Source organism: Pantoea sp. Morm, from assembly GCF_016643525.1.
GTDB classification, from domain to species: domain Bacteria; phylum Pseudomonadota; class Gammaproteobacteria; order Enterobacterales; family Enterobacteriaceae; genus Pantoea; species Pantoea dispersa.
Genome location: NZ_VOQX01000035.1, coordinates 1 through 49,302 on the forward strand (window position 1 = coordinate 1; position 49,302 = coordinate 49,302).

Below are 49,302 nucleotides of genomic sequence, written 5' to 3' on the forward strand. Positions count from 1 at the left end.
AATTTGCCTGGCGGCAACAGCGCGGTGGTCCCACCTGACCCCATGCCGAACTCAGAAGTGAAACGCCGTAGCGCCGATGGTAGTGTGGGGCCTCCCCATGCGAGAGTAGGGAACTGCCAGGCATCAAATTTAGTGTGCTGATATGGCTCAGTTGGTAGAGCGCACCCTTGGTAAGGGTGAGGTCCCCAGTTCGACTCTGGGTATCAGCACCAGTTATGGCATGAGTTCGGTTTAAAAGAATTTGCCTGGCGGCAACAGCGCGGTGGTCCCACCTGACCCCATGCCGAACTCAGAAGTGAAACGCCGTAGCGCCGATGGTAGTGTGGGGTCTCCCCATGCGAGAGTAGGGAACTGCCAGGCATCAAACACGAAAGCCCTGAACATCTGTTCAGGGCTTTTTTGTTTTCCGCGATGACCTTTATCTCAATAAAAACGCTCAATAAAATCCACAGGCATAAAAAAAGCCCCTGCCAGGCTGGCAAGGGCTGAATGATGCGGCTAATCGGGTTCGCTTAGTGGATAACCTGCGACAGAAACGCCCGGGTCCGCTCGGATTTCGGATTCGCAAAGAACTCTTCCGGCGGCGCCATCTCCACGATTTCACCGCGATCCATGAAGATCACCCGATCGGCAACCGTACGCGCAAAGCCCATCTCATGCGTCACACACAGCATCGTCATCCCGTCTTCCGCCAGACCGATCATGGTATCCAGCACCTCTTTAACCATCTCAGGATCGAGCGCGGAGGTGGGCTCATCGAATAACATAATCTTCGGCTTCATACACAGCGAACGGGCGATGGCCACACGCTGCTGCTGCCCGCCAGAGAGCTGCCCGGGAAACTTATGGGCATGCTCAGCAATGCGCACGCGCTGCAGATAGTGCATCGCCAGCTCTTCGGCCTCTTTCTTTGGCATCTTGCGTACCCACATCGGTGCCAGCGTGCAGTTCTGCAGAACGGTCAGATGCGGGAAGAGATTGAAGTGCTGAAATACCATGCCGACTTCAGTGCGCACGCGTTCAATATTGCGCACATCATCATTCAGGTGGATGCCGTCTACGACAATCCGTCCCTGCTGATGCTCTTCCAGATGGTTGATGCAGCGAATGGTGGTAGATTTACCGGAACCCGAAGGGCCGCACAGCACGATACGCTCGCGCGGTTTCACCTGCAGGTTGATATCTTTCAGTACGTGGAATTGCCCGTACCATTTATTCACGTTTTCGAGCGTAATCATCATGGCGTTGGCCGCCGTTGTCATAGTTTGTGTCATGTAAAACCTCAGTGCGATTTACGCCCGGTGTGAAAGCGCTTTTCCAGATACTGGCTATAGCGCGACATGCTAAAACAGAAAATCCAGTAGACCAGTGCAGCGAAAACATAGCCCTCGGTCGACATACCCAGCCACGTAGGGTCGACGGTTGCCTGCTGCACGCTACTGAACAGATCGAACAGGCCGATGATGATCACCAGGCTGGTATCTTTAAACAGCGCGATGATGGTATTCACCAGACCAGGAATGGTCAGCTTGAGCGCCTGCGGTAAAATCACCAGCGCCTGGGTTTTCCAGTAGCTAAGCGCCAGCGACTCGGCTGCTTCGTACTGGCCTTTCGGCAATGCCTGCAGCCCGCCGCGCACCACTTCCGCGACATACGCCGACTGGAACAGGATCACGCCAACCAGTGCTCGCACCAGTTTATCGATGGTGGTGCCCTCCGCCATAAACAGCGGCAGCATCACTGAAGACATGAACAGCACGGTGATCAGCGGTACGCCACGCCAGAACTCAATGAAAATCACCGACAGGGTGCGCACCACCGGCATTTTTGAGCGCCGGCCCAGCGCCAGCAGAATGCCGAGCGGCAGCGCCCCGGCAATGCCAACAGATGCGATAATCAGCGTCAGCGTCAGGCCGCCCCACTGGCGCGTTTCCACGCGATCCAGCCCGAAATAGCCGCCATACAGCAGCAGCCAGACGACGACCGGATAGATCACCGCCCAGCAGGCGATATAGCGGCCGCGGCGCGGCATGGATTTGATAAACATCGGCACAATCGACAGCAGGCCAATCACCAGCGCCAGATTGATGCGCCAGCGCAGCTCATGCGGATAGAGCCCGTACATGAACTGGCCAAAGCGTGCGTGGATAAAGACCCAGCAGGCGCCCGCTTTCGTACAGTCCGCACGGGTTTCGCCAATCCAGTTAGCCTGGAAGATCAACCAGTTCAGCGCCGGCGGGATAACGCTCCAGATAATCCACAGGCTGAGTAACGTGAGCAGCGTATTCAGCCAGCTGGAGAACAGGTTTTTACGCGCCCAGAGCCAGGCTTTACCCATTGGATTGCCCGACACCGGCGGCGTTTCGTGTGTGGTTACAGACATAATGGTTCCGTTCTCTTAACGCTCAACCAGCGCAATTTTGCGGTTATAGAGGTTCATCAGCAGCGAAATGAGCAGACTGATAATCAGATAAACCGCCATGGTGATGGCAATGGTTTCAATTGCCTGGCCAGTCTGATTCAGTACGGTGCCGGCAAACAGCGACACCATATCCGGATAGCCGATCGCGGCCGCCAGCGAGGAGTTTTTTACGATGTTAAGGTACTGGCTGGTGAGCGGCGGGATAATCACGCGCATCGCCTGCGGAATGATCACCTGACGCAGCGTAACCGGGTTGGGCAGCCCGAGCGAACGTGCCGCTTCGCTCTGACCATGTGGTACTGACTGAATCCCGGCGCGAATCACCTCAGCAATAAAGGAAGAGGTGTAGATCGACAGTGCCAGCGTCAGCGCTGCCAGTTCCGGAATCATGGCAAAGCCGCCGCGGAAGTTGAAGCCGCGCAGCTCGGGCACATCCCAGTGCGTGGCGGCACCAAACAGCGTATGGGCGATCAGCGGCAGCAGCACAATTAAACCGGCCGCAGCGGGCCAGGTGCGGCGCAGCTGACCGGTTTTCAGCTGATGCTTGCGGTTGAAGCGGAACAGCGCGGCGCTGGCGGCGATGGCAATCGCCAGCGCGATCAGGAATGGCCAGGTGCCGGGTGCATACTCCGGCCACGGTATATACAAACCGCGGTTGCTGACAAAAGCCAGATCGAACGCGTTCAGCGCCTGACGCGGGCCCGGCAGATTGCGCAGCACGGCAAAGTACCAGAAGAAGATTTGCAGCAGCGGCGGGATATTACGGAACGTCTCGATATAAATGGTCGACAGCTTGCGCAGCAGCCAGTTATCCGACAGGCGCGCCAGACCGATGGCGAAGCCGAGGATGGAGGCGAAGACTATACAGAGCGCGGAGACCAGCAGGGTGTTGGTTAACCCGACCATAAACACGCGCGCGTAGGTATCGCCTTCGCTGTAATCGATCAGATGCTGGACGATGCCGAAACCGGCGTTGCGCTCAAGAAAGCCAAAGCCGGAGGTGATACCGCGATTGGCAAGGTTGATCACCGTGTTGTGGATCAGATAACCCACCACAGCAAACACCGCCACAATCGCGACAATCTGGTAAAGCCAGGCGCGAACCGTAGGATTACCGAACGAAAAATCCCTTTTCACGGTTGGGCGTTGCGACATGTTAAAACCTCAGTGAAGAATACGCGTGGGCACCGCAGGATGCGGTGCCCGACTGGCAGGAGACAATTAACGCACTGGTGGAGCGTACTGGATGCCGCCCTGGTTCCAGAGCGCATTCTGGCCACGTGCAATTTTCAGCGCGCTGTCTTTACCAACGTTACGATCGAACACTTCCTGATAGTTGCCAACCTGCTTGATGATGTTGTACGCCCATTTGTTGTCGAGCTTCAGGTCTTTACCGAAATCACCTTCAGCGCCCAGCAGGTGTGCCATATCTGGCGTGGTAGGTTTCGCCGCCATCTCATCGACGTTCTTCGAGCTGATGCCCATCTCTTCGGCATTCAGCATGGCGAACAGCGACCATTTCACGATGGTGAACCAGTCATCATCACCGCGACGCACGACCGGGCCCAGCGGCTCTTTTGAAATCACTTCTGGCAGTACGATGAAGTCATCCGGTTTGCCCAGTTTGATGCGCAGTGCGTACAGCTGTGACTGGTCAGAAGAGAGGGTATCGCAGCGGCCGCTGTCGAGCGCTTTAGCGGATTCATCAGAGCGGTCGAAGGTGACCGGCGTGTACTGCATTTTGTTGGCTTTAAAGTAGTCCGCCACGTTCAGCTCGGTGTCGGTACCGGCCTGGATACACACGGTGGCGCCATCCAGCTCTTTAGCGCTTTTCAGACCTGCTTTCTTGTGGGTCAGGAAGCCGATGCCGTCATAGTAGTTCACGCCAGCGAACAGGAAGCCCATACCGCCGTCGCGTGATGAAGTCCAGGTGGTGTTACGTGACAGAATATCGACTTCGCCTGACTGCAGCGCGGTGAAGCGCTCTTTCGCCGTCAGCGGGGTGTATTTTACTTTGCTGGCATCGCCGAAGACCGCAGCGGCGGCAGCGCGGCACACGTCAACATCGATACCGGTGAATTTACCGCTGGCGTCAGCGTAGGAGAACCCTGGCAGACCATCGCTGATACCGCACTGTATAAACCCTTTTTTCTTAATGGCGTCCAGCGTGGTGCCTGCGTGCGCCTGCTGGGTCACGGCGAACAGCGAGGCGGCAGCAATCAGGGTGGAAAGCATCATCTTTTTCATAAAGCATCCTGTGTGGCGAGATCGTGTGTTGTTATGTTTGCGCGCACTTTACTGTGCGCTTATTTCTTTCTGTGGCGTTTAGCCATTCACGACACTGCAAAGCTGATGCCAGGTTTGCAGAATCCTGAATTCACTGGAAAGATCTTTTAATAAACGGACGTATCCGGAAAGTTGTCGCTACTATCGCGCACCAAAAGGCAGCATGACGAGTCGCCACGATCACAAATAGTGCAAAAAGTTTCACTATATGGAAGCAGTGTGAGCTGACGCTCATGAACAGGTGTACGGCAAAGTGGAATTACCGCTGAAGCGGTTCAGGATCACAAACAAAGCGGGTTGAGGGGCGATCAGAAGGATTTTTTCTGCGCAAAAACAGGGCAGGGCGGCGGCCCTGAGAGAGATGAGCTATCACGCTGGCGATTGCAACTATCGTTACCATTTTGACGATAATCGTTTCACGCGGTGTTAACGTACAAACAGCAGCAACAAAAACGCCAGCCCAAAGGCTGGCGTTATCGCAGCAAGGAACCAGAACGCTTAGTTCATGCCGTATTTTTTCAGCTTTTTACGCAGCGTACCGCGGTTGATGCCCATCATCAGGGCAGCGCGGGTCTGGTTGCCACGGGTATACTGCATCACCATGTCCAACAGAGGCTGCTCGACTTCAGCCAGTACCAGCTCATACAGGTCACTTACATCCTGACCGTTCAGTTGAGCAAAATAGTTCTTCAGTGCCTGTTTAACCGAATCACGCAGAGGCTTTTGCGTCACCTGATCCTGTGAGTTAACGGTAGAAACGGTCAGTACGTCAGAATTTACGCGTTGTTCGAACATAGTTCTTTCAGCTCTTTATTTCGTTTACGCAAGATTTTCGAAGTATGCCTCCAACGCCTCCAGCTGTTCGCTGGCATCCTCTATGGCGTTGAATGTGCGCCGAAACTGGTCGTCAGGGGCACTTTCCTGCAAATACCAGGAAACGTGTTTTCGGGCAATACGGTATCCCTTGCGCTGACCGTAAAAGTCGTGCAGCTCCCGTATGTGTCCAATCAGCATATGCTTCACTTCAGCCAGCGGCTTCGGTGCCAGCAGCTCCCCTGTGTCCAGATAATGCTGGATTTCCCGGAAGATCCACGGTCTTCCCTGAGCAGCGCGTCCCACCATCAGAGCATCGGCTCCGGTGTAGTCGAGCACTGCCCTGGCTTTGTGCGGGTCAGTAATGTCACCATTCGCGATAATCGGAATAGCGACGCTCTGCTTAACTGTCCGAATGCTGTCGTATTCAGCTTGCCCTTCAAACAAACAGGCGCGCGTGCGGCCATGAATGGTCAGGGCCTGAATACCACAGCGTTCAGCCAATTGGGCAATCTCTACACAATTACGATTTTCTTTGTCCCAGCCGGTGCGAATCTTCAGCGTAACTGGTACATCGACTGCGTTCACCACCGCACGGAGGATTGACTCCACCAGTTGCGGATGCTGCAGCAGCGCTGAACCTGCCATCTTACGATTCACTTTTTTAGCCGGGCAGCCCATGTTGATGTCGATAACCTGTGCACCGGACGCAACATTAATGCGCGCGGCGGCGGCCATCTCATCGGGATCGCAACCCGCAATTTGCACGGCGCGAATACCGGGCTCGTCACTATGCACCATACGCAAACGCGATTTGTCACTGGCCCAGACTTCCGGGTTCGATGACAGCATCTCGGAGACAGTCATACCGGCGCCGTTGTCATAACACAGGGTGCGAAATGGCTTGTCGGATACTCCGGCCATAGGCGCAGCGATGAGTCGATTACGTAGCTGGTGATGTCCAATGCGCATGAAAAAGAAGTGACCCTAACTGTTCGCAAGGCGGCGTATATTACGCATTTTTTCCGGAAGATGAAAGGCCAAACTTTGAACAATTCGCCGTTTAAGATCAGGGAAATGGGGCCTGGCAGCGGGGTATTGAACATTACTTGTTTAAATTCAGTGTATTACAAAAATACGCTGAAATTGTGAGCAAAAGTTTTTCCAAAAATATGCGCTGAATCACAACATAAAAACCGCCACTTCCGCGAATCGGCAAGAGAAATGGCGGTGATTTGATTGAAAAGTGAACGCTTTATTTACGTTTGGTGAGTATTTCGTTACTCAACCACCAGCCGGCCATTGAGCGGCTGCACCGGGCGGCTGTTACCGTGTTCACCCAGCACCGCGCTAAAGGCCTGCAGCTGCTGTGCGGAAGCCGTTACCGGTTGCTTCATCACCAGCCAGCGCACGCCTTCACTGCACGGTGGCGTGGTGAGTGAACCGCTGAAGCGGTAGTAACGGCGATCGGCGGGTAGCAGTGGCGTAATATCGACATCCTGCTGCAGCGTAGCCGGCTGATTGACCTGCGCCGGCAGCGTATCCAGCAGCGTCGTCAGTACCGGATTTGCCGCACCGGCTTCGAACATCACCCCGATGACCGCCAGCTGCTGCTGCTCGTCACTGAATACAAAGTGGCCCTCAAGCGGATAGCGTTTGCCGTCGATCAGGTTTTCGCTCGGGGTATGGAAGTGGAACTGCTTCAGCGTGAAGGTCTCGCCGTCCAGCGTCAGCGTATCGCCCTGCTGCAGGTTGATCTGCACGGTGTGGCCGTTGTTAACAATCGCGGCCTGGCGCGCCTGCAGTTCCAGCGTCAGCGCCGGCAGACTGGCATGCAGCGCCTGGCGAATATCAATCGGCGACTGATTCACGCCCTGCTTGCAGACGTGAAAATCAGGGGACAGGTCGCCCCACTGCTGTGGCTGAGCATAATCCCAGGCGGCAGCCTGAACGTGAGCAAAAGGCGCTGCTGCCAGCAGCAGAGCGATCAGTGTGTGTTTGCTTTTCATCATCATTTATTCACTAAGCGATATATCAATGTTATGTGCCGCGCACGGCACGGTTAACAGGGATAGCGCTATCGCCTGGTGCAGCAGTCTACTGATTTCAATGTAAAGAAACGGCAGGAAAACGGGGCTGGCGGGGATTTGAGACAGGTCTCAGGCGGGGGAAATCGGGCCAGCAGTTGCTGGCCCATTCGTCGGTTAGCGGCGCACGCCAGTGATGCGGCACCACTCCTCTTTTTCCGCCACGGCGTCCAGCGCAAAGCGCTCCGCATAGGCTTCACACACGCTTTCCGCCTGGCTGGCCAGCACGCCGGACAGGCCGAGATGGCCGCCGGCTTTCGGCAGCACGCTAATCAGCGGCGCCAGTTCACGCAGCGGACCGGCGAGGATATTGGCGACCACCACATCCGCCTGCAGGTTTTCCGGCTGCTGGTGCGGCAGATACAGCGACAGGCGGTCGGCCACGCCGTTGCGCTCCGCGTTATCGCGGCTGGCCTGGATCGCCTGCGGATCGATATCAATGCCGATCGCCCGGTCTGCACCGAGTTTCAGCGCGGCGATGGCCAGAATGCCGGAGCCACAGCCGAAATCGATCACCGTTTTGCCCTGCAGATCGAGACCATCCAGCCAGCTCAGGCACAGCGACGTGGTGGGATGGGTGCCGGTACCAAAGGCCAGACCGGGATCAAGCATCACGTTAACCGCATCCGGATCCGGCACGTCGCGCCAGCTTGGGCAGATCCACAGGCGTTCACCGAAGCGCATCGGATGGAAGTTATCCATCCATTCGCGCTCCCAGTCTTTATCCTCGATCTGTTCGATCTTATGGCGGAAACCCGATCCCAGCAGCGGATGCTGGCTCAGTTCAGCCACTACGTCGTCCATGGCGGTTTCCGCGTCGAACAGGCCAGTCACATCGGTATCGCCCCACAGGCGGGTTTCACCGGGCAGCGGCTCATACACCGGGTTGTCGTGCGTGTCCTGAAAGGTGACCGACACCGCACCGACATCCATCAGCGCGTCGCTGAGGGTTTCGGCGTGCTCGCCGGTGCTGTTAATTTTGATTTGAATCCATGGCATAGCGTTTCTCTTTTATTCCAGGGCAGCATCGCGAGCGTCAGGCGCGCTGCCGAACAGATTACCCACCAGGCAGGCCAGCAGGCTTAATGTCAACGATGGCACGATAGGGTGAAAGCCCCACAGTTCGATTTTCAGGCTGGCAAGCAGCGTATAGCAACCGGCGCCCACCAGCATGCCACTGATGGCGCCCGCCGCATTGGCGCGCTCCCAGTACAGTCCCAGCACCAGCGGCCACAGAAAGACCGCTTCAAGGCCACCGAACGCCAGCAGGTTGAGCCAGATAATCATATCTGGCGGATTCCAGGCCGCCAGCAGCAGCAGCAGGCCCAGCACAAAGGTGATGGTGCCGGAGAGCAGCCGCAAACGCGCCTCGTTCTCGCTGTGCTGCGGCGCAATGCGCAGGTAAAGATCTTTGATCAGCGTAGCGGACGATTGCAGCAGCTGCGCGTTAATCGTCGACATGATCGCCGCCATTGGCGCCGCGAGGAACACGCCAGCCGCCATCGGTGGCAGCACGGTGATCATCAGCGTCGGGATCACGCGATCCGGAATCGCCAGATCAGGCAGTACCGCGCGGCCGAGTGCGCCGGCCAGATGCATGCCGAGCATCAGTATCACTACCACGATAGTGCCAAGGATAATTCCACGGTGCAGCGCTTTGCTGTCTTTGTAGGAAATACAGCGCACGGCAGTATGCGGCAGCCCAATCACGCCAAAGCACACCAGCACGGCAAACGAGCTGAGGAAGGTCGGATTGATGACGTTGCCGACGCCTTCCGGTGATACCAGCTGCGGATCGATGCTGCGCAGTTTGGTGACCGCCGTTTCCAGTCCACCTGCCTGATGGATGACGGCAAACAGTAGCAGGAAGGTGCCAATCAGCATCACCAGCCCTTGCATGGCATCGTTGAGCACGCTGGCGCGAAAGCCGCCAAACGCGGTATACAGCGCGATGGTGCCGCCAAAAATCAGCAGCCCGGTGTCATAAGGAATACCGGCGGCCGTCTCCAGCAGGCGCGCGCCGCCGATGAACTGTACCGTCATGGCACCAATAAACGCCACCAGCAGGCTGATACTGGCCAGCCAGATAAGCAGCGGGCTGCGGTAGCGGCCATACAGCATGTCGTTGAGCGTCACGGCGTTGTAGCGTCGCGCCAGAATCGCGAATTTTTTTCCCAGCACGCCGAGCGACAGCCAGACTGCCGGCACCTGAATCATCGCCAGCAGCACCCAGCCCAGGCCGTATTTATACGCCGCACCGGGTCCGCCAATGAAGGAACTGGCGCTGATGTAGGTGGTGGTGATGGTCATCGCCAGCACAAAACCGCCCATCGAGCGACTGCCGAGAAAATACTCACTCAGAAAGTTGCCGTGGCGCTGTTTGCGCATGGCAAACACCGACAGCCCGGCGATCACCACCAGATAGGCCAGCAGTGGCAGAATGATTTCAGTTTCCATCGTGGTCCTCCAGAGACATATCGCGGAACACCACGCGCACCATCAGCCAGCACAGGCCGATGAACAGCAGCGGGGCGAACACGCAGGAGAACTCAAACCAGCGCGGTAAGCCGGTAATACCGCTTTGTGTGCCGCCGAGCCACGCGGACACGCCCCAGACAGCGAGGTACGCCAGCGTCAGGTACAGCGACCAGCGCGCCTCTTTGTTAGCTTGCAAAAAACGCCCATCCATCATGCAACCTCAAAGGCAACAAAAATGAAAAAGGCCGGTTTAACCGGCCTCTGCATTGCTCTGCGCTGCGCTTACTTCTCGTGCAGGCCGAGTTTTTTCTCCAGATAGTGGATGTTAGTACCACCCTGCTGGAAGTTTTCGTCGGTCATGATGCGCATCTGCAGATCGACGTTAGTCTTGATGCCGTCGATGATCAGTTCCGCCAGCGCATTTTTCATGCGCGCGATAGCCACGTCACGGTTTTCGCCGTAGGTGATCAGCTTACCAATCATTGAGTCGTAATACGGCGGCACGCTGTAGCCGGCATAGATGTGCGATTCCCAGCGCACGCCAAAACCGCCTGGTGCGTGGAAACGGGTGATCTTGCCCGGGCTCGGCAGGAAGGTGTTTGGGTCTTCGGCGTTGATACGGCACTCGACCGCATGACCGCGCACCACCACATCTTCCTGTTTGATTGACAGCGGCTGACCGGCAGCAATACGCAGCTGCTCTTTGATCAGGTCGACACCAGTGATCATCTCGGTGACCGGATGTTCCACCTGAATACGGGTGTTCATCTCGATGAAGTAGAACTCACCGTTTTCATACAGGAACTCGAAGGTACCGGCACCACGATAGCCGATCTCCACGCAGGCGTTAGAGCAGCGCTCGCCGATGTAACGACGCAGTTCCGGCGTGATGCCCGGTGCTGGTGCTTCTTCGACCACTTTCTGGTGGCGACGCTGCATGGAGCAGTCACGTTCGGCCAGATAGATGGCGTTGCCCTGACCATCAGCCAGAACCTGAATCTCGATGTGGCGTGGATTCTCGAGGAATTTCTCCATGTACACCATGTCGTTGTTGAAAGCCGCTTTGGCTTCCGCTTTCGTCATGTTGATGGACTGCTCAAGATCCTTGTCGCTGCGCACAACGCGCATACCGCGACCGCCGCCGCCGCCAGAGGCTTTGATGATCACCGGATAGCCGATGCGCTTAGCGATGGCACGGTTTTTCTCCATGTCGTCGGTCAGCGAACCGTCAGAGCCTGGTACGGTTGGTACGCCGGCTTTTTTCATCGCGTTGATCGCTGACACTTTGTCGCCCATCAGGCGAATGGTGTCGGCTTTCGGACCGATGAAGATAAAACCAGAGCGCTCAACCTGCTCGGCGAAATCGGCGTTCTCAGAGAGGAAGCCGTAGCCCGGGTGGATCGCAACCGCGCCGGTGATTTCGGCGGCGGAGATCAGCGCCGGGATATTAAGATAACTTTTGACCGACTGCGCCGGGCCGATGCAGACGGTTTCGTCCGCCAGCAGCACGTGCTTCAGATCGCGGTCTGCCGTGGAGTGAACCGCCACAGTCTTGATGCCCAGTTCTTTACAGGCACGCAGAATGCGCAGCGCAATCTCACCACGGTTAGCAATGACAATTTTATCCAGCATGCTTCGCCTCGTTATTCGATGACGACCAGCGGCTCGTCGAATTCAACCGGCTGGCCGCTTTCCACCAGGATCGCCTTCACAACGCCGGATTTATCGGCTTCGATCTGGTTCATCATTTTCATCGCTTCAACGATGCACAGGGTGTCGCCAGCGTTCACTTTCTGACCCACTTCCACAAACGCTTTGGCGTCCGGGCTTGGGGTGCGATAGAAGGTACCGACCATCGGCGAACGCACGATGTGGCCGCTGACTTCAGGTTTAGCCGCTTCTGCAGCGACAGGCGCAGTAGCAGGTGCAACCGCAGCAGCCAGCGCAGGCTGTGGAGCCGGAACAGCATAAGCCTGCTGCATCATAGGGTAACCGACATTGGCAGGTGAACGGCTGATGCGAACCGACTCTTCGCCTTCAGAGATTTCCAGCTCAGCGATGCCGGACTCTTCAACCAGTTCGATCAGTTTCTTAATTTTACGAATATCCATGAGTGTGGTTCCGTACTCTGTTTAATTGGAATGTGACAGGCGTTTTACGGCCGTTTGTAAAGCCCACGAGTAGCCGTCGGCGCCCAGTCCACAGATGACGCCGGCAGATACATCGGAAAGATAGGAGTGATGTCGGAACGGTTCGCGTGCATGCACATTAGAGAGATGCACCTCAATAAAAGGAATGCTAACCGCCAACAGCGCATCGCGCAGGGCAACGCTGGTGTGCGTAAACGCAGCCGGGTTAATGATGATGTAATCGACGTTGCTGCGGGCTTCGTGAATACGATCAATCAGCTGGTATTCCGCATTCGATTGCAGATGACTCAATTTCACATTGTGCTGGTCGGCCTGTTGCGTCAGATCGCTGACAATCTGCGCCAGCGTGGTGTGACCATACTTGTCAGGCTCGCGCGTTCCCAACAGGTTCAGGTTGGGTCCGTTTAACAGCAGTATGTGAAATTTATGCGCCATCTTGCGGCTATCTCCTGCAATCAGTGAGGCATCGCGTAAAATACCGCGACATCCTTCATTTGTCACTCTTCAGAGTGAAAAAGAAGACTTCGCTTGCAATAAAGCCGGGCATTATATCCGTTTCGAGGCAATTCGCAGCAAAATACTGGTCTTATCTGCGAAGTTGATCCGGCGAGGCCCGAAGGCCACACCTTTTAACAGATCTCGCAGCAGGAAAACAACCTTGCGGGAATTATCGGCGCAGAAGTTTACGCAACTTATTGTAACGCCAGCCTAACAGCGCCAGCGCCAGTAGCGCATAAATCCACGGCTGCGGTGACAGCACTTTCACTGACCAAAGATAGTGGACAGGCGCGAGGATCGCGACCAGATAGATGCCGTTGTGTAGCGTTTGCCAGCGGCGTCCCAGTTTGCGTTGGGCGCGCTGAAAAGAGGTGATGGCGAGAGCAAACAGAATAATCCAGCTGATCATGCCCAGTAACAAATAGGGGCGCGAGACAATCTCACTGCCGAGTAATCGCAGATGATCGTAACCCAGTTCCAGCAGATAGTAGCTGGTGAGATGCAGACAGGCCCAGGCAAAGCACCACAGGCCGAGCAGCCGGCGGGTACGAATCAACAGCGGCTGCTTCAGATAACGCGTCAGCGGGCTCACCAGCAGCGTCGCCAGCAGCAGCTTCAGCGCCATGCGGCCGGTAAAATGCTGGATATCTTTCGCCGGATCGGCGCTCAGCCAGCCCTGATTTGCCGCCAGAAACAGGTACACCAGCGGCACAAACGCCGCCAGATGCAGCACCACTTTCAGCAGCGTAACGTGGCGTAATGTCAGGCGCACTCAGTAGTTCTCCCGTAAATCGAGACCGCGATACAGCGAGGCCACCTCTTTAGCATAACCGTTGAACAGCAGCGTCGGCTGGCGTTCCACCTTGAGAATGCCGCCCGCACCGATAAAGCGCTCAGTGGCCTGCGACCAGCGCGGGTGGTTGACGTGCGGATTCACGTTAGCGTAGAAGCCATACTCGTTGGCGGCAATCTGGCTCCAGGTGGTGGGCGGACGATCGTGCGTCAGGGTAATTTTGACGATCGACTTAATCCCTTTGAAGCCATATTTCCACGGCACCGTCAGGCGAATCGGCGCGCCGTTTTGCGGCGGCAGCGCTTTGCCGTAAACGCCGGTGCTGAGCAGCGTCAGCGGATGCATCGCTTCGTCCAGCCGCAAGCCTTCAACATAGGGATAATCCAGCCCACCGCCGATAAAGCGGTCCTTTTGTCCCGGCATCTGATCGGGCGCGTATAGCGTCTGGAAGGCGACATAGCGGGCATTGCTGGTGGGTTCAGCCAGCTTCAGCAGCTTGTTGAGTTCAAAGCCTACCCAGGGAATCACCATCGACCAGGCTTCAACGCAGCGCATGCGATAGATACGCTGCTCCATGGCGAAACGCTTGAAGATGTCGTCCATATCCAGCGTCATCGGCTTCGCCACTTCACCCTCAATGCGCAATTGCCACGGGTCGGTTTTCAGCGTGCCGGCATTGGCGGCGGGATCGGCTTTGTCGAGACCAAATTCGTAGAAGTTGTTGTAGCCTGCGACTTTATCAAACGGCGTCAGCGGCAGGTCCGCCTGCCACTGGGCCGGTTTACTGAACTGCAGATCGCGTCCGGCAGGCGCCGGCGGCCTGTCATTGCCCTTAAACCAGCTCAGCACATCGGCCTGTGCGCCGCCGGGCAGGCTGGCCGCGGCAGCGCCAAGCCCCAGCGCTTTCAGCACCTGGCGGCGGCGCAGATTAAAAATGCTTTCCGGCGTAACATCGGCTTCGGTAAGGATGTGCGTGCGCTTCATGGCGTTCTCCGGCAAATCGATTAACTGCAGCTAGCATGATCAAACGCTGCCCGGCGCGCCACTTTCGCTGGCAAAATGTGAAATTTCCTGGCCGGTGCGTTCTGTTGAGAATAGGACGAAAAAGCCGCCCCGGAAGGCAGCGCTTCACACTTTGACGTTATACTCGCGCCGCAGGGTGGCGAAACCCGGCGCCGGGCGGGCGCTGATTTGGATCGGTAATTGTGATAATTTGCTCAGGTTTGCACCAGCGCGGCTGGCGCGAACAGTTGGCTGGCGTTCATAAACCGCAGTGATACAGGCACAGGGATGCGATTAACAACTAAGTTTTCTGCGTTTATTACCTTATTAAGCTTACTGGCGATGTTACTGATGCTGGTAGGCTGCGCTTTTAGTTTTATCTGGCTGTCGCAGCAGCGCGTAGAGAACCGTGTGCAGACACTGGCGACGGAAGTCGATAAAGCGCTGGCAAACCAGTCACCGCAGGAACTGACGCAGTGGCTGACGCGCCTGATGCCCGTCATCAATGCCGAACAGCTGGAACTGCATCACGATGATACCGTGCTGTTCCGCCTCGCGCGCCATGAAAATCCGATGCTGGAAGACGAGCCCAATCGTTTCATTCAACTGGATGTGCCGCTGGTGCACGCGCCGGGCATGGCGCTGCGCGTGGTGGTGCTCGATCCCGCCAAAACCTGGTTCCGCTCGTTCACCGGTGCCTACACGCTGATTATCCTGCTGACGGTGGTGGCGATCATGTCGGCACTGCTGGTGATGACGCACCGCTGGCTTAACCGCCGCTGGCAGCATATGGAGCGGCTGGAGGCGCGCGCGGAGCGCATTCTGGCTGGCGAGCGCACGCCGCGCAGCGATACCATCGCCGAATGGCCGCCGAAAGCCAGCCGCGCTATCGATCTGCTGCTGGGGGATTTACAGGAAGCCGGCGAGCAGCGTCTGCGTATCGACACCTTAATCCGCACCTTTGCCGCGCAGGATTCGCGCACCGGCCTGAATAATCGCCTGTTTTTCGATAACCAGCTGGCCACGTTGCTGGAAGACCAGGAAGACGTTGGCACGCACGGTGTGGTGATGATGGTGCGGCTGCCGGACCTCGACACCCTGCATGAAACCCTCGGACCGACGCTGGTCGATGAATACCTGTTCGACCTGGTGAACATGCTCTCCACCTTCGTGCTGCGCTATCCGGGTGCGCTGCTGGCGCGCTATTTCCGCAGCGACTTTGCCGTACTGCTGCCGCACCGCACTTTGAAAGAGGCCAACAGCATTGCCGACCAGCTGATCAACGCGGTGGATTCACTGCCGCCGATGCGCATGGTGGATCGTGATGACCTAATCCACATTGGCATCAGCGCCTGGCGCAGCGGCGAGTCGGTGTCGCAGGTGATGGAGAATGTCGAACTGGCCACGCGCCGGGCGGCGCTGCAGGGCGGTAACAACTGGTCGGTGGGCGAGGGCAATACGCTGGAGATGGGGCGCGGCAGCGTGCGCTGGCGCACCCTGCTGGAAAACACCGTGAACCGCGGCGGCCCGCGTCTGTACCAGAAACCGGCGGTGCTGCTGGACGGCAAAGTGCATCACCGTGAAATGCTGGCGCGCGTGTTCGACGGCGATAAAGAGGTGGTGTCGGCAGAGTTCATGCCGCTGGTGCTGCAGCTTGGCATGGCCGACAGCTGGGATCGTCAGCTGGTCATGCGTATTGCGGCGCTATCGGAGGTCTGGCCGGATGAAACGCTGGCGCTGCCAGTGAATATCGATTCGCTGCTGCAACGGCCGTTCCAGCGCTGGCTGCAAAAATTGCTGCTGCAGTGCAGTAAATCGCAAAGAAAACGATTTTTATTTGAACTTGCTGAGGCGGATGTTTGTCAACACATCAATCGTTTAGTGCCGGTTTTCCGTATGCTAACCGCGTTTGGCTGTCGGATTGCGGTAGATCAGGCCGGATTAACGGTGGTGAGTAGCGCTTACATCAAGCAGTTCCCGATTGAGCTGATCAAGCTCGACCCGGGTCTGATTCGCAACATTGAGCGCCGTACAGAAAATCAGCTGTTCGTGCAAAGTTTGCTGGAAGTGTGTAAATCCACGCCCACCAAAGTCTTTGCCGCCGGTGTACGCACGCGCGCGGAGTGGCAAACGCTGGCCGGGCTGGGCGTCGCGGGCGGCCAGGGCGACTTTTTTGCTCCTTCGCTGCCGGTGAACAGTAACGTGAAGAAACACTCGCAACGTTACCGGATTTAGCGCGTCAGCCACAGATACGGCAGCAGGCGGCTGTTTTTCGCCTTTATGCCGTGCGCAGCCGGCGCGATCGGCGGCGGGAAATGTTAGATTTTATGTCGGAATTCACCCGCGACCGGCGGGTGAATTTGCGTTTAGAGCGGCAGCTTAGCGCCGTTTAACGCCGGTGTCGGACGGCAGCACCGCCGCGAAAAATTATTCAGCCTGGTTTTTCACCGAAGCAGAACGTTTTTGCGCCTTGTAGCGGCTTCGCGTGGTTGGTAAAGTAGGCGGATTTTATTTTCCGCCCCCAGCTTGCAGGATTATCCCTTAGTATGTTTAAAAAATTTCGTGGCATGTTTTCCAATGACTTGTCCATTGACCTGGGTACCGCGAATACCCTGATTTACGTAAAAGGACAAGGCATCGTGCTGAACGAGCCTTCTGTGGTTGCCATTCGTCAGGATCGCGCCGGCTCCCCAAAGAGCGTAGCGGCTGTTGGTCATGATGCAAAGCAGATGCTTGGCCGTACGCCGGGTAACATCGCAGCTATCCGTCCGATGAAAGATGGCGTTATCGCCGACTTCTTCGTGACTGAAAAAATGCTCCAGCACTTCATCAAGCAAGTGCACAGCAACAGCTTTATGCGCCCCAGCCCACGCGTGCTGGTGTGCGTGCCGGTTGGTGCGACCCAGGTTGAGCGTCGTGCCATCCGCGAATCGGCGCAGGGCGCCGGTGCCCGTGAAGTGTTCCTGATTGAAGAACCCATGGCCGCGGCAATCGGCGCGGGTCTGCCAGTGTCAGAAGCGACCGGCTCGATGGTGGTGGATATCGGTGGCGGTACGACCGAAGTCGCGGTTATCTCCCTGAACGGCGTGGTTTACTCTTCTTCTGTGCGTATTGGTGGCGATCGCTTCGATGAAGCTATCATTAACTACGTGCGCCGTAATTACGGCTCGCTGATTGGTGAAGCCACCGCTGAGCGTATCAAGCATGAGATCGGTTCTGCTTATCCGGGTGACGAAGTGCGCGAGATCGAAGTGCGCGGTCGTAACCTGGCTGAGGGCGTGCCGCGTGGCTTTACGCTGAACTCCAATGAAATCCTGGAAGCGCTGCAGGAGCCACTGACCGGTATCGTCAGTGCCGTGATGGTCGCGCTGGAGCAGTGCCCGCCGGAGCTGGCGTCTGACATCTCCGAGCGCGGTATGGTGCTGACCGGTGGCGGTGCGCTGCTGCGTAACCTGGATCGTCTGCTGATGGAAGAGACCGGTATTCCGGTGGTAGTCGCAGAAGATCCGCTGACCTGCGTAGCGCGCGGCGGCGGTAAAGCACTGGAAATGATCGACATGCATGGCGGCGATTTGTTCAGCGAGGAGTAATTCCTCTCCGGCTGAGACCGTGGTCAAATTGCGCAGGGAATAGCGACGATACCCAAAATCAGCACAACAGCAGGACGATGACCATCGCATGCCGCACGGCAGCCTCAGCAGCAGGCACCGGGCAGCAGCGGCACAACGTCGTCACTGCGGTTTGCAGGATGCGGGGTAACTGGCGACGCTGCGCACGACGGCGTATAGCGTCCAGCCCTGGAGGCGTGAGTGCTGACACTCACGCTTCTTCCCTGATGTCGAGGAATTCGCAGAATTTATGAAGCCGATTTTTAGCAGGGGACCTTCCCTGCAGTTGCGCCTGTTTCTGGCCGTGATTGTGGCTATCGCGATTATTGTCGCCGATAGCCGGATCAGCACGTTCTCCCAGATCCGCAACTACCTGGACACGTCGGTCAGTCCATTTTACTTCCTGGCCAACGGGCCACGACAGCTTCTTGACGGCGTTTCCGAAACGCTGGCCTCGCGCCAGCAGCTGGAGCTGGAAAATAAAGCGCTGCGCCGTGAGCTCTTCCTGAAAAACAGTGACCTGCTGATGCTGGGGCAATACAAGCAGGAAAACGCGCGTCTGCGCGAGCTGCTCGGCTCGCCGCTGCGTCAGGATGAGCACAAAATGGTGACCCAGGTGATCTCCACCGGCACCGATCCTTACACCGATCAGGTGATCATCGATAAAGGCAGCGTCAACGGCGTGTATGAAGGCCAGCCGGTGATCAGCGATAAAGGCGTGGTCGGCCAGGTGGTGGCGGTAGGGCAGATGACCAGCCGCGTGCTGCTGATCTGCGATGCCTCGCACGCCCTGCCGATTCAGGTGCTGCGTAACGATATTCGCGTCATCGCCGCCGGTAACGGCTGCAGCGAAGATCTGCAGCTGGAGCATCTGCCGGGCAATACGGATATTCGCGTCGGTGATGTGCTGGTGACGTCGGGCCTGGGCGGACGCTTCCCGGAAGGGTATCCGGTCGGCGTGGTGTCGTCAGTGAAAGTGGATACGCAGCGTGCCTATACCGTGATTCAGGCGCGTCCGACCGCCGGTCTGCAGCGTCTGCGCTACCTGCTGCTGCTGTGGGGTGCGGATAAGAACGGCGACATGCCGATGGCACCGGATGAAGTGCATCGCGTGGCCAACGAGCGCCTGATGCAGATGATGCCGCAGGTGCTGCCGCCCGCGGGCGAAATGGGGCCGCCGGCACCCGCCATGATGCAGCAAAATCAGCAGATGGGGCCGCCACAGCCCGCCGCCAGCAGCCGTTCGCAGGGTAATCCGGCGAACTCGCGCGGAGGCCAGCCTTGAGTCGATATCGCAGCCAGGGGCGTTGGGTGATCTGGCTGTCCTTCCTTGTTGCGCTTATCCTGCAAATCATGCCGTGGCCGGATCAGATTTACATGTTCCGGCCATCTTGGCTGTTGCTGATCCTGATCTACTGGGTGCTGGCGCTGCCGCACCGGGTCAATGTGGGCACCGGCTTTTTCCTCGGCGCCATTATGGATCTGGTCGCCGGCTCAACGCTGGGCGTGCGTGCGCTGGCGTTCAGCATTATCGCCTATCTGGTGGCCTTTAAATTTCAGCTATTCCGCAATCTGGCGTTGTGGCAGCAGGCATTAATGGTTATGGTGCTGTCGCTGGCGGTTGATGTGATTGTTTTCTGGGCAGAATTTTTGGTCATCAACGTCTCCTTCCGCCCGGAAATCTTCTGGAGTAGCGTGGTCGACGGTATCCTGTGGCCCTGGCTATTCTTACTGATGAGAAAGATTCGCCGTCAGTTTGCTGTGCAATAAGGAATACAATGATAACCCTCTACCTGGCTTCCGGCTCACCGCGTCGGCGCGAGCTGTTAACGCAGCTTGGCCTGCAGTTTGAGCGCCTGATTACCGATGTTGAAGAGCAGCGTCAGCCGGGCGAAGCGGCGGAGTCTTATGTGCGGCGTCTGGCCAGCGATAAGGCGCGGGCCGGCGTGCGGATAGCACCGCAGGATCTGCCGGTGCTGGGCGCTGACACCATCGTGGTGCTGAATGGCGAAGTGCTGGAGAAACCGCGCGATGCGGCGCATGCCGCACAGATGCTGGGTAAACTGGCCGGGCAAACCCATCAGGTCATGACGGCCGTGGCGCTGGCCGATGCGCAGGGCGAGCTGGATTGCCTGGTGACCACAGACGTGACATTCCGCACTATCACGGCAGAGGAAATTTCGCACTATATCGCCAGCGGCGAGCCGATGGATAAAGCCGGCGCGTACGGAATTCAGGGCCTGGGCGGCAACTTTGTACGCCGCATCAATGGAAGTTATCACGCCGTAGTGGGATTGCCGCTGGTGGAAACCGGCGAACTGCTGAGCCATTTTCAGTCGCTGCGTGCGTTAAGGGGACAAGATGACGGCTGAACTGCTGGTAAATGTGACACCTTCTGAAACCCGTGTTGCCTATATTGACGGCGGCATTCTGCAGGAAATCCATATTGAGCGCGAAGCGCGGCGCGGTATTGTCGGCAATATCTACAAAGGGCGCGTCAGCCGGGTACTGCCGGGCATGCAGGCGGCGTTTGTCGATATCGGGATGGACAAAGCGGCCTTTCTGCACGCCTCGGATATCATGCCGCACACCGAATGCGTGGCGGGTGATGAGAAGAAGAACTTTATCGTGCGCGATATCGCCGAGCTGGTGCGTCAGGGACAGGATTTAATGGTGCAGGTGGTGAAAGATCCGCTCGGCACCAAAGGCGCCCGCCTCACCACCGATATTACGCTGCCGTCGCGCTACCTGGTCTTTATGCCGGGGGCTTCACACGTGGGCGTCTCACAGCGCATTGAAAGCGAAGCCGAACGTGAGCGGCTGAAAGCGGTGGTTGCCGCTTACTGTGACGATCTCGGCGGCTTTATTATTCGTACCGCCGCAGAAGGCATTGGCGCAGAAGAGCTGGCGCAGGACGCGGCATTTTTAAAGCGCCTGTGGACCAAAGTCAGCGAGCGTAAGAAGCGCAACCAGACGCGCTGCCTGCTGTACGGCGAGCTGGCGCTGGCGCAGCGCGTGCTGCGCGATTTCGCCGGCGCAGCGCTGGATCGCATCCGCGTCGATTCGCGCCTGACCTGCGATCTGCTGGTGGAATTTACCAGCGAATATATTCCGGAGATGGCCAGCAAGCTGGAGCTGTACAACGGCAAGCAGCCGATTTTCGATCTCTATGACGTGGAGAACGAGATTCAGCGCTCGCTCGAGCGCAAGGTGGAACTGAAATCTGGCGGTTACCTGATTATCGACCAGACCGAAGCCATGACCACGGTGGACATTAACACCGGTGCGTTTGTCGGCCACCGCAACCTCGACGAAACCATTTTTAATACTAATATCGAAGCCACGCAGGCGATTGCGCGCCAGCTGCGGCTGCGTAATCTCGGCGGCATTATCATCATCGACTTTATCGACATGAATAATGACGATCATCGCCGGCGCGTGCTGCACTCGCTGGAGAGCGCGCTGAGCAAAGATCGCGTCAAAACCAGCATCAACGGCTTCTCCGCGCTGGGGCTGGTCGAGATGACGCGCAAACGCACGCGCGAAAGCATTGAGCATGTGCTGTGTGCCGATTGCCCGGAGTGCCAGGGACGTGGTTCGCTGAAGACGGTGGAGACCGTGTGCTATGAAATCATGCGTGAAATCGTCCGTGTCCATCACGCTTACGACTCCGACAGCTTCCTGGTGTACGTGTCGCCCGCAGTGGGTGAAGCGCTGAAAAGCGATGAGTCGCACGCGCTGGCCGAAGTGGAAATTTTTGTCGGCAAGCAGGTCAAAGTACAGGTTGAACCGCTCTACACGCAGGAGCAGTTTGACGTCGTCATGATGTAAGTCGTGAGGTTGAACGCCGTAACCCAACGGAAAGCAAGGAGAGGTGTGTGAGGCGGTTGCCGGGGATTTTGTTACTGCTGCTCGCCGCAATCATCGTCATTGTGGCGCTGCTGGTCAGCGGGCTGCGCCTTGTGATGCCGCATCTCAACAGCTATCGCGGCGAGGTGCTGCATACCCTTTCGCGCGTCAGCGGCGTCACCATCGATGCCAGTGAAATTCAGGGAAAATGGGAGAATTTTGGCCCGACCCTGCAGGTACGCGATTTGCGTATCGACATGGAAAAAGATGGCGAGCTGCAGATTGGCCGCGTTACGCTGGCGCTCAATGTGTGGCAGTCGCTGCTGCACTGGCGCTGGCAGTTTCGCGATCTCACCTTCTGGCAGCTGCGGCTGGCAACCAACCGTCCGTTGCTTACCAGCGACGAGCAAAAAAACAGCTTCAAACCGGCCCAAATCAACGATCTGTTCTTACGCCAGTTTGACCATTTCGATCTGCGTGACAGCAGCATCCGTTTTCTCACGCCTTCCGGCCAGCATGCCGAACTGGCGATTCCCCGCCTTACCTGGCTGAACGAGGACAACCGCCATCGCGCCGAAGGCGAAGTGAGCCTGTCCAGCTTCACCGGCCAGCACGGCGTGGTGCAGGTACGGCTCGATCTTAACGATACTAACGGCTTACTCAACGACGGCCGCATCTGGATGCAGGCCGATGATGTGGACGTGCGCCCGTGGATTGGCCGCTGGCTGCGTGATAATACCAGCCTGCAAAGCGCGCGTTTCAGCCTGGCCGCGTGGGTCAACCTGCGCGACGGCGAAGTGTACGCGGGCGATCTGCTGCTGAGCAAAGGCGGCGCACGCTGGCGCGGCGAGCAGGGCGATCATCAGCTGCAGGTGGATGGCCTGACCGCGCATCTGGCGCGCTACCAGAATGGCTGGAGCCTGACGGTGCCGCAAACCCGGCTGATGACTGACGGCGTGGCCTGGGATGCCGGCCATATCGCCCTGCTGTGGAAGCCGGAAGATAAACAGATGATCGGCGCGAACAGTGCAGCAGAAGTGCGGGTGCGTGCCACCCGGCTCGATCTGCAGCGTCTGGCACCGCTGGTGCCGCTGTTTGCGCCGCTCTCGCCCACGCTGCTGGACAACTGGCGGGCGCTGCAGCCGCGCGGCTATATCGACGCGCTGGCGCTGGATATTCCGCTGGCGCAGCCGGAGCAGACGCGTTTGCAGGCGCGCTGGCGCGATCTGGCGTGGCAGCACTGGCAGCTTTTGCCGGGCATCAGCAATCTGAGCGGCAGCGCCAGCGGCAGTCTGAACCACGGCCAGCTGGATGTGCAGATGGGCCAGGCGGAAGTGCCGTACGGCGATATGTTCCAGGCGCCGTTACAGATTCAGCAGGTCACCGGCAGGATTGACTGGCTGCGCGATGGCAACGGCCTGACGCTGGATGGCCAGCAGCTGGACGTGCAGGCACGTTCGCTATGGGCGCGCGGCGATTTCCGCTATCAGCAAAATGTCGGTAAAGCGCCGCGCCTCGACATTCTTGCCGGGATTCGCGTCACCGACGCCGGTGATGCCTGGCGCTACTTCCCCGAGCCGCTGATGGGCCACGATCTGACGCAGTATCTCAGCGAAGCGGTCAAAGGCGGCCAGGTGGAGAATGCCACGCTGCTGTTTGCCGGGGATCCGCGTCTGTTCCCGTTTAAGCACCACGACGGCATGTTTGAAGTGGCCGTGCCGGTGCGCAATGCTACCTTCCAGTTCCAGCCGGGCTGGCCGGCGCTGCAAAACCTCGATATCGACCTCGATTTTATTAACGATGGTCTGTGGATGAAGGCGGCGCAAACCCGGCTGGGCGCGGTGGACGCGCGCAACGTCAGTGCGGTAATCCCGGATTACCTGAAAGAGAAGCTGATCATTGACGGTGATTTGAGCGGCGAAGGTAAAGATATCGCCGACTATTTCGCCCGCACGCCGCTCAAATCCACGCTGGGTGCGGCGCTGGAGCAGCTGCAGATTAGCGGCAACGTGCGTGGTTCGCTCAACCTGGATATTCCGCTGGATGGGGAACTGGTGCACGCCAGCGGTAACGTGGTGCTGAATAACAACAGCCTGCACATTAAGCCGCTTAACACCACGCTGAAAAACCTGACCGGACGTTTCCGCTACAACAACGGAAACCTGGAGAGTGAAGAGCTGCAGGCCAACTGGTTCGGTCAGCCCACCGGCGTGCGTTTCACCACCACGGAAAATCCCGATGATTTTGGCGTTAACGTCAAACTGCTGGGCGACTGGCAGCCGGCAAAACTGGCCATGCTGCCCGCCAGCGTAAGCAGTAAGCTGGGCGGCAGTCTGGCGTGGCAGGGCAATGTCGACATCACGCTGCCGCATCAGGGTGGGGCGCGCTACAAGGTTGATATCAACGGTGACGGCAAGACAGTGAGCAGTCACTTACCTCCACCACTGGATAAAGAGGCCGGTGAGGCACTGCCCATCGCCATTAATGCCAGCGGCGATTTGCACAGTTTTAACCTCAGCGGCAGCGTGCGTGAGCACCATCGCTTTAACAGCCGCTGGCTGCTGGAGCCGCAGCTGCGCGTTGATCGCGGTATCTGGCTGAATGATGCCAAAAGCACGCCGGCGCTACCGGATCGGCGTGGGATGGTGCTTAATCTGCCGGCGCTGGACGGCGAAGCCTGGCTGGGGCTGATGACCGGCACGACGGGTTCACGCAATGCGCAGGGCGAGACGGACATCGGCGGCGCACTGCTGCCGGGCGATGTGACGTTGCGCACTCCGGCCCTGACGCTCGGCGGCCAGCAGTGGCACGATGTTAATGCCACGGTGACCCAGGGCGCGGGCGGCAGTACGCAGCTGCAGCTGGAGAGCCGCGAAGCGCGCGGCAGCCTGCGAACCGCACAACACGCGCCGTGGCAAATCGACCTGAGCTATCTTTATTACAATCCGCAATGGAGTGACGACGAAGCGGGCAAGGCCTCCTCGCCGTTCAGCGGGGACAGCGGCATTGATTTCCGCAGCTGGCCAGCGCTGCAGCTCAACTGCGCTGAGTGCTGGCTGCGCGGGCAGAAGTTCGGCCACATCCAGGCCAGGCTCCAGCCGCAGGGAGAGACGTTAGCACTCACTAACGGCAGCGTCGATACCGGCAGCTCGAAGCTCAATGTCGCGGGTGAATGGGTGAACAAAGCGGGCGAGCAGCGCACCTCGTTAAAAGGCAGCCTGAGCGGCAAAAATATCAATGATGCCACCAACTGGTTTGGCATGAACACGCCGCTGCGCGATGCGCCGTTTAAAATTGATTATGACCTGCACTGGCGCTCCGCACCGTGGCAGCCTTCAGAAAAGACGCTGAGCGGCACGCTGAAAACCCACTTCGGCAAAGGGCAGATTGCGGATGTGAACACCGGTCGTGCCGGACAGTTGTTGCGGCTGGTGAGCTTCGATGCCCTGCTGCGTAAGCTGCGCTTCGATTTTAGCGATACCTTTAATGAAGGTTTCTGGTTTGATTCGATTAACGGCACGGCGTGGATTGAAAACGGCGTGATGCGCACCGATAACCTGCTGGTGGATGGCCTCGAAGCGGATATCGCCATGCAGGGCAAAATAGATCTTGTGCAGCGGCAAATCGACATGGAAGCGGTGGTGGCACCGGAGATCGGTGCCTCGGTTGGCGTGGCCACCGCGTTTGTGATTAACCCGGTGGTCGGCGCGGCGGTTTTTGCCGCCAGCAAGGTGCTGGCACCGTTGTGGAATAAGATTTCGCTGCTGCGCTATCACATCAGCGGACCGCTGGATAAGCCGGAAATCAATGAAGTGCTGCGCAAACCGCGCGAAGCCGATAAGAAGTGAATTTGACGCCGTCGGGGAATTGCCGCAGGCTATGACTATCCGAGCACATAATGAGTGAGAAACGATGACTCTGAATCTGGTAAGTGAGCAGTTACTAGCTGCGAACAGCATTAATCAGCAGGACCTTTTTTCCCTGTTAGGGCAGCTTTCAGAACGTCGTCTGGACTATGCCGATCTCTATTTTCAGTCCAGCTTCCATGAATCCTGGGTGCTGGAAGACAAAATCATTAAAGATGGCTCTTATCACATCGATCAGGGCGTGGGCGTCCGCGCGGTAAGCGGCGAGAAAACCGGTTTTGCCTATGCCGACCAAATCAGCCTCAACGCCCTGCGCCAGTCGTCCGAAGCGGCGCGCAGTATCGTGCGCGAGCAGGGCAATGGCAAAGCGCACGCGCTCTCTGCGGTGCTTAACCGTTCGCTGTACGCCCCGGTCAATCCGCTGGACAGCCTGACGCGCGAAGACAAAATCGCGCTGCTGCACCGGGTTGATAAAGTGGCACGCGCCGCCGATCCGCGCGTGCAGGAAGTGAATGCCAGCCTGAGCGGCGTCTACGAGCAGGTGCTGGTTGCCGCCACCGACGGTACGCTGGCGGCGGATATTCGTCCGCTGGTGCGCCTGTCCATTAGCGTTCAGGTGGAAGATCAGGGTAAACGTGAGCGCGGCGCCAGCGGCGGCGGTGCGCGTACCGGCTACGAATTTTTCCTTGCCGATGAGAGCGGTGATGTACGGGCCGATGTCTGGGCGCGCGAAGCGGTGCGCATGGCGCTGGTTAACCTGTCCGCCGTCGCGGCGCCAGCCGGTACGCTGCCGGTGGTGCTGGGTGCGGGCTGGCCAGGCGTGCTGCTGCACGAAGCGGTGGGCCACGGTCTGGAAGGGGATTTCAACCGCCGCGAGACTTCCGTCTTCAGCGGTAAGATGGGCCAGCTGGTGGCGTCCGAACTCTGCACCGTGGTTGACGACGGTACCCTGCAAGGGCTGCGTGGTTCGCTGGCGGTGGATGATGAAGGCGTGCCGGGACAGTACAACGTGCTGATCGAAAACGGCGTGCTGAAAGGCTACATGCAGGACAAGCTCAATGCGCGTCTGATGGGCGTGCCGCCTACCGGTAACGGGCGTCGTGAATCCTATGCGCACCTGCCGATGCCGCGCATGACCAACACCTATATGCTGGCGGGCAAATCGACGCCGCAGGAGATCATTGAGAGTGTGGAGTATGGTCTGTATGCCCCTAACTTTGGCGGCGGCCAGGTCGATATCACCTCCGGCAAGTTTGTGTTCTCGACCTCCGAGGCTTATCTGATCGAGAACGGCAAAGTCACCAAACCGGTGAAAGGCGCGACGCTGATCGGCTCCGGCATTGAGGCGATGCAGCAGATTTCCATGGTCGGTAACGATCTGGCGCTGGATAAGGGCGTCGGCGTGTGCGGTAAAGAGGGCCAGAGCGTGCCGGTCGGCGTAGGTCAGCCCACGCTGAAGCTGGATAAAATTACCGTGGGCGGAACGGCTTAAGGTTCATGCTGGTGCGCATCAGTGCGCACCCTGTCAAAACCGCGCAATGGGTTTGTACAATGCTTGTCAGTTATGAGTAAACAGCACGCACACTTTGGTAGCGGCGCAATTTATTGCGCGAAGCATGGATGGGAACGGTGCTGCTAGTAGTACGCGCGATTAATCGCGCCGCTACGAAATCTGCGGTAATTGAATTTGGTACTTAACTGATCGGCATTACGCAATTGTTTTGCCAGGTCACCTTTCAGGGTGACCTTGCATGCATAACTGCCCCGCATTTCCCGTATGCGCCCTTCAGGCCGGCCACACCAGCGCCAGACGGCGGCTAACTTTTGCGGTGCTGCTGATACTGCCTTGCCACCTGCCTGAAATACTCGGTCAGATAATTGATACACACCTGCACCTTGAGCGGCAGCTTATCCTTCTCGGTATAGACGGCATACACCGGGCGCGGCTCCGAGTGATACTGCGGGAACAAAATATCGATCTCACCGGCGTTGATCTCGTCAATCACCCACATCAGCGGCACATAGGCGATACCGCAGCCCGCTTTCAGCCAGCGAATCAGCGTCTGAGAATCATTGGTTACAAAACGTCCCTGCGGCGTCAGGCGCGTCACCAGGCCCTCCGGCGCCACCAGCTCGAAGGTGTTATCCGGACGCACGCTGTACTCCAGCCAGGAAAAGTTGTCGATTTCAGCCGGCTTTTCCGGCGTGCCGTGCTGGGCCAGGTAGCTCTTCGCCGCGCATACCACCATCGGCATGGCACCCAGCCGGCGCGAGAACAGGTTGGAATCCTGCAGCTCACCGACGCGTATCACCACATCCAGCCCGTTAGCAATCAGGTCCGGCGCCGGTATGCCGGTCATCAGGTTGACGCTCAGTCCCGGATATTCGTGCAGCATCTCGCTGGTCATGGCGGAGAGGACATTTTGCGCCATGGTGGTTGAGCAGCCGATGCGTAAAATCCCGATCGGCGTGTTGTTGAAGGCGTACAGCTGTTCGTGCACCTGCGAGGCCTCTGCCAGCATGCGGCGGCAGCCCTGATAATAAATCTTACCGGCTTCGGTCAGGCCCAGACTGCGGGTGCTGCGGTTAAGCAGTTTCACCTGCAGCTCATCTTCCAGTCTGGCAACAATCTGGCTGATTGACGAGACGCTGAGCTGCAGCTGGCGTGCGGCGGCGGTAAATGAGCCCAATTCAACCACTTTGGCGAAAATGGACATGCCTTTGAGTCGTTCCATTGTTTACTCTGGCTAAAAAGTGATTTAGCTCACAATATGTAGAAAACGTATAGTCAAGCGCGTTACTATACGCACGCTGGGTCTCTTCACCGCACCTGAACACGGCAGTGTTTACCCGATGATACGCTATGATTAGCTCAACGCGGCCTGAATGTTGTCATCAGATTATCCGTCATCCCACTATCATCAACCCGACGTGCCAGAGGGCATGAGGGCAGGTATCGGTGCAATCCGGCGAGGTCGAACTAAGGAACCGAAATGAGTGTGCTTCCGGTATTTGTCGTATTCGGGCTGTCTTTTCCGCCCATCTTCATTGAACTACTGGTTTCGCTGGCGCTGTTCTGGCTGGTGAAACGCGTGCTGACGCCCAGCGGGATTTACGATCTGGTGTGGCACCCGGCACTTTTTAACACAGCGCTGTATTGCTGTGTGTTTTACCTTGTATCCCGTCTATTCGTCTGAGGTTTTAAGTGAAAGCGCTAATAAGAAAAATCGCGCGTTACGCCATTACGCTCCTGCTGGTTATCATCGCTGTTATTATCATCTTCCGCGCCTGGGTGTTCTATACCGAGTCGCCGTGGACGCGTGACGCCAAATTCTCCGCCGACGTGGTGGCGATTTCTCCGGACGTGACCGGACTGATCACCGACGTCCCGGTACACGACAACCAGCTGGTGAAAAAAGGCGATACGCTGTTTATCGTCGACCGTCCGCGCTATCAGAAAGCGCTGGATGAGGCGCAGGCGGATGTCGAATATTACCAGGCGCTGGTCAGCGAAAAACGCCGTGAAGCGGCGCGCCGTAACCAGCTCGGTACCAGCGCGATGTCGCGTGAAGCCATTGAGCAGTCGAACAGCGACCTGCAGACCAGCGAACATCAGCTGGCCAAAGCGGTGGCGACGCGCGATCTGGCGGTGATCGACCTCGATCGCACCACCATCAAAGCGCCGTCCGACGGCTGGGTCACCAACCTCAACGTCTATCAGGGTGAATTCATCACGCGCGGCTCGGTGGCCGTGGCGCTGGTGCAGCAGCACTCGTTCTACGTGCTGGCCTACATGGAAGAGACCAAGCTGGATGGCGTGCGTCCCGGCTTCCGCGCGGAAATTACTCCGCTGGGCAGCAACACGGTGCTGCGCGGCACGGTTGACAGTATCGCGGCTGGCGTGACCAACAGCAGCAGCAGCGTCGACAGCAAAGGCATGGCCACCGTGGACTCCAACCTCGAGTGGGTGCGTCTGGCGCAGCGCGTGCCGGTGCGTATTCGCCTTGACGATCAGCCCGGCAACCGCTTCCCGGCCGGCACCACCGCTACTGTGGTGATCACCGGTGACAAAGACCGCCAGACCAAAGTGTCGCCGATGGCGCAGCTGTTCAACCGCCTGCGTGAGTTTGGTTAAGCGGGGGCGATATGATTGAGTTTTTGCGTTTCCCGGTAAAGCTGACCTTCGCGCTGGTGGCAGCGCTGATGATTGGCTTTCACTTCAATCTGGAAACGCCGCGCTGGGCGGTGATGACCGCCGGCATCGTGGCTGGCGGCACCGCCTTTGCCGCGGGCGGCGATCCCTACTCTGGCGCGCTGCGCTACCGTGGCGTTCTGCGTATTATCGGCACCTTTATCGGCTGTATCGCTGCACTCACCATCATGATTGCGACGGTGCGCGCGCCGGTGGTGATGCTGCTGCTGTGCTGCCTGTGGGCCGGCATGTGCGTCTGGCTCTCATCGCTGATTAAAGTCGAAAACTCCTACGCGCTGGGCCTCGCCGGCTACACTGCGCTGATCATCGTGGTGACCGCGGATGCCAGCGGCGGCCTGACGCTGGCGCCGCAGTTCGCCGTGGAGCGCTGCAGCGAAATTGTGCTCGGTATTCTGTGCGCCATTCTCGCCGACATGCTGTTCTCTCCGCGCTCGATCAAGAAAGTGATTGATGCGGAAGTGGATGCGCTGCTGGTAGCGCACTACCGCCTGCTGCAGCTGTGCGTGGCGCACGAGGATAAAGAGGAAGTCGACAAAGCCTGGAGCGCACTGGTGCGCCGCACGACCGCGCTCAACGGTATGCGCAGCCAGCTGCTGATGGAGTCGTCGCGCTGGAGCAACACCAGCCGCCGGCTGCAAATGCTCAACACGCTATCGCTGACGCTGATTACTCAGGCCGCTGAGACCTTCCTGATTCAGAATTCGCGCCCGGATTACATCCCGCCGCAGTATCGCCTGCTGATTGAGAAAGAGGTAACCAGCGTCAGTGACGTACATAAGCGCATGAAGCTGATGCGCCGCGTTATTGGCGTCAGCAGTAAAAGCGTGCCGTTTACCCTGGCCAGCTGGGTCGGTGCGGCGACGGAGTATCTACTGCTGATCAATGGCGTCAAAAGTAACAGCCGTATCACCACGCTGGAGGAGAGCATTCTGCAGCGTGAAGTGGTGATCCAGGCGCGCTCAGCGGAGACGCATCATGCGATGATCAATGGCGTGCGCACCTTTGTCGCTACCGCGCTCGGTTCGCTGTTCTGGCTATATACCGGCTGGACTTCCGGCAGCGGCTGCATGGTGATGCTGGCGGTGATTACCGCGCTGGCGATGCGTATGCCGAATCCGCTGATGATGGCGAAAGACTTCTTCTACGGCATGGCCTTTGCGGTGCCGCTGGGCATGCTCTACTTCATCTGGGTATTGCCGGGCACCCAGCAAAGTGCCTTGCTGTTGTGTATCGCGATTGGCGCACTCGGCTTTATCGGCGGCATCTTTGTACAGCGGCGGCAGATTGGTACGCTGGGCGCGCTGATCGGCACCATCAACGTGCTGGTGCTGGATAACCCGATGAAGTTTGAGTTCAACGTGTTTCTCGACAACGCGCTCGGCCAGTGGATTGGCAGCTTTGTAGCGATGATGGTGATTTTGCTGATTCGTGACAAATCCAAAGCCCGCACCGGACGCAAGCTGCTGAATCGCTTTATGTATGCTGCGGTGGCCGCGCTGACCACCAATCAGGCGCGCCGGCGTGAGAACCATTTACCGGCGCTTTATCAGCAGCTGTTCCTGCTGCTTAATCTGTTCCCGGGCGATATCGACAAATACCGGATTGCGCTCACGCTGATTATTGGTCATCAGCGCCTGCGCAACGCAGAGGTACCGGTCAATGCCGACCTGTCGGCGTATCACCGCCAGCTGCGCGCCACCGCCGACCGCATTATTGCGGCCAGCAGCGATGATAAACGGCGCTACTACTTTGAGCGCCTGCTGCAGGAGCTGGACGTTTATCAGCAGAAGCTGCAGCACTATGCCGCCCCGGCCAGCGTGACGGAACCGGTGAAACGGCTGTCGATGATGCTGGATAAGTACCAGAACACCCTCATCCAAATCTGAAACTGGCCGCTGCCTGGCGCAGCGGCTGGCCTGATGCCACGCTGACCCTCATTGCCCGATTATTGCCATCTATACTTTCCTGACAGGATGCTTACTGACAGGAGAATAACGATGTCCACTTCCCTGCAACAACACGAACTGTTCAACACTGGCTACTTCGCTGACGGCCAGTGGCACACCGCCAGCAGCACCTTTGATGTCACCAATCCGGCCACCGGCGAGGTACTGGCGCAGGTGGCGAAAGCCGGCAAGGCTGAAACCGAACAGGCGATTGCCGCCGCACAGCGCGCTTTTCCGGCGTGGCGCGACAAAACCGTCAAACAGCGCAGCGAAATCCTTTATCGCTGGTACCAGCTGATCATTGAGCACAAAAGCTGGCTGGGCCAGCTGATGACCGCCGAGCAGGGCAAACCGCTAAAGGAAGCCGAGGGTGAAGTAGAGTACGCCGCCAGCTTTATTCAATGGTTTGCCGAGCAGGCGAAGCGCGCCAACGGCGAAATTATCCCGCCAGCCAAAGCCGGTTCGCGCATTCTGGCGACGCGCGAGCCGATTGGCGTGGTCGCGGCCATCACGCCGTGGAATTTCCCGATGGCGATGCTGACGCGCAAACTCGGACCGGCGCTGGCGGTCGGCTGCACCGGCATCATCAAGCCGGCCAATAACACCCCGCTCAGCGCCTTTGCGCTGGTGGCGCTGGCACAAAAGGCGGGCGTGCCGGACGGCGTGCTGAACGCGGTAGCTGGCGACACGCACGCCATCAGCGACGCCATTATGGCTTCCCGCGCGGTGCGTAAAATCTCCTTTACCGGTTCCACCGCAGTGGGGAAAACGCTGATGCGGAACGCGGCCGAAACCATGAAGAAAGTCTCGATGGAGCTGGGCGGCAACGCGCCCTATATCGTGTTTGACGATGCCGATATCGACGCGGCGGTGCAGGGGGCTATCGCCAATAAATTCCGCAACGCCGGCCAGGTGTGCGTCAGCGTTAACCGCTTCTATATCCACAACGCAATATACGACTGCTTTGTGCATCAGTTGGCTGAGGCGGTGGGCAAACTAAAAGTGGGCAATGGCGTGGAGCCGGGCGTGGTGGTCGGGCCGCTGATTGAGCCGTCTGCGGTGGAGAAAGTGGCGGAGCATGTCAAAGATGCGCTGAGCAAAGGTGGGAAACTGCTGGTGGGCGGCGAGCGCCATCCGCTGGGCGGCAACTTCTGGCAGCCGACGGTGATTGCCGATGCGCATGAAGAGATGCAACTGGCGCAGGAAGAGACCTTCGGTCCGGTGGCTGCCTGCTTCCGCTTTGACGATGAAGCTGAGGTGATCGCGCGCGCCAACAATACCGAATACGGTCTGGCGGCTTACTTCTATACGCAGAATCTGCAGCGCGTGTTCCGCGTTTCGGCGGCGCTGGAAGCCGGCATGATTGGGATCAACGAGTGCGCGGTCTCGACCGAGCTGGCGCCGTTTGGCGGCGTGAAAGAGTCCGGACTGGGACGCGAAGGATCGGTGCTGGGCATGGAAGAGTATCTGGAAGTCAAAGCGCTGCACCTCGGCGGTCTGGCGTAGCGAGAGGATGTCACCATGAGAACCGAGCGTTTCGACTTCAATGAAATCGTCGATCAGGCTCATTTCTACCGTCAGTTTTGCGAACGTTTCGCGCTGGCGGATCGCACCATTCACGATCTGGACGATCTGTGGGAAATGATCATCGGCGAGCAGATCCCGTTGCCGCTGGAAATTGCGTTCATCAATCTGGGGAAAGGGCAGAAACGCCGCTATGGTGCGCTGATATTGCTATTCGATGAGGCAGAAGAGGAGCTGGAAGGCCAGCTCCGCTTTAATGTTCAGTAGCACAACCAAAAAGGGCCCCGGCAGGCGGGGCCAAAGGGTTCGTCAGAATTGACGAGGAATTATTTGTACAGCTCTGCAGTCAGGTGATAGCTGTCACCGGTGCGCGCTTCAATCACTTTATACGCGCTGGCACCCTGCTCATCGGCTTTCTGAGAAAGCTGAGCGCGGTAATCCATAGGTGAGCCGCCTGTTCCGCTAACGGTAATAGTCTGGCCGGTAGATTGCAGATTCTGCGCGGATTCATCCGTTACCAGTTGGGCAGCCGAAGCGCCAAAAGCGAACAGAGAAAGCAGCGTAGCGGTTGCGATGGTTGTTTTGATTTTCATAATTCGTCTCCTCATTAGAATCAACAACCTGCGGCACGAAGAGGGTAAGCGGGTCGTCGATCTTCTCCCGGCGACTGCATAACGCCGGATCGATAGTTAAAGTTTATTTGTACAGTTCAGCCGTCACGTGGAAGGTGTTGTCCTGATTGTTCTCAATGATGCGGTAATGGCTGGCACCCTGAGCATCGGCTTTCTGGGACAGTTCCTGACGGATATTGGTCTGGTCGCCGTCGACGCCGCTCACGCTAATGGTCTGATTCAGCGGCTGCAGGTTTTCTGCCTGGGTGTTGGTTACCAGGGTGGCAGCACTGGCGCCAAAAGACAGAACGGAAGCCAGACTCAGTACAGCAATAGATAATTTGGTTTTCATGATTCACTCTCCTGAAATGGGGTGGGCAACCTGAGAGGCAAACGCCTCTCAAACGGGTCGCCGTTCACACTGCATCTTGTTCCGGCAAACTTATTTATAAAGTTCCGCGGTTGCGTGGTAGCTGTTGTCGTTATAAGCCTCAACAACGCGATAGGCTTTAGCACCTTGCGCTTCAGCTTTGGCGTTCAGCTGCTGATGGATATCCATCGGGGAGCCGCCAATGCCGCTGACGCTGATGGTGCCGACCGGCTGCAGGTTCGCTGCCTGTTCGGCGTTGATAGAATCTGCGGCGAAAGCACCAAATGACAGGGCAGATAGAACACTCAGGGTGGCGATAGTAGTTTTAACGTTCATGGTATTTTTCCTCGTCTTCTGTTTTTCTCTTTTTGATTTCGTGTGATTTGCATCACGAAAAGAAGTATAGAACTAATCACCCATGAAATTAATATCCCGCTAATAATGATTGGTTGTAATTCTTTATCCTTATGGCACATTTTTATAACGCAAAGTTATTAAAACCGCCTGGATCTTAACCAGGAGGGTGTATTTCCATGCAAAAACAATGATCTGCATCAAATTATCTTTTTGTGCGAAACAATGTGGTTGATCAAGCTGGCTGTGCGCTAAAAGCAAGAGATAACCGCTAAGCACTAATTGTAAAGCAGCGTAAAATAGCGCAAAGGGTTAAACAGGCGAAAAGGTCGTACCAATAATTTCGCGCATTGAGAACCCGGCGGAATATGGCTAAGCAGTTATTTTGTAAGGTGTTGGCGGTAAAACAGCGGGAGAAGCGCGGGCGGGCAGGCAAGGTTACCGGCAGGTGAACCGCCGGTAACAGACAGGGTTTTATAGTTCCTGTTCGAATAACACCAGCACGGCGTCATGCAGCTGTTTCACCGTAAAGGCGCGCGCTGGCGTAATAAAGATGGTGTCGTCACCGGCGATGGTGCCGAGAATGCCTTCGGCTTTGCCGAGGGAGTCGAGCAAGCGGGCGATCAGCTGGGCCGCGCCTGGGCTGGTATGAATCACTACCAGCGCATCGTTATAGTCGATATCCAGCACCAGATTCTTCAGCGGGCTGGTGGTGGTGGGCACGCCCAGTTCGGCAGGCAGGCAGTACACCATCTCCATTTTGGCGTTACGCGTGCGCACCGCGCCAAACTTGGTCAGCATACGAGAAACTTTTGACTGGTTGATGTTGCCGAAGCCGTCTTCCTGCAGCGCCTGGACAATTTCGCCCTGAGAGCTGAACTTTTCTTCTTTCAGTAAGGCTTTGAACGCCTTTATCAGATCGTCTTGTTTAGATGGGTTTCGCATAAGCTACCAATAAAAGAGGGTTGCAGCAGGCAACAGGCCCGGCGCAGATAAATTATTATGCATTTAGATGAATTTTTATGCAATAAGCGGATGCGTGAATTCATGGCATGCGCGTGTGGGGCGGGCATGATAACAGAGTTTTATCCTGCACCAAAATCGCGCGCTGGCGCGCAAAGCGAAGGTTGCAAAGTTGTTATATTATTGAAGTGGTAACAACAAAACGATGATCATTGCCGTCCATAGTCTTCTGGCTGCGACTGGATCATTCAGGCGACTTCTGAAGTGGAGATGTCTCGGGAGCCGATTGCGGCGTAATGTTATTGCGCGACAGGTGTGTCGCTATCGCCTGAGAAGTTGATTAAACTCGTAACCTGATGGATTTCCGGCATATCTCTGCCCCACCTTAATAAGGAGTTCAGGATGAAAGTTGCCGTTCTCGGTGCAGCTGGTGGTATTGGCCAGGCACTCGCTCTGCTGCTCAAGACCCAATTACCCGCAGGTTCAGCCCTCTCACTGTATGACATTGCCCCGGTGACGCCAGGCGTCGCGGTTGATCTCAGCCACATTCCTACTGCCGTGAAAGTCGAAGGGTTCAGTGGCGAAGATGCCACGCCGGCTCTGCACGGCGCCGATGTGGTGCTGATCTCGGCCGGTGTGGCACGCAAACCTGGCATGGACCGCGCCGATCTGTTTAACGTCAACGCCGGTATCGTGCGTAACCTGATTGAACAGGTGGCGACCACCGCGCCAAAAGCGCTGATTGGCGTCATCACTAACCCGGTAAATACCACGGTGGCGATTGCTGCCGAAGTGCTGAAAAAAGCCGGTGTGTACGATAAAAACCGGCTGTTTGGCGTCTCAACGCTGGATGTGATTCGCGCCAACACCTTTGTCGCTGCCCTGAAGGGCAAACAGCCTACGGAGATTGAAGTGCCGGTGGTCGGCGGGCATTCAGGCGTGACTATTCTGCCGCTGCTGTCGCAGGTTAAAGGCGTCAGCTTCAGCGAGCAGGAGATCGCCGACCTGACGAAACGTATTCAGAATGCCGGTACCGAAGTGGTGGAAGCCAAAGCCGGTGGCGGCTCGGCGACGCTGTCGATGGGCCAGGCGGCGGCGCGCTTTGGTCTGTCGCTGATTCGTGCACTGCAGGGCGAAGCCAATGTCGTAGAGTGCGCCTATGTGGAAGGCGACGGCGAGTACGCGCGCTTCTTCTCGCAGCCGCTGCTGCTGGGCAAAAACGGTATCGCCGAACGCCGTCCGCTCGGGCCGCTCAGTGATTTCGAACAGCAGGCGCTTAACGGCATGCTGGAGACGCTGAAAAAAGATATCGCGCAGGGCGAAGAGTTTGTGAAGTAACCCGCGCGTAAAGAAAAAACGCCCGGCGCATGCCGGGCGTTTTGTTTTACAGGCCACCGGATTTGAAAGTCCGGCTGGCAGCCGAACCGTTGCTGGCCGGCGTTTTGCGCCCCAGCGTTTCCATCCGTACCTGGAACGGCGGGAACGGCATCTCAATGCCATGCTCTTCAAAGCCGCGCAGAATAAGCTGATGCAGCTCATGACGCAGCGGCATACGATGGCCCATCTCCGCCGCGTGCACGCGCAGCTCAAACAGCTGAATGCCCTGCTGCAAGTCCACCAGGAACACATCCGGCGCCGGCATATCCAGCACGTAGGTGCAGCGATCGGCCGCCTGCTTCAGGATGGTCGTCACCTCTTCGCTGTTAACGTGGGCCGGTGCCGGAATGGTCAGCACCACGCGCGTCACCGAATCCGACAGCGACCAGTTGACGAACTGCTCGGTGATAAAGGCCTTGTTCGGCACAATAATCTCTTTGCGGTCCCAGTCGGTAATGGTGGTGGCGCGCGTATTGATGCGGGTGATGCTGCCGGTCAAATCGCGAATGGTCACGGTATCGCCGATACGAATGGGTTTCTCAAACAGGATGATCAGACCGGAGATAAAGTTGGCAAAGATCTCCTGCATCCCGAAGCCCAGCCCCAGACCCAGCGCCGCTACCAGCCACTGCAGTTTTGACCACTCCACGCCAATAATCGAAAAGCCAATCAGACCGCCGACCAGCATCAGCGCGTATTTGGTCAGGGTGGTAATGGCGTAACCGGTACCGGGCGACAGGCTGAGGTGTTGCAGCAGCGCCAGCTCCAGCAGCGCCGGCATATTGCGCACCAGCTGGGTGGTAATGATAAAGATCAGGATGGCGATCAGCACGGCACCCAGCGTAATGGGCTGTACGCTCTCGACGCCCTGCACCGTGGTGCTGGCATCCCACAGCGGAATGTTGTCGAGGAAGCTAAACGCGGAGTGAATCTCAGACCACAGCACAATCACCGACACCAGCGCAATCAGCGTCAGAATCGAGCGGACCAGCCGCAGCGACTGTGCGCTGATCGCATCCAGATCGATAATCGGCTCTTCGACTTCCACGGTATCGGTGCTGACGGCAGACTGCTGCTCTTTTTCCTCTTCGCTGCGCGCGCGATTGGCCAGCATATCGGCACGACGCTGGCGCGCACGGTCAAAGGCGATGCGGCGGCGCTGAATCAGCATCCAGCGGCGAATGATGTGGTAAATCACCAGCAGGAAGAACCAGATGCCGACCGAGGTTTCCAGACGCGCCAGCAGCGCCTGCGCGGTGGCCAGATAGCCAATGCAGGAGGCCAGCGCCGCCACCAGCGGGATGGCGATCATCAGGTTCCACAGAATCCGGTTAACGAAGTTGTCGCCGTCGCCCTCTTTATCTAAATAGAGCGGGATACCGGCGCGTTTCAGGCTGACGGTGACAATGCTCAGCGCCCCGCAGATCAGAATAAAGCACAGGCGCCCCAGCGTGGCGGAGAACTGCGGATCGTCGAGGTTGGCGAAAGCTATCAGCAGCATAATCAGCGGTACGATCAGGCCGACCGTCAGTGAGTAGTAGCGCATGGCGCGCGCAACCCGCGCCTGCGGCCAGCGGAAGTGTACGACAAACAGGCCGTCAGGACGGGCAAACGCCGCGCTGATCATGAATGCCCACAGCAGCGGCAGGGTGGCAGTGATGCCATCGCCAATCGCCACGGCAAACGGGTAAGGCCAGGCGTGCTGCAGGCCAAAGCCGAGCGCGGCCCACAGCACCGGCAGCGGCACCGCGACCAGAATCGACCAGAAGACGGTGCGCAGCGTCAGGCTGAAGCGGTCCTGCGTCACTTTCCCCACGCGGCTGGCCGCGCGCGCCATAAAGGCGTTGTAGTGACGACGCGTGCTGATGCTAAAGCCCACCAGCAGAATGGCGCCAATAATCGGCAGCACCGTTTCGCGGTTAGTGAACATCATCGCCAGCGCTTTGCCCAGCTGGCCCAGCGTGTCCAGCGACAGCAGGCGCGTCAGGTCGGTGGCCACGTCCAGCGGATATTTCAGGCCAACCGGGCTGACGTCGGCGGTCCAGAACAGATAGCGGTGCGTCGCCTCTTTAACTTCACTCAGCGCGTCCTGCAGCTGCGTATTGGAAACCTTCAGCTTGGTGATTTCCAGAATCAGCGTGTCGCAGCCGGAAATCAGCGAGTTAAGCAGTTCACGCTGGGTTTTCAGCTGGGCATCCAGAATGCGCGTCTGTTCACTGGTGAACGGCGTGCCGTCCGCCTGTTTCTCTTTGCGCAGCGCCTGCTGGCGCTCCAGCAGGTCTTCATAATGCAGCCGCTGCACGCGCAGCTGGCCCATTTCACTGTCGATCTGCTGGGATTTCGGCATCTCCGGCAGGCGCGCCACCTGCGCGCGCAGCGCTTCACCCAGCAGATTCGACACGCCCAGCCACTGTGACTGCTCGCGCAGCGTGCTCAGCGCCTGGCGCACCTGCAATGTCTGATTGGTGGCGAGACGCTGCTGCGAGGCCACCAGATCCATACGCTGCGCCTGCTGATTCAGATCGGCGGAGAGCTCGCGGTTAACGCGGAACTGATCGCTGATGGAGGCCGGCAGATCGCCGCTGTTTTCCGCCAGCTGTTCGGTGCGCTCCAGCGCCAGTTCGGCTTCGCGCTGGCGCTGGTTGTTGAGCTGATTGCGCAGCGCCTGCAGATAGTTATCCAGCTGGGTCGCTTTGCGCTGATGCACTTCCGCGCGCATACGCGCCAGCTCCTGACGGTTATTGGCCGACAGCTGCGCCAGCTCCAGCTCATCTACCCGCGCTTTACTGGCAGCGCTCTCGGTCTGACGCGCATAAATCTGCGCCTGTGCCAGCGGGGTAGCGGCAGCCGCCACGCCCTGTGCGCGCCGTTCGCTTTCGGTCATGGCGCGCCGCGCATCGGTCTGCTGCTGCGGCAGCTGCGACAGAGAATCGCTGATTTCGCGGGCGCGATCCTGCTCCTGCTGCGCCTGGCGGCTCTCTTCCAGCAGCTGGCTGCTAACCTGCAGGATCTCCTGATCCAGCTCGGCATTGCTCATGTTGCTGCGCACTGGCTTGCTGCTGTCGGTCAGCGTGGCGATTTGCTGACGCAGTTCGCGCGCCAGCCGCGGGAAATCATCGATCACCTGCTGATACTGTTTCGCCCGTTCCAGCGAGTCGTCGCGTTCGGACAGGAAATTAATTGCTGCTTCCAGCGCCTGCACCTGTTCGGCCTGGCTGGGCGAGCTTTTCGCGGATTTCGCCGTTTCCAGATCCTGTTTCAGCTGGCTGGCGGGTGGAACAGTGGCGGCAAAGACGGTGCTGCTGAGCACCAGGCTCAGCAGCAGAAAAAGAGAGGCGCGCACGGCGGTGTTTCCCGGAATTAGTCGATGAGCGGAGCGCTGTCGCCGGGCTGCGGCAGGGCGATAGCCAGCGGCTGACCCAGGCGGGTTTTGCTTTCGGCTTCAAGGCTTTCAGCCAGCTTGACGCGGTTTGGCGCGAACAGGTTGATCACCGTCGAGCCCAGCTTAAAGCGGCCCATCTCCTGACCTTTCAGCAGCACGACCGCGCCATCATGATCGGCCGATGGGTAGCGCCAGCGTTTGATCACCCCTTCGCGCGGCGGCGTCACGGTGCCGGCCCAGACGGTTTCGATGCTGCCGACAATGGTGGCGCCCACGAGGATCTGCACCATCGGGCCGTGATCGGTATCGAATACGCAGATCACGCGTTCGTTACGGGCAAACAGGTTCGGGATGTTGCGCGCGGTCAGCGGGTTAACCGAGTAGAGATCGCCCGGCACGTAGATCATTTCGCGCAGGATGCCGTTACACGGCATGTGCACGCGGTGGTAGTCGCGCGGCGCAAGGTACGTGGTAACGAACTCACCGTCGACAAATTTTTCCGCCAGATCGTCATTGCCGGCCAGCAGCGCCTGCAGCGAGTAAGTGTGGCCTTTGGCCTGGAAGATCTGATCGCCAGCAATACGGCCCAGCTGGCTGATGGCGCCATCGGCTGGCAAGGCCAGCAGCGAAGCGTCCGGATCGATAGGGCGTGCACCCTCTTTTAACGGGCGTACAAAGAAGTCATTAAAGGTGCGGTAGCTGCCGGTGTGCGGCTTGCTGGCTTCCGCCATATCCACTTTGTAGAACCAGACAAAAATATCAATGACCGCTTTGGTCAGCCAGCCAGCGCGGCGGCTGGCGCCCCAACCGGCGAGTTCGGTCAGCGCTTTTTTAGGCAGAATGTGATTCAGGCCGAGTTTAAAACGATCAAACACCGTTGCCTCCTGGCTTAATAACGTTTGGTTTACACAAAAGGGGGCGGATTGTAGCAGCGCCCCGGTCAGTTGGCGAATGTGCCGTTGTACCCGTTAATCTTCGCTGGCGGAAAAGTTTTTACGCGTTTTTACCTGCGCCATGCTCTCCAGAATACGGTGGTAGTTATCGAAGCGTGAAATGTCGATGATCCCGTTCTCCACCGCTTCGCGGATGGCGCAGCCAGGGTCGTTGTCGTGCTTGCAGTCACGGAACTTACAACCGCCGAGAAATTCACGAAATTCGACAAATCCCTGGGTAATTTGTTCCGGCTCCAGATGCCACAAACCGAACTCGCGCACGCCAGGCGAATCGATGACATCGCCGCCGTGCGGGAAGTGATAAAGCCGTGAGGCGGTGGTGGTGTGCTGGCCGAGGCCGGACACGTCCGACACATCATTGGTCAGGATCTCATCGCCTGCCAGGTCGAGGCCGAGCAGATTGTTCAGCAGGCTGGATTTACCCACGCCCGACTGGCCGGCAAAAATGCTGACCCGGCCGGTGAGCGCCGCTTCCAGATCCTTCAATCCATCTTTGGCGCGGCTCGACACCATCAGTACGCGATAGCCAATGTGGCGATAGATATCCATCTGCTCATCGACAAACGCCCGCGCGTCGTCATCCAGCAGATCGGTTTTATTCAGTACCAGCAGCGGCTCCACGCCGAGCGTTTCGCTGGCCACCAGATAGCGATCGATAATGTTCAGCGACAGCTCCGGCAGGATCGCCGACACAATTATGATCTGATCAATGTTGGCGGCGATTGGTTTCACGCCGTCATAGAAGTCCGGACGCGTCAGCACCGTCTGGCGCGGGTGTACGGCTTCAACAATACCTTTGCCACCGTTTTCGCCGGCGGCGCGCCACACTACGCGGTCACCGGTGACCAGCGAGCGAATGGTGCGGCGGATATTACAGCGATGCACCTCGCCGGCGCTGTCTTCCACATCCGCGTGCATGCCAAAGCGGCTGATCACTACGCCCTCAGAGGCTTCACCAAACAGGCTGTCGTCCGGTTCCGGCTTTTCGTTCCGTTGCTGCAGACGACGCTGATGGTTGGCGCTGACGCGACGTTGTTGACCCTTCGACAATTTATTTTTGCTCACGCATCCTCTCACGCTTTCGCCAGGCTTCGCCCCGCTGGGCAAAACGTCTATGATACACCTTAATTCAGGCTAATGACGACTTTGGCAACAGGCGGGAAATGCATGACAGCGGGAAATGAAAACAATCTGATTTGGATCGACCTGGAAATGACCGGACTGGATCCGGAGCGCGATCGCATTATTGAGATCGCCACCATTGTAACGGACGCCAACCTCAACATTCTGGCCGAAGGTCCGGTACTGGCGGTGCATCAGTCCGATGCGCAGCTGGCGCTGATGGATGACTGGAATGTACGCACCCACACCAATAGCGGGCTGGTTGCGCGCGTGAAGGCCAGCCAGCATGACGATCGAGCGGCGGAGCAGGCGACGATTGCGTTTCTGCAGCAGTGGGTTCCGGCCAACACCTCGCCGATTTGCGGCAACAGCATTGGCCAGGATCGCCGCTTCCTGTTTAAGTACATGCCGGAGCTGGAAGCCTATTTCCACTACCGCTATCTGGATGTCAGCACGCTGAAAGAGCTGGCGCGCCGCTGGAAGCCAGAGATTCTGCCAGGCTTTAAAAAGGCCGGTACGCATCAGGCGCTGGACGACATTCGCGAGTCCATTGCCGAGCTGGCCTACTACCGCGAGCACTTCCTGCAGCTGTAAATCAACGCGGGTGCGCAGGAAAGCAGCAGTTTGCCGATTAAAACAGCAAACGCGCGCAAAGCGCAAAATTTTGCTTTGCAACGCTTGCGGCGGGAAGGATTTCTCGTATAATGCGCACCCCGTACCGGTGAAGAATTTACAACAGGTACGGAGCAGTAAAAGTAACAAATGTTCTGAATCAGGTAGTTCAGTTGCGCTAAGGCGGTCAACGCCGCAGCAGATTGAAAGACAATGATGCGGGAATAGCTCAGTTGGTAGAGCACGACCTTGCCAAGGTCGGGGTCGCGAGTTCGAGTCTCGTTTCCCGCTCCAGAACGTGCAGTAAAAAGTAATGCACCAGAATCAAGGATTTCAACTGCGTCCAGGCCGTTAACGCCGCAGCGTAATGAAAGACGAAGATTATGCGGGAATAGCTCAGTTGGTAGAGCACGACCTTGCCAAGGTCGGGGTCGCGAGTTCGAGTCTCGTTTCCCGCTCCAGTCTCTGTTGCAGTACGCCATCCAAATCACGGATTTAGTCTTTTTGCGGTTGTTGTGACTTAAGAATGCCGGTACATAATCGAGTATTTGAGTATGCAACAAGGCGGCAACTGAGCGAATCCCTGGGAGCTTACACGAGTAAGTGACCTGGGTGAGCGAAGGCAGCCAACGCCGTGGCAGACTAAAATACGAAGATTATGCGGGAATAGCTCAGTTGGTAGAGCACGACCTTGCCAAGGTCGGGGTCGCGAGTTCGAGTCTCGTTTCCCGCTCCAGATTTTCATATTCACTAAAGTTATTTGCCCCCGGGCACAATCAGACATACAACTGCTGCAGTCGTTTTACCTGTGCGGTTCCGTTTGTTATCTGGAAATTTTGCACGCTGCGTGAGTGCCTGAGATGTCTGCGTCTGTTGCAGTAATCTTACAGGTTATCCACAATGCGCCCGCAACGTGCTGACGGCGTTTTACCCTATCTGCAAAACCGTTTTGAACAGAGTTATCCACAAGCTCTGGACAAGCCCCTGCGCGCAAAACCCGACGTAAATGTTTACAGTAATTATCTAACCCTATGTTTTTTATTGGGTAAATGATATTTCAGACTGTGAATGCCCCTTTTAGACGAAATAACGATCCACGTCACTATTCGGGGAAATAATTTTATTCACAGCATGTGGAAAAGCATAATATCCTGCGCGATTGCTCAATCATGCATCACGCGGTAACCCTTTCTCGACGGCGCGCACCAGCCGCTGCTGCTGTGCCGATTGCACCTCTACCGCCTGCGCCGCGCGCTTTTGCCGCTGCTGCGCTATCGCCCAGTCAATGTGCTCATCCAGCAGCGGATGTTCACCGCGCCGCTGTTCTAATGCCGTAAGATTCCCGGGTGCCCAGGGCGCATTACCCAGCGCCACCGCTACGTTACGCAGCCAGCGCAGATGGCCGATGCGGCGAATGGCAGAGCCTTCCGTGACGCGCAAAAAACGGGCTTCATCCCAGCCGAACAGTTCGACCAGCTGCGGCGCGTGCAGCACAGCGCGCGGCGAAAAATCCTCTTCATCGGTCAGCTGACCATAGCGGTTCCACGGACAGATCAGCTGGCAGTCGTCACAGCCGTAAATGCGGTTGCCGATCAGCGGACGCAGCGCTTCGGGAATGGCGCCTTCCAGTTCAATGGTGAGATAGGAGATGCAGCGGCGCGCATCGACGACATAAGGTTCGACGATGGCGCCGGTCGGGCAGATGGTCATGCAGGCGACGCAGCGGCCGCACTGCTCTTGCTGCGGCTCATCCACCGGCAGCGGTAGATCAATCAGCAGTTCGCCGAGGAAAAACCACGAGCCGGCTTCGCGATTCAGCACCAGCGAATGTTTGCCGGTCCAGCCGAGTCCGGCTTTGACGGCAATCGGCCGCTCCAGAATTGGCGCGGAGTCGACAAACGGACGAAAATTGAGTTCGCCGCAGTGGGCCTGGATTTTTTCTCCGAGCTTTTTCAGTCGATTGCGCAATACTTTGTGGTAATCGCGGCCCAGCGCGTAGCGGCTGACATAACCCAGCTGCGGGTTTTTTAACGTGCTGGCAAACGCGGCTTTGGCCGGAAGATAGTTCATGCGCACGCTGATCACGCGCAGCGTGCCGGGCAGCAGTTCATGCGGACGGGCGCGCATCATGCCGTGACGCGCCATCCAGTCCATCTCGCCGTGATACTGTTTCTCCAGCCACTGCTGCAGTTTCGGCTCTTCGGCGCTCAGGTCGGTATCGCAAATACCCACCTGCTGAAAGCCGAGTTCGCGCCCCCACTGTTTAATCTGTTGAGCGAGCTGTTGAAGATCGAGAGGGTATGACATGAGAGACCAGGCAATTGAAGCAAACGCACGCAGTTTACCACACTCTGTCTGGCCTGCGCAGGCCATGCCGCAACTGGAGTGCGACGCCGCCGATAGCCTGGGCCTGACGCTGTATGAACTGATGCAGCGCGCCGGGCAGGCCAGTTATGAACGGATTCGCCAGCAGTGGCCGCAGGCGCAGCACTGGCTGATTTTATGCGGCCACGGTAATAACGGCGGCGATGGCTACGTGGTGGCGCGGCTGGCGCAGGCCGCCGGGCTGAGCGTGACGCTGCTGGCCTGTGACAGCGAGCGTCCGCTGCCGGAAGAAGCACAGCAGGCGCGCGACGGCTGGCTGGCGGCGGGCGGCGTAATTCATGCCGCCGACGCTGCCTGGCCGGAACACATCGACGTAATTGTTGATGCGCTGCTGGGCACCGGGCTGAATCGCGCGCCTGCCGCGCCTTACCAGTCGCTGATCGAACAGATCAATGCGCACACCGCGCCGGTGTTTGCCGTCGATATCCCTTCCGGGCTGGTGGCCGCGACCGGCACCACGCCAGGGGCGGCGGTCGTGGCGGACTGCACGTTAAGTATGATTGCGCTGAAGCCCGGTCAGCTCACCGGCAAAGCGCGTGACCACGTCGGCGTGCTGCATTGCGCGACGCTTGGCCTGGACGCGTTTCTGGCTGGCGAGCCGGCGCCGATTCATCGCTACGCTGCAGCAGATTTACCGCGCTGGCTGAAGCCGCGCAAAGCCACCTCGCATAAGGGCGATCACGGCCGTTTGCTGGTGGTCGGCGGCGACAGCGGCACGGCCGGCGCGATCCGCATGACCGGCGAAGCGGCGCTGCGTAGCGGTGCCGGGCTTGTGCGGGTGTTAACGCATGAAGATAATATTGGTCCGATTCTCAGCGCACGGCCGGAGCTGATGGTGGATGCCCTGAGCGACGCGCGGCTGGACGACGCGCTGGCGTGGGCGGATGTCATCGCCATCGGCCCCGGTCTTGGCCAGCGTGAATGGGCTCAGAAGGCACTGAAAAAGGTGGCACTGAGTGAAAAGCCGATGCTTTGGGATGCTGATGCGCTTAACCTGCTGGCAATCAATGCAGATAACCGTCAGAATCGCATCATTACGCCGCATCCCGGCGAGGCCGCACGCCTGCTCGGGGTGAAAACCGCAGAGATTGAGAGTGACCGCTTACACGCCGCGCAGACCCTGGCAAACCGCTACGGCGGCGTGGTGGTGCTGAAAGGTGCCGGTACGGTAATTGCCAGCGCGACGGGCGACATGGCGATTGCGGATGTCGGCAATGCAGGCATGGCGTCCGGCGGTATGGGCGATGTGCTGAGCGGTATTATCGCCGCCCTGCTGGGCCAGCAGGCCACCCTGTTTGACGCCGCCTGTGCGGGCTGTGTCGCGCACGGTGCTGCGGCGGATGCGGTAGCGCGACAGCGCGGGACGCGCGGCATGTTAGCCACTGATTTGTTCGCACTGCTGTGGCAGTTTGTTAATCCAGAGATGATCCAACAATAAAGCATGAAGACCTGTGTTATTCCTTTGCCCGATGAGGCGGCAACCCTGAATCTGGGTGCGCAACTGGCCCGCGTTTGCAGCAGCGCGGTGGTGATCTATCTGTATGGCGATCTGGGTGCCGGTAAAACCACCTTCAGCCGCGGCTTTTTGCAGGCGCTTGGCCATCAGGGCAACGTTAAAAGTCCAACCTATACGCTGGTTGAGCCCTATCAGCTGGGCGACCGCAGCCTGTACCATTTCGATCTCTATCGCCTCGCCGACCCGGAAGAGCTGGAGTTTATGGGCATCCGTGACTACTTCAGCGGCGACGCGCTGTGCCTGGTTGAGTGGCCGCAGCAGGGCGCGGGTGTGCTGCCAGAGCCAGATCTGGCTCTGACACTAAGCTACGTCGCCAGCGCGCGCGCAGCGGAGATCCGCGCGCATTCGCCGCTCGGCGACACGCTGCTGCAGCAGTTTCAGCAGGGCAGGGAACCGGCATGATGTCACGCGTTACCGGGATGATGCTCGCCCTGCTGTGTCTGTTCTCCTCGTCGGCGCTGGCCGCGACACTATCAGATATCAAAGTCGATAACGGCGACAGCCAGGCGACGGTGACCCTGAGCTTCAACGGTCAGCCGGTGTATGGCTTCTTTCCGCTGCACAACCCGAACCGGGTGGTGCTGGATATTCGCCAGAGCGGCAATATTCAGGGGCTGCCGCTCAACTTTAGCGGCGAAAACATCGTTAAACGGATTCGTAATAGCCAGCCGAAGGATAAGCAAAGCATCCGGCTGGTGTTTGAGCTGACCCAGGCGGCGAAAACGCGCGCCAGTACGCAGCGCGACGGCAATCAGTACCGCGTGGTCTTCACCATCAGCGGCACCCAGCCTGCCAGACGCAGCACCGCGGCGGCACCGGTGACGCGTGCGCGCCAGAGCGACAGCGCTACGACCAGCCAGGGCAATCCGTTCAACGCCAATCCGGTGACGGCGGTGACCAGCAGCAACACCACGGTGCGTCCGGGCGGTGCTGTCAGCCGTAATGATGCGGTGATCGTGGCGATTGATGCCGGTCACGGCGGTCAGGATCCTGGCGCGTCGGGCCAGCACGGCTTACATGAAAAGAATGTCACCATCGCCATCGCGCGGAAGCTCAAAGCGCTGATGGATCAGGACCCGATGTTTAAACCGGTGCTGACGCGTAACGGCGACTACTTTATTTCGGTGATGGGCCGTTCCGAGGTGGCGCGTAAAGAGAACGCTAACCTGCTGGTATCGATTCACGCCGACGCCGCACCGAATCACTCTGCTACCGGGGCTTCGGTTTGGGTGCTGTCCAACCGTCGCGCCAACAGCGAAATGGCTAACTGGCTGGAGCAGAAAGAGAAACAGTCTGAGCTGCTGGGCGGCGCGGGCGATCTGCTGGCGAACAGCCAGGCCGATCCTTACCTGAGCCAGGCGGTGCTGGATCTGCAGTTTGGCCATTCACAGCGCGTCGGCTACGACGTGGCGGTCAAGGTGCTGCAGCAGCTGCGCGGTGTGACACCGTTGCACAAACGTCTGCCGGAACATGCCAGCCTTGGCGTGCTGCGTTCGCCGGACATTCCTTCTTTACTGGTTGAAACCGGCTTTATCAGTAACGCCGGGGAGGAGCGGCTGCTCGGCAGCAGCGCGTATCAGGAAAAGATTGCCCAGTCGATTTACAAAGGACTGCGCAACTATTTCCTCGCGCATCCGCTGCAATCGGTCCCAAAGGAGGAAAACCGGCCGCTGGACAGCGCACCAGCGGTTAGCGTCGCCAGCAACCCGGCGACCGGTACCGTACAGTACACCGGCGCAACCCAGCGCCACACCGTGACGCGTGGCGAGACGCTGTCCGGCATCGCCGCCCGATACGGTGTCAGCATGGCGACATTGCGCGAGCTGAATAACCTGAAGCGTGACGTGGTGTGGGTCGGGCAGCGGCTGAAAGTACCGGCCGGCTCCGGCGTCAGCAGCGCGACCCGCCGTCCGGCGCGGCACAAAGTGGTGCGCGGGGATTCGCTAACGGCGATTGCCGCGAAGTACGGCGTCAGTCCGCAAGCCATCATGCAGGCGAATAACATGAAGTCGAGCAACGTGATGCTGGGGCAAAATTTAAAGATTCCACAATCCTGATGAGGGGCTGCGCGCAGCCCATACCTGATAAGGATCACCACCATGCCAATACAGATTTTACCGCC

At 58.1% G+C, this 49,302-nt stretch carries 42 protein-coding genes, 4 tRNA genes and 2 rRNA genes; 24 read left to right on the forward strand and 24 right to left on the reverse strand.

Features of this window, described 5'->3' with window-relative positions; translation table 11 throughout:
* Positions 1-6: 6 nt before the first annotated feature.
* The 3 genes from rrf (FT726_RS13760) to rrf (FT726_RS13770) all read left to right on the forward strand — a co-directional run bounded on the left by rrf (FT726_RS13760) (position 7) and on the right by rrf (FT726_RS13770) (position 360).
* Positions 7-122, forward strand: a 5S ribosomal RNA gene (rrf, locus tag FT726_RS13760).
* Positions 123-136: 14 nt separating this feature from the next.
* Positions 137-212, forward strand: a tRNA-Thr gene (locus FT726_RS13765).
* 32 nt (positions 213-244) lie between these two features.
* Positions 245-360: ribosomal RNA gene (rrf, locus tag FT726_RS13770) — 5S ribosomal RNA — on the forward strand.
* 152 nt (positions 361-512) lie between these two features.
* Here the strand turns inward: rrf (FT726_RS13770) and FT726_RS13775 are convergent.
* The 15 genes from FT726_RS13775 to msrP all read right to left on the reverse strand — a co-directional run bounded on the left by FT726_RS13775 (position 513) and on the right by msrP (position 14,511).
* On the reverse strand, positions 513-1,274 hold the full coding sequence (locus FT726_RS13775) for an amino acid ABC transporter ATP-binding protein (protein WP_058759889.1): 762 nt from the start codon (positions 1,272-1,274) through the stop codon (positions 513-515).
* Between the two features lie 8 nt (positions 1,275-1,282).
* Positions 1,283-2,383, reverse strand: coding sequence for an amino acid ABC transporter permease (locus FT726_RS13780; protein WP_282996893.1), 1,101 nt, complete (start codon positions 2,381-2,383; stop codon positions 1,283-1,285).
* Positions 2,384-2,398: 15 nt separating this feature from the next.
* Entirely contained in the window at positions 2,399-3,577 is a 1,179-nt protein-coding gene (locus FT726_RS13785) for an amino acid ABC transporter permease (protein ID WP_021508165.1), read from the reverse strand.
* Between the two features lie 66 nt (positions 3,578-3,643).
* Complete coding sequence (locus tag FT726_RS13790; protein WP_058759887.1) at positions 3,644-4,669, reverse strand: amino acid ABC transporter substrate-binding protein; 1,026 nt, start codon at positions 4,667-4,669, stop codon at positions 3,644-3,646.
* Positions 4,670-5,206: 537 nt separating this feature from the next.
* Positions 5,207-5,503: a DNA-binding transcriptional regulator Fis gene (gene fis, locus FT726_RS13795; RefSeq protein WP_003855228.1), complete on the reverse strand. Its 297-nt coding sequence runs from the start codon at positions 5,501-5,503 to the stop codon at positions 5,207-5,209.
* A 24-nt stretch (positions 5,504-5,527) separates the two neighbouring features.
* Positions 5,528-6,493 carry a tRNA dihydrouridine synthase DusB gene (dusB, locus tag FT726_RS13800; protein WP_040679767.1) on the reverse strand — a complete coding sequence of 322 codons (966 nt, stop codon included), beginning with the start codon at positions 6,491-6,493 and terminating at the stop codon, positions 5,528-5,530.
* Positions 6,494-6,801: 308 nt separating this feature from the next.
* Positions 6,802-7,530 carry a carbonic anhydrase gene (locus FT726_RS13805; protein WP_031279827.1) on the reverse strand — a complete coding sequence of 243 codons (729 nt, stop codon included), beginning with the start codon at positions 7,528-7,530 and terminating at the stop codon, positions 6,802-6,804.
* A gap of 195 nt (positions 7,531-7,725) precedes the next feature.
* Positions 7,726-8,607 carry a 50S ribosomal protein L11 methyltransferase gene (prmA, locus tag FT726_RS13810; protein WP_150059495.1) on the reverse strand — a complete coding sequence of 294 codons (882 nt, stop codon included), beginning with the start codon at positions 8,605-8,607 and terminating at the stop codon, positions 7,726-7,728.
* A gap of 12 nt (positions 8,608-8,619) precedes the next feature.
* Positions 8,620-10,065 carry a sodium/pantothenate symporter gene (gene panF / locus FT726_RS13815; protein ID WP_346302931.1) on the reverse strand — a complete coding sequence of 482 codons (1,446 nt, stop codon included), beginning with the start codon at positions 10,063-10,065 and terminating at the stop codon, positions 8,620-8,622.
* Complete coding sequence (locus tag FT726_RS13820; RefSeq protein ID WP_058759884.1) at positions 10,055-10,297, reverse strand: YhdT family protein; 243 nt, start codon at positions 10,295-10,297, stop codon at positions 10,055-10,057. The genes panF and FT726_RS13820 overlap by 11 nt, the downstream gene beginning before the upstream one ends.
* A gap of 71 nt (positions 10,298-10,368) precedes the next feature.
* Complete coding sequence (gene accC, locus FT726_RS13825) at positions 10,369-11,718, reverse strand: acetyl-CoA carboxylase biotin carboxylase subunit (protein WP_021508158.1); 1,350 nt, start codon at positions 11,716-11,718, stop codon at positions 10,369-10,371.
* A gap of 11 nt (positions 11,719-11,729) precedes the next feature.
* Positions 11,730-12,197, reverse strand: a complete 468-nt coding sequence (gene accB / locus FT726_RS13830) for an acetyl-CoA carboxylase biotin carboxyl carrier protein (protein ID WP_222986072.1) — start codon at positions 12,195-12,197, stop codon at positions 11,730-11,732.
* A 21-nt stretch (positions 12,198-12,218) separates the two neighbouring features.
* The gene (gene aroQ / locus FT726_RS13835) at positions 12,219-12,671 is read right to left on the reverse strand and encodes a type II 3-dehydroquinate dehydratase (protein ID WP_346302932.1); all 453 of its coding nucleotides are present in this window, start codon (positions 12,669-12,671) and stop codon (positions 12,219-12,221) included.
* Positions 12,672-12,903: 232 nt separating this feature from the next.
* Entirely contained in the window at positions 12,904-13,506 is a 603-nt protein-coding gene (msrQ, locus tag FT726_RS13840) for a protein-methionine-sulfoxide reductase heme-binding subunit MsrQ (RefSeq protein WP_150059494.1), read from the reverse strand.
* On the reverse strand, positions 13,507-14,511 hold the full coding sequence (gene msrP, locus FT726_RS13845) for a protein-methionine-sulfoxide reductase catalytic subunit MsrP (protein WP_021508154.1): 1,005 nt from the start codon (positions 14,509-14,511) through the stop codon (positions 13,507-13,509). It abuts the gene before it with no gap.
* A gap of 306 nt (positions 14,512-14,817) precedes the next feature.
* On the opposite strand from msrP, the gene csrD reads away from it, so the two are divergent.
* The 8 genes from csrD (at position 14,818) to tldD (ending at position 27,344) form a co-directional block, all read left to right on the forward strand.
* Positions 14,818-16,764, forward strand: coding sequence for an RNase E specificity factor CsrD (gene csrD / locus FT726_RS13850; RefSeq protein WP_058781111.1), 1,947 nt, complete (start codon positions 14,818-14,820; stop codon positions 16,762-16,764).
* 311 nt (positions 16,765-17,075) lie between these two features.
* Entirely contained in the window at positions 17,076-18,119 is a 1,044-nt protein-coding gene (gene mreB / locus FT726_RS13855) for a rod shape-determining protein MreB (RefSeq protein WP_003855260.1), read from the forward strand.
* Positions 18,120-18,387: 268 nt separating this feature from the next.
* Entirely contained in the window at positions 18,388-19,422 is a 1,035-nt protein-coding gene (gene mreC, locus FT726_RS13860; RefSeq protein WP_021508152.1) for a rod shape-determining protein MreC, read from the forward strand.
* Entirely contained in the window at positions 19,419-19,907 is a 489-nt protein-coding gene (gene mreD / locus FT726_RS13865; RefSeq protein WP_031279826.1) for a rod shape-determining protein MreD, read from the forward strand. Before mreC ends, mreD begins: the two co-directional genes overlap by 4 nt.
* Positions 19,908-19,915: 8 nt before the next feature.
* Positions 19,916-20,509: a Maf family protein gene (locus FT726_RS13870; protein ID WP_346302933.1), complete on the forward strand. Its 594-nt coding sequence runs from the start codon at positions 19,916-19,918 to the stop codon at positions 20,507-20,509.
* On the forward strand, positions 20,499-21,968 hold the full coding sequence (gene rng / locus FT726_RS13875) for a ribonuclease G (RefSeq protein ID WP_346302934.1): 1,470 nt from the start codon (positions 20,499-20,501) through the stop codon (positions 21,966-21,968). Before FT726_RS13870 ends, rng begins: the two co-directional genes overlap by 11 nt.
* A gap of 47 nt (positions 21,969-22,015) precedes the next feature.
* Complete coding sequence (gene yhdP / locus FT726_RS13880; RefSeq protein ID WP_346302935.1) at positions 22,016-25,834, forward strand: AsmA2 domain-containing protein YhdP; 3,819 nt, start codon at positions 22,016-22,018, stop codon at positions 25,832-25,834.
* 64 nt (positions 25,835-25,898) lie between these two features.
* Positions 25,899-27,344, forward strand: coding sequence for a metalloprotease TldD (gene tldD, locus FT726_RS13885; RefSeq protein WP_021508147.1), 1,446 nt, complete (start codon positions 25,899-25,901; stop codon positions 27,342-27,344).
* A gap of 325 nt (positions 27,345-27,669) precedes the next feature.
* Here tldD and aaeR read toward each other — a convergent pair whose 3' ends face one another.
* Positions 27,670-28,587, reverse strand: coding sequence for an HTH-type transcriptional activator AaeR (aaeR, locus tag FT726_RS13890; RefSeq protein WP_058771467.1), 918 nt, complete (start codon positions 28,585-28,587; stop codon positions 27,670-27,672).
* A gap of 258 nt (positions 28,588-28,845) precedes the next feature.
* Between aaeR and aaeX the strand changes: the two genes are divergently transcribed.
* The 5 genes from aaeX (at position 28,846) to FT726_RS13915 (ending at position 33,802) form a co-directional block, all read left to right on the forward strand.
* Positions 28,846-29,049 (forward strand): p-hydroxybenzoic acid efflux pump operon protein AaeX, encoded by a 204-nt coding sequence (gene aaeX / locus FT726_RS13895; protein WP_021508145.1) that lies wholly within the window; start codon positions 28,846-28,848, stop codon positions 29,047-29,049.
* An 8-nt stretch (positions 29,050-29,057) separates the two neighbouring features.
* The gene (gene aaeA / locus FT726_RS13900; RefSeq protein ID WP_125310645.1) at positions 29,058-29,987 is read left to right on the forward strand and encodes a p-hydroxybenzoic acid efflux pump subunit AaeA; all 930 of its coding nucleotides are present in this window, start codon (positions 29,058-29,060) and stop codon (positions 29,985-29,987) included.
* Positions 29,988-29,998: 11 nt separating this feature from the next.
* Positions 29,999-31,951 carry a p-hydroxybenzoic acid efflux pump subunit AaeB gene (aaeB, locus tag FT726_RS13905; protein WP_021508143.1) on the forward strand — a complete coding sequence of 651 codons (1,953 nt, stop codon included), beginning with the start codon at positions 29,999-30,001 and terminating at the stop codon, positions 31,949-31,951.
* 111 nt (positions 31,952-32,062) lie between these two features.
* Positions 32,063-33,517 carry an NAD-dependent succinate-semialdehyde dehydrogenase gene (locus FT726_RS13910; protein ID WP_346302936.1) on the forward strand — a complete coding sequence of 485 codons (1,455 nt, stop codon included), beginning with the start codon at positions 32,063-32,065 and terminating at the stop codon, positions 33,515-33,517.
* Between the two features lie 15 nt (positions 33,518-33,532).
* Positions 33,533-33,802 (forward strand): hypothetical protein, encoded by a 270-nt coding sequence (locus tag FT726_RS13915; protein WP_021508141.1) that lies wholly within the window; start codon positions 33,533-33,535, stop codon positions 33,800-33,802.
* A gap of 59 nt (positions 33,803-33,861) precedes the next feature.
* Here FT726_RS13915 and yhcN (FT726_RS13920) read toward each other — a convergent pair whose 3' ends face one another.
* The 4 genes from yhcN (FT726_RS13920) to argR all read right to left on the reverse strand — a co-directional run bounded on the left by yhcN (FT726_RS13920) (position 33,862) and on the right by argR (position 35,815).
* Complete coding sequence (yhcN, locus tag FT726_RS13920) at positions 33,862-34,128, reverse strand: peroxide/acid stress response protein YhcN (protein WP_021508140.1); 267 nt, start codon at positions 34,126-34,128, stop codon at positions 33,862-33,864.
* A 103-nt stretch (positions 34,129-34,231) separates the two neighbouring features.
* The gene (locus FT726_RS13925; RefSeq protein ID WP_021508139.1) at positions 34,232-34,498 is read right to left on the reverse strand and encodes a YdgH/BhsA/McbA-like domain containing protein; all 267 of its coding nucleotides are present in this window, start codon (positions 34,496-34,498) and stop codon (positions 34,232-34,234) included.
* A 90-nt stretch (positions 34,499-34,588) separates the two neighbouring features.
* Complete coding sequence (yhcN, locus tag FT726_RS13930; protein ID WP_021508138.1) at positions 34,589-34,852, reverse strand: peroxide/acid stress response protein YhcN; 264 nt, start codon at positions 34,850-34,852, stop codon at positions 34,589-34,591.
* A gap of 492 nt (positions 34,853-35,344) precedes the next feature.
* Positions 35,345-35,815 carry a transcriptional regulator ArgR gene (gene argR / locus FT726_RS13935; RefSeq protein ID WP_058771465.1) on the reverse strand — a complete coding sequence of 157 codons (471 nt, stop codon included), beginning with the start codon at positions 35,813-35,815 and terminating at the stop codon, positions 35,345-35,347.
* A gap of 420 nt (positions 35,816-36,235) precedes the next feature.
* On the opposite strand from argR, the gene mdh reads away from it, so the two are divergent.
* Positions 36,236-37,171, forward strand: a complete 936-nt coding sequence (gene mdh, locus FT726_RS13940; protein ID WP_021508136.1) for a malate dehydrogenase — start codon at positions 36,236-36,238, stop codon at positions 37,169-37,171.
* Between the two features lie 46 nt (positions 37,172-37,217).
* Here mdh and mscM read toward each other — a convergent pair whose 3' ends face one another.
* The 3 genes from mscM to rsgA form a co-directional block, all read right to left on the reverse strand.
* A complete protein-coding gene (mscM, locus tag FT726_RS13945; RefSeq protein WP_127834644.1) occupies positions 37,218-40,553 on the reverse strand; it encodes a miniconductance mechanosensitive channel MscM in 3,336 nt (1,111 codons plus the stop codon).
* A gap of 17 nt (positions 40,554-40,570) precedes the next feature.
* Complete coding sequence (gene asd / locus FT726_RS13950; protein ID WP_021508134.1) at positions 40,571-41,467, reverse strand: archaetidylserine decarboxylase; 897 nt, start codon at positions 41,465-41,467, stop codon at positions 40,571-40,573.
* A 93-nt stretch (positions 41,468-41,560) separates the two neighbouring features.
* On the reverse strand, positions 41,561-42,610 hold the full coding sequence (gene rsgA / locus FT726_RS13955) for a small ribosomal subunit biogenesis GTPase RsgA (RefSeq protein ID WP_031279822.1): 1,050 nt from the start codon (positions 42,608-42,610) through the stop codon (positions 41,561-41,563).
* Positions 42,611-42,712: 102 nt separating this feature from the next.
* Here rsgA and orn point away from each other — a divergent pair, with 102 nt between their 5' ends.
* The 4 genes from orn (at position 42,713) to FT726_RS13975 (ending at position 44,015) form a co-directional block, all read left to right on the forward strand.
* On the forward strand, positions 42,713-43,261 hold the full coding sequence (gene orn, locus FT726_RS13960; protein ID WP_021508132.1) for an oligoribonuclease: 549 nt from the start codon (positions 42,713-42,715) through the stop codon (positions 43,259-43,261).
* A gap of 236 nt (positions 43,262-43,497) precedes the next feature.
* Positions 43,498-43,573 (forward strand) — tRNA-Gly (locus tag FT726_RS13965).
* A 91-nt stretch (positions 43,574-43,664) separates the two neighbouring features.
* Positions 43,665-43,740 (forward strand) — tRNA-Gly (locus FT726_RS13970).
* 199 nt (positions 43,741-43,939) lie between these two features.
* Positions 43,940-44,015, forward strand: a tRNA-Gly gene (locus FT726_RS13975).
* Between the two features lie 431 nt (positions 44,016-44,446).
* On the opposite strand, the gene queG is transcribed toward FT726_RS13975, so the two are convergent.
* Positions 44,447-45,586, reverse strand: coding sequence for a tRNA epoxyqueuosine(34) reductase QueG (queG, locus tag FT726_RS13980; RefSeq protein WP_125309944.1), 1,140 nt, complete (start codon positions 45,584-45,586; stop codon positions 44,447-44,449).
* Between queG and nnr the strand changes: the two genes are divergently transcribed.
* From nnr to amiB, 3 genes are read left to right on the forward strand one after another with little or no spacing between them, the layout of a single operon-like run.
* The gene (nnr, locus tag FT726_RS13985) at positions 45,585-47,102 is read left to right on the forward strand and encodes a bifunctional ADP-dependent NAD(P)H-hydrate dehydratase/NAD(P)H-hydrate epimerase (protein WP_346302937.1); all 1,518 of its coding nucleotides are present in this window, start codon (positions 45,585-45,587) and stop codon (positions 47,100-47,102) included. The genes queG and nnr overlap by 2 nt on opposite strands.
* 3 nt (positions 47,103-47,105) lie before the next feature.
* On the forward strand, positions 47,106-47,582 hold the full coding sequence (gene tsaE / locus FT726_RS13990; RefSeq protein ID WP_058775731.1) for a tRNA (adenosine(37)-N6)-threonylcarbamoyltransferase complex ATPase subunit type 1 TsaE: 477 nt from the start codon (positions 47,106-47,108) through the stop codon (positions 47,580-47,582).
* Entirely contained in the window at positions 47,582-49,237 is a 1,656-nt protein-coding gene (amiB, locus tag FT726_RS13995) for an N-acetylmuramoyl-L-alanine amidase AmiB (RefSeq protein WP_407075071.1), read from the forward strand. The genes tsaE and amiB overlap by 1 nt, the downstream gene beginning before the upstream one ends.
* Positions 49,238-49,302: the final 65 nt, after the last annotated feature.

Bases quoted from the DNA above. Each gene is read 5' to 3' on its own strand.
- yhcN (WP_021508140.1), bottom strand. From the start codon at position 34,128: ATGAAAATCAAAACAACCATCGCAACCGCTACGCTGCTTTCTCTGTTC.
- orn (WP_021508132.1), top strand. From the start codon at position 42,713: ATGACAGCGGGAAATGAAAACAATCTGATTTGGATCGACCTGGAAATG.
- FT726_RS13925 (WP_021508139.1), bottom strand. From the start codon at position 34,498: ATGAAAACCAAATTATCTATTGCTGTACTGAGTCTGGCTTCCGTTCTG.
- mdh (WP_021508136.1), top strand. From the start codon at position 36,236: ATGAAAGTTGCCGTTCTCGGTGCAGCTGGTGGTATTGGCCAGGCACTC.
- aaeR (WP_058771467.1), bottom strand. From the start codon at position 28,587: ATGGAACGACTCAAAGGCATGTCCATTTTCGCCAAAGTGGTTGAATTG.
- mreB (WP_003855260.1), top strand. From the start codon at position 17,076: ATGTTTAAAAAATTTCGTGGCATGTTTTCCAATGACTTGTCCATTGAC.
- FT726_RS13785 (WP_021508165.1), bottom strand. From the start codon at position 3,577: ATGTCGCAACGCCCAACCGTGAAAAGGGATTTTTCGTTCGGTAATCCT.
- argR (WP_058771465.1), bottom strand. From the start codon at position 35,815: ATGCGAAACCCATCTAAACAAGACGATCTGATAAAGGCGTTCAAAGCC.
- FT726_RS13910 (WP_346302936.1), top strand. From the start codon at position 32,063: ATGTCCACTTCCCTGCAACAACACGAACTGTTCAACACTGGCTACTTC.
- aroQ (WP_346302932.1), bottom strand. From the start codon at position 12,671: ATGGCGCATAAATTTCACATACTGCTGTTAAACGGACCCAACCTGAAC.
- amiB (WP_407075071.1), top strand. From the start codon at position 47,582: ATGTCACGCGTTACCGGGATGATGCTCGCCCTGCTGTGTCTGTTCTCC.
- yhcN (WP_021508138.1), bottom strand. From the start codon at position 34,852: ATGAACGTTAAAACTACTATCGCCACCCTGAGTGTTCTATCTGCCCTG.
- queG (WP_125309944.1), bottom strand. From the start codon at position 45,586: ATGTCATACCCTCTCGATCTTCAACAGCTCGCTCAACAGATTAAACAG.
- FT726_RS13915 (WP_021508141.1), top strand. From the start codon at position 33,533: ATGAGAACCGAGCGTTTCGACTTCAATGAAATCGTCGATCAGGCTCAT.
- prmA (WP_150059495.1), bottom strand. From the start codon at position 8,607: ATGCCATGGATTCAAATCAAAATTAACAGCACCGGCGAGCACGCCGAA.
- FT726_RS13870 (WP_346302933.1), top strand. From the start codon at position 19,916: ATGATAACCCTCTACCTGGCTTCCGGCTCACCGCGTCGGCGCGAGCTG.
- dusB (WP_040679767.1), bottom strand. From the start codon at position 6,493: ATGCGCATTGGACATCACCAGCTACGTAATCGACTCATCGCTGCGCCT.
- rng (WP_346302934.1), top strand. From the start codon at position 20,499: ATGACGGCTGAACTGCTGGTAAATGTGACACCTTCTGAAACCCGTGTT.
- FT726_RS13780 (WP_282996893.1), bottom strand. From the start codon at position 2,383: ATGTCTGTAACCACACACGAAACGCCGCCGGTGTCGGGCAATCCAATG.
- aaeX (WP_021508145.1), top strand. From the start codon at position 28,846: ATGAGTGTGCTTCCGGTATTTGTCGTATTCGGGCTGTCTTTTCCGCCC.
- csrD (WP_058781111.1), top strand. From the start codon at position 14,818: ATGCGATTAACAACTAAGTTTTCTGCGTTTATTACCTTATTAAGCTTA.
- panF (WP_346302931.1), bottom strand. From the start codon at position 10,065: ATGGAAACTGAAATCATTCTGCCACTGCTGGCCTATCTGGTGGTGATC.
- FT726_RS13775 (WP_058759889.1), bottom strand. From the start codon at position 1,274: ATGACACAAACTATGACAACGGCGGCCAACGCCATGATGATTACGCTC.
- mreC (WP_021508152.1), top strand. From the start codon at position 18,388: ATGAAGCCGATTTTTAGCAGGGGACCTTCCCTGCAGTTGCGCCTGTTT.
- nnr (WP_346302937.1), top strand. From the start codon at position 45,585: ATGAGAGACCAGGCAATTGAAGCAAACGCACGCAGTTTACCACACTCT.
- tldD (WP_021508147.1), top strand. From the start codon at position 25,899: ATGACTCTGAATCTGGTAAGTGAGCAGTTACTAGCTGCGAACAGCATT.
- msrP (WP_021508154.1), bottom strand. From the start codon at position 14,511: ATGAAGCGCACGCACATCCTTACCGAAGCCGATGTTACGCCGGAAAGC.
- accB (WP_222986072.1), bottom strand. From the start codon at position 12,197: ATGGATATTCGTAAAATTAAGAAACTGATCGAACTGGTTGAAGAGTCC.
- FT726_RS13805 (WP_031279827.1), bottom strand. From the start codon at position 7,530: ATGAAAAGCAAACACACACTGATCGCTCTGCTGCTGGCAGCAGCGCCT.
- FT726_RS13820 (WP_058759884.1), bottom strand. From the start codon at position 10,297: ATGGATGGGCGTTTTTTGCAAGCTAACAAAGAGGCGCGCTGGTCGCTG.
- aaeB (WP_021508143.1), top strand. From the start codon at position 29,999: ATGATTGAGTTTTTGCGTTTCCCGGTAAAGCTGACCTTCGCGCTGGTG.
- FT726_RS13790 (WP_058759887.1), bottom strand. From the start codon at position 4,669: ATGAAAAAGATGATGCTTTCCACCCTGATTGCTGCCGCCTCGCTGTTC.
- tsaE (WP_058775731.1), top strand. From the start codon at position 47,106: ATGAAGACCTGTGTTATTCCTTTGCCCGATGAGGCGGCAACCCTGAAT.
- accC (WP_021508158.1), bottom strand. From the start codon at position 11,718: ATGCTGGATAAAATTGTCATTGCTAACCGTGGTGAGATTGCGCTGCGC.
- fis (WP_003855228.1), bottom strand. From the start codon at position 5,503: ATGTTCGAACAACGCGTAAATTCTGACGTACTGACCGTTTCTACCGTT.